Origin of the sequence: uncultured Chloroflexus sp. (genome assembly GCF_937129525.1) — a bacterium.
Classification (GTDB): domain Bacteria; phylum Chloroflexota; class Chloroflexia; order Chloroflexales; family Chloroflexaceae; genus Chloroflexus.
In genome coordinates this window covers 1-57,671 of the sequence record NZ_CAKZNK010000112.1, presented here as the reverse complement: position 1 = coordinate 57,671, position 57,671 = coordinate 1, and the positions used below count along the sequence as shown (strand labels likewise).

General features: G+C 57.6%; 47 protein-coding genes (1 of these 47 running past the window's edge). 23 read left to right on the top strand and 24 right to left on the bottom strand.

Annotation, left to right across the window (positions count from 1 at the left end):
- The 8 genes from Q0650_RS14480 to Q0650_RS14445 all read left to right on the top strand — a co-directional run.
- On the top strand, positions 1–101 hold the final stretch of the coding sequence (locus Q0650_RS14480) for a GyrI-like domain-containing protein (RefSeq protein ID WP_298820165.1). The gene continues 361 nt to the left of window position 1, outside the view; the window shows 101 of its 462 coding nt (coding positions 362–462); its start codon lies beyond the left edge, outside the window; the stop codon is at positions 99–101.
- 42 nt (positions 102–143) lie between these two features.
- Positions 144–494 (top strand): VOC family protein, encoded by a 351-nt coding sequence (locus Q0650_RS14475; RefSeq protein ID WP_298820164.1) that lies wholly within the window; start codon positions 144–146, stop codon positions 492–494.
- A gap of 86 nt (positions 495–580) precedes the next feature.
- Positions 581–1,012 (top strand): arsenate reductase ArsC, encoded by a 432-nt coding sequence (locus tag Q0650_RS14470; RefSeq protein ID WP_298820162.1) that lies wholly within the window; start codon positions 581–583, stop codon positions 1,010–1,012.
- A 354-nt stretch (positions 1,013–1,366) separates the two neighbouring features.
- Complete coding sequence (locus Q0650_RS14465; protein ID WP_298820160.1) at positions 1,367–2,188, top strand: hypothetical protein; 822 nt, start codon at positions 1,367–1,369, stop codon at positions 2,186–2,188.
- Positions 2,189–2,295: 107 nt separating this feature from the next.
- Positions 2,296–3,423, top strand: coding sequence for a DNA adenine methylase (locus Q0650_RS14460; RefSeq protein WP_298820158.1), 1,128 nt, complete (start codon positions 2,296–2,298; stop codon positions 3,421–3,423).
- Positions 3,424–3,743: 320 nt separating this feature from the next.
- Positions 3,744–5,741 (top strand): DUF6541 family protein, encoded by a 1,998-nt coding sequence (locus tag Q0650_RS14455; protein ID WP_298820156.1) that lies wholly within the window; start codon positions 3,744–3,746, stop codon positions 5,739–5,741.
- A complete protein-coding gene (locus Q0650_RS14450) occupies positions 5,741–6,901 on the top strand; it encodes a glycosyltransferase (RefSeq protein WP_298820154.1) in 1,161 nt (386 codons plus the stop codon). Before Q0650_RS14455 ends, Q0650_RS14450 begins: the two co-directional genes overlap by 1 nt.
- Positions 6,901–8,109: a glycosyltransferase family 4 protein gene (locus Q0650_RS14445; protein WP_298820152.1), complete on the top strand. Its 1,209-nt coding sequence runs from the start codon at positions 6,901–6,903 to the stop codon at positions 8,107–8,109. Before Q0650_RS14450 ends, Q0650_RS14445 begins: the two co-directional genes overlap by 1 nt.
- Here Q0650_RS14445 and Q0650_RS14440 read toward each other — a convergent pair.
- Positions 8,093–9,583: a LuxR C-terminal-related transcriptional regulator gene (locus Q0650_RS14440; RefSeq protein ID WP_298820150.1), complete on the bottom strand. Its 1,491-nt coding sequence runs from the start codon at positions 9,581–9,583 to the stop codon at positions 8,093–8,095. The two genes, Q0650_RS14445 and Q0650_RS14440, sit on opposite strands and share 17 nt — an antisense overlap.
- A 162-nt stretch (positions 9,584–9,745) precedes the next feature.
- Here Q0650_RS14440 and Q0650_RS14435 point away from each other — a divergent pair, with 162 nt between their 5' ends.
- Both Q0650_RS14435 and Q0650_RS14430 read left to right on the top strand, forming a co-directional pair.
- Entirely contained in the window at positions 9,746–12,031 is a 2,286-nt protein-coding gene (locus tag Q0650_RS14435; protein WP_298820148.1) for a hypothetical protein, read from the top strand.
- Positions 12,028–12,942 carry a hypothetical protein gene (locus tag Q0650_RS14430; RefSeq protein ID WP_298820146.1) on the top strand — a complete coding sequence of 305 codons (915 nt, stop codon included), beginning with the start codon at positions 12,028–12,030 and terminating at the stop codon, positions 12,940–12,942. Before Q0650_RS14435 ends, Q0650_RS14430 begins: the two co-directional genes overlap by 4 nt.
- 27 nt (positions 12,943–12,969) lie before the next feature.
- Here the strand turns inward: Q0650_RS14430 and Q0650_RS14425 are convergent, their stop codons facing one another.
- From Q0650_RS14425 to Q0650_RS14415, 3 genes are all read right to left on the bottom strand, one after another.
- The gene (locus Q0650_RS14425) at positions 12,970–15,045 is read right to left on the bottom strand and encodes a hypothetical protein (RefSeq protein ID WP_298820144.1); all 2,076 of its coding nucleotides are present in this window, start codon (positions 15,043–15,045) and stop codon (positions 12,970–12,972) included.
- Positions 15,042–15,359 (bottom strand): hypothetical protein, encoded by a 318-nt coding sequence (locus Q0650_RS14420; protein WP_298820142.1) that lies wholly within the window; start codon positions 15,357–15,359, stop codon positions 15,042–15,044. Before Q0650_RS14420 ends, Q0650_RS14425 begins: the two co-directional genes overlap by 4 nt.
- A 119-nt stretch (positions 15,360–15,478) precedes the next feature.
- Positions 15,479–16,639 carry an aminotransferase class I/II-fold pyridoxal phosphate-dependent enzyme gene (locus Q0650_RS14415; protein WP_298820140.1) on the bottom strand — a complete coding sequence of 387 codons (1,161 nt, stop codon included), beginning with the start codon at positions 16,637–16,639 and terminating at the stop codon, positions 15,479–15,481.
- 168 nt (positions 16,640–16,807) lie between these two features.
- On the opposite strand from Q0650_RS14415, the gene Q0650_RS14410 reads away from it, so the two are divergent.
- From Q0650_RS14410 to Q0650_RS14400, 3 genes are all read left to right on the top strand, one after another.
- Positions 16,808–19,258, top strand: a complete 2,451-nt coding sequence (locus Q0650_RS14410; protein WP_298820138.1) for a hypothetical protein — start codon at positions 16,808–16,810, stop codon at positions 19,256–19,258.
- A 129-nt stretch (positions 19,259–19,387) separates the two neighbouring features.
- Complete coding sequence (locus Q0650_RS14405; protein WP_298820136.1) at positions 19,388–19,720, top strand: hypothetical protein; 333 nt, start codon at positions 19,388–19,390, stop codon at positions 19,718–19,720.
- Between the two features lie 112 nt (positions 19,721–19,832).
- Complete coding sequence (locus Q0650_RS14400) at positions 19,833–20,450, top strand: NAD/NADP octopine/nopaline dehydrogenase family protein (protein ID WP_298820133.1); 618 nt, start codon at positions 19,833–19,835, stop codon at positions 20,448–20,450.
- A 101-nt stretch (positions 20,451–20,551) separates the two neighbouring features.
- Here the strand turns inward: Q0650_RS14400 and Q0650_RS14395 are convergent, their stop codons facing one another.
- Positions 20,552–23,701 (bottom strand): S8 family serine peptidase, encoded by a 3,150-nt coding sequence (locus Q0650_RS14395; protein ID WP_298820131.1) that lies wholly within the window; start codon positions 23,699–23,701, stop codon positions 20,552–20,554.
- A 640-nt stretch (positions 23,702–24,341) separates the two neighbouring features.
- Here Q0650_RS14395 and Q0650_RS14390 point away from each other — a divergent pair.
- The 3 genes from Q0650_RS14390 (at position 24,342) to Q0650_RS14380 (ending at position 26,816) form a co-directional block, all read left to right on the top strand.
- The gene (locus Q0650_RS14390) at positions 24,342–25,058 is read left to right on the top strand and encodes a hypothetical protein (RefSeq protein ID WP_298820130.1); all 717 of its coding nucleotides are present in this window, start codon (positions 24,342–24,344) and stop codon (positions 25,056–25,058) included.
- A gap of 92 nt (positions 25,059–25,150) precedes the next feature.
- The gene (locus tag Q0650_RS14385) at positions 25,151–25,558 is read left to right on the top strand and encodes a hypothetical protein (RefSeq protein WP_298820129.1); all 408 of its coding nucleotides are present in this window, start codon (positions 25,151–25,153) and stop codon (positions 25,556–25,558) included.
- Between the two features lie 595 nt (positions 25,559–26,153).
- Positions 26,154–26,816 carry an SOS response-associated peptidase gene (locus Q0650_RS14380; RefSeq protein ID WP_367280825.1) on the top strand — a complete coding sequence of 221 codons (663 nt, stop codon included), beginning with the start codon at positions 26,154–26,156 and terminating at the stop codon, positions 26,814–26,816.
- Positions 26,817–26,945: 129 nt separating this feature from the next.
- Here the strand turns inward: Q0650_RS14380 and murA are convergent, their stop codons facing one another.
- On the bottom strand, positions 26,946–28,238 hold the full coding sequence (gene murA / locus Q0650_RS14375; protein ID WP_298820125.1) for a UDP-N-acetylglucosamine 1-carboxyvinyltransferase: 1,293 nt from the start codon (positions 28,236–28,238) through the stop codon (positions 26,946–26,948).
- Positions 28,239–28,514: 276 nt separating this feature from the next.
- Positions 28,515–29,585: a hypothetical protein gene (locus Q0650_RS14370; RefSeq protein ID WP_298820123.1), complete on the bottom strand. Its 1,071-nt coding sequence runs from the start codon at positions 29,583–29,585 to the stop codon at positions 28,515–28,517.
- A gap of 150 nt (positions 29,586–29,735) precedes the next feature.
- On the opposite strand from Q0650_RS14370, the gene Q0650_RS14365 reads away from it, so the two are divergent.
- Genes Q0650_RS14365 through Q0650_RS14355 form a run of 3 tightly spaced genes read left to right on the top strand, consistent with a single transcriptional unit; the run spans position 29,736 to position 33,886 of the window.
- A complete protein-coding gene (locus tag Q0650_RS14365) occupies positions 29,736–30,086 on the top strand; it encodes an STAS domain-containing protein (protein WP_298820121.1) in 351 nt (116 codons plus the stop codon).
- A gap of 47 nt (positions 30,087–30,133) precedes the next feature.
- The gene (locus Q0650_RS14360) at positions 30,134–30,886 is read left to right on the top strand and encodes an anti-sigma factor antagonist (protein WP_298820119.1); all 753 of its coding nucleotides are present in this window, start codon (positions 30,134–30,136) and stop codon (positions 30,884–30,886) included.
- On the top strand, positions 30,887–33,886 hold the full coding sequence (locus Q0650_RS14355) for a SpoIIE family protein phosphatase (protein WP_298820117.1): 3,000 nt from the start codon (positions 30,887–30,889) through the stop codon (positions 33,884–33,886).
- Between the two features lie 289 nt (positions 33,887–34,175).
- Here the strand turns inward: Q0650_RS14355 and Q0650_RS14350 are convergent, their stop codons facing one another.
- From Q0650_RS14350 to Q0650_RS14335, 4 genes are all read right to left on the bottom strand, one after another.
- Positions 34,176–34,964, bottom strand: coding sequence for a carboxylesterase (locus Q0650_RS14350; protein ID WP_298820115.1), 789 nt, complete (start codon positions 34,962–34,964; stop codon positions 34,176–34,178).
- A complete protein-coding gene (locus tag Q0650_RS14345) occupies positions 34,957–35,835 on the bottom strand; it encodes a helix-hairpin-helix domain-containing protein (protein WP_298820113.1) in 879 nt (292 codons plus the stop codon). Before Q0650_RS14345 ends, Q0650_RS14350 begins: the two co-directional genes overlap by 8 nt.
- 126 nt (positions 35,836–35,961) lie before the next feature.
- Positions 35,962–36,825, bottom strand: coding sequence for a deoxyribonuclease IV (locus Q0650_RS14340; protein ID WP_298820111.1), 864 nt, complete (start codon positions 36,823–36,825; stop codon positions 35,962–35,964).
- Between the two features lie 138 nt (positions 36,826–36,963).
- Positions 36,964–37,122, bottom strand: coding sequence for a DUF2256 domain-containing protein (locus Q0650_RS14335; protein ID WP_298820205.1), 159 nt, complete (start codon positions 37,120–37,122; stop codon positions 36,964–36,966).
- A gap of 148 nt (positions 37,123–37,270) precedes the next feature.
- Here Q0650_RS14335 and Q0650_RS14330 point away from each other — a divergent pair, with 148 nt between their 5' ends.
- Together Q0650_RS14330 and Q0650_RS14325 are read left to right on the top strand one after the other, a co-directional pair.
- On the top strand, positions 37,271–37,933 hold the full coding sequence (locus Q0650_RS14330; protein ID WP_298820109.1) for a ComF family protein: 663 nt from the start codon (positions 37,271–37,273) through the stop codon (positions 37,931–37,933).
- A gap of 33 nt (positions 37,934–37,966) precedes the next feature.
- Entirely contained in the window at positions 37,967–39,661 is a 1,695-nt protein-coding gene (locus Q0650_RS14325) for a methylmalonyl-CoA mutase family protein (RefSeq protein WP_298820107.1), read from the top strand.
- 49 nt (positions 39,662–39,710) lie between these two features.
- On the opposite strand, the gene Q0650_RS14320 is transcribed toward Q0650_RS14325, so the two are convergent.
- The 8 genes from Q0650_RS14320 to Q0650_RS14285 form a co-directional block, all read right to left on the bottom strand.
- Complete coding sequence (locus tag Q0650_RS14320; RefSeq protein ID WP_298820105.1) at positions 39,711–40,457, bottom strand: heme exporter protein CcmB; 747 nt, start codon at positions 40,455–40,457, stop codon at positions 39,711–39,713.
- Positions 40,458–40,656: 199 nt separating this feature from the next.
- Positions 40,657–41,274 carry a heme ABC exporter ATP-binding protein CcmA gene (gene ccmA, locus Q0650_RS14315; RefSeq protein ID WP_298820103.1) on the bottom strand — a complete coding sequence of 206 codons (618 nt, stop codon included), beginning with the start codon at positions 41,272–41,274 and terminating at the stop codon, positions 40,657–40,659.
- Positions 41,275–41,420: 146 nt separating this feature from the next.
- A complete protein-coding gene (locus tag Q0650_RS14310) occupies positions 41,421–42,359 on the bottom strand; it encodes an alpha/beta fold hydrolase (RefSeq protein WP_298820101.1) in 939 nt (312 codons plus the stop codon).
- Positions 42,356–43,003, bottom strand: coding sequence for a hypothetical protein (locus tag Q0650_RS14305; protein ID WP_298820100.1), 648 nt, complete (start codon positions 43,001–43,003; stop codon positions 42,356–42,358). Before Q0650_RS14305 ends, Q0650_RS14310 begins: the two co-directional genes overlap by 4 nt.
- A gap of 57 nt (positions 43,004–43,060) precedes the next feature.
- Positions 43,061–43,921 (bottom strand): peptide chain release factor N(5)-glutamine methyltransferase, encoded by an 861-nt coding sequence (gene prmC / locus Q0650_RS14300; RefSeq protein WP_298820098.1) that lies wholly within the window; start codon positions 43,919–43,921, stop codon positions 43,061–43,063.
- Positions 43,921–46,239, bottom strand: coding sequence for a SpoVR family protein (locus tag Q0650_RS14295; RefSeq protein WP_298820096.1), 2,319 nt, complete (start codon positions 46,237–46,239; stop codon positions 43,921–43,923). Before Q0650_RS14295 ends, prmC begins: the two co-directional genes overlap by 1 nt.
- Before the next feature lie 24 nt (positions 46,240–46,263).
- Positions 46,264–47,373, bottom strand: coding sequence for a DUF444 family protein (locus Q0650_RS14290; protein ID WP_367280824.1), 1,110 nt, complete (start codon positions 47,371–47,373; stop codon positions 46,264–46,266).
- A gap of 324 nt (positions 47,374–47,697) precedes the next feature.
- Positions 47,698–49,776 (bottom strand): PrkA family serine protein kinase, encoded by a 2,079-nt coding sequence (locus tag Q0650_RS14285; RefSeq protein ID WP_298820204.1) that lies wholly within the window; start codon positions 49,774–49,776, stop codon positions 47,698–47,700.
- A 308-nt stretch (positions 49,777–50,084) separates the two neighbouring features.
- On the opposite strand from Q0650_RS14285, the gene Q0650_RS14280 reads away from it, so the two are divergent.
- Entirely contained in the window at positions 50,085–50,600 is a 516-nt protein-coding gene (locus tag Q0650_RS14280; RefSeq protein ID WP_298820092.1) for a CvpA family protein, read from the top strand.
- A gap of 69 nt (positions 50,601–50,669) precedes the next feature.
- Here Q0650_RS14280 and Q0650_RS14275 read toward each other — a convergent pair whose 3' ends face one another.
- The 5 genes from Q0650_RS14275 to Q0650_RS14255 form a co-directional block, all read right to left on the bottom strand.
- Entirely contained in the window at positions 50,670–51,959 is a 1,290-nt protein-coding gene (locus Q0650_RS14275) for a glycosyltransferase family 4 protein (RefSeq protein ID WP_298820090.1), read from the bottom strand.
- Positions 51,960–52,038: 79 nt separating this feature from the next.
- Positions 52,039–53,811, bottom strand: a complete 1,773-nt coding sequence (locus Q0650_RS14270; RefSeq protein ID WP_298820088.1) for a dynamin family protein — start codon at positions 53,809–53,811, stop codon at positions 52,039–52,041.
- A gap of 32 nt (positions 53,812–53,843) precedes the next feature.
- Positions 53,844–54,191: a hypothetical protein gene (locus Q0650_RS14265; RefSeq protein ID WP_298820086.1), complete on the bottom strand. Its 348-nt coding sequence runs from the start codon at positions 54,189–54,191 to the stop codon at positions 53,844–53,846.
- Between the two features lie 108 nt (positions 54,192–54,299).
- Positions 54,300–54,677: a response regulator gene (locus tag Q0650_RS14260; RefSeq protein WP_298820084.1), complete on the bottom strand. Its 378-nt coding sequence runs from the start codon at positions 54,675–54,677 to the stop codon at positions 54,300–54,302.
- Positions 54,678–55,207: 530 nt separating this feature from the next.
- Positions 55,208–56,623, bottom strand: a complete 1,416-nt coding sequence (locus Q0650_RS14255; protein WP_298820081.1) for an ATP-binding protein — start codon at positions 56,621–56,623, stop codon at positions 55,208–55,210.
- Positions 56,624–56,754: 131 nt separating this feature from the next.
- Between Q0650_RS14255 and Q0650_RS14250 the strand changes: the two genes are divergently transcribed.
- Positions 56,755–57,576 carry a response regulator transcription factor gene (locus Q0650_RS14250; RefSeq protein WP_298820079.1) on the top strand — a complete coding sequence of 274 codons (822 nt, stop codon included), beginning with the start codon at positions 56,755–56,757 and terminating at the stop codon, positions 57,574–57,576.
- Positions 57,577–57,671 lie beyond the last annotated feature (95 nt).

Genomic DNA, 57,671 nt, shown 5'->3' with positions numbered 1-57,671 from the left:
CGGTCTACATACCCCAACAGCGACTCATCATCGACCGGCAACGTCCCATTTACGAAGTCTATGATGAGCGCGTGATGGAATATTGCGTTCCTATCCTGTAATGACTCACGACGGGATAGATTTCTCACAGCCACGGAGGAAAGATGTTCAGGTACGCCATCCCAAAATTTCCGACCGCCGACATGCCGGCGGCGCTTGAATTTTACCAGCATAAAATGGGGTTTACGGTACAATTCAATTATGGGGATTATGCGGCAATTCGACGCGATACGGTCGAGATTCATTTATGGATCTGCGAAGATAAGTATATCGCCGAACATACCGCCTGTCGCATAGCGGTAGACAATATCGAAGCGTTGTATGCAGAATACCGGCAAGCAGGGGTTATTCACCCGAACGGAATGTTAGAGGAGAAGCCTTGGGGCGGGAAAGAGTTTGTCGCGCTGGATCGAGACGGGAACGGTCTGTTCTTTTTTGAATATCGAGGCGTCTGAACGCCGATCATCCGGTCGCACTGATATTGATAATCGAATGCGCCGCGCTCGCGAACAGCGCGGCTAAGCAGCGAGGATCACACACTATGCAGAAGCGAAAAGTTCTCTTCTTATGCACAGGTAACTCGTGCCGTTCACAAATGGCGGAAGCGATCGTCAATGCTCGTCTAGGCGAAACCTGGCAGGCCTTCAGCGCCGGCACAAAGCCGGCGGGATACGTGCATCCCAAAGCGATCACCGCCCTGGCGGAGATCGGAATTCATCATGCCGGTGACTCGAAGGGGGTCGATGCAGTTCGCGCGATCGATTTTGACCTGGTGATCACAGTTTGCGACTCGGCAGTCGAAGAGTGTCCGGTCTGGTTGGGACAAGGCAAACGCATTCACCACAGTTTTCCCGATCCGGCAGTAACCGACAATATGGATGATTTCCGCAAGGTGCGTGACGATATTGAGAGGGTCATCATTGATATACTGCGGTCGCATGAGCAGGGACTGATGGAACGCCTTGAGCGCTGATACAGTCGCTGGGTGTGCGCGGTATCTGTGGACATTGTTGTCGTCGTTGTTTTTGTGGATATCTAAGACTGATACTTAAAAATCTATAACTTGTGGCAGGAGTTGTGATGTTGGATCGCATGTGATATTGCGCCAGGGCAGTTTTGCGTCCAGATTTTGGAGCGGTATCCTCTAATTTTTCTGGTAGAAGAGCGCATGTGTCTGGAAGCCAGGTTGTTGGAGTTATTCCAACAACACGCGCGTCTCTCACTCGCTCTCTGTCAGTTATAATTTGCTAAGCGCTTTCTGCTTTGCCCTTCTTCTATCTCGTTCTCGCAAGCAGTTCATAGATTGCCGAACTCATTGGGAAACGCTATGAATATCAATCAAGATCGCGAAAACGCTTATCTTGATCTCCTGCTCAAACCGATCCGGATTTGTGCAGATTACAAACCTGGATTTGGTAGAGGTAAAAGAGATGGTTTAACGTTGGAGCAATTTCGCGCGTTATACAAAAACGATCAGTTTTATCAGTGGTTTGGATTAGATCATCTGATGATGTATACCGCTCATAGAATTGCAGGCGGTATGACAAGTATTTATCGGCAAATTGGGATCGGTTGTGAAAAGCTTTTCAGGACGGTCTTGCGCGACGCATTAGGTCTTTCAGACCAGGATGTGATATGGTCTTACAAGGTAACAACTTCTTCTGGTCAGGAACGCATGCTTTCTCTTGATGGACGAGTGCTGATCGAAAGCATTGCGCATAAGGATAAACAGGATATATTTCGTGAGTGGATGAGAAAATCAGCAGAAAGATTGGGTGTTGACCCTGGTATCATAAATACCCTTAAGGAAGTAGTCTTCGAAGTTCGTCAGGGTTACAAGAGCAAAGATGCTAAGCGTCAGAATGCCGATATTGCAAATGCAGCAACAGCGTATATCCATGCTTACCTTCCTTGCGCTGCCATTCTCTCGACGCAAATAGATAATGATATTTTGAAGCGCTATCAACGCGAGCGATGGGTAGTTATTACAGGTGAACGAAAGGATGATCCGTTTACATCTACATATGCTTTCGCGAGGCAGATCATTGGATACGATCTTGAAGCTTTTTTTAAGAAGCATTGTGAAGATTTGCGGCGAGAAGTGGTATCCGTTCTCGAATCCTTGCTTAGTTCAGAGGATGAACGATGAGATCTTTTACGGCTCAGACGCGGCTGCGACAACGAGCTGAGTATACGCACCGGTTTAACGCTGCCACCGGAAGGCACGGCTGGATCAGGCTGACACCTTCTTATTCGGTGAAGATTGTTGAAGAGATTGTTACCGGTCATGACCGCGCGCAACGCATTTTTGATCCGTTTTGCGGAACAGGAACAACAGCCCTGTGCGCCGCAACGCATGGACGGGAAAGTGTTACCACTGACCTCAATCCGTTCCTGGTGTGGTTGGCGCGGGCAAAGACGGCGCGGTACTCAGCGGAAGTTATCGATGAAACGCGCAATGCCTGCGCGCATGCCATTGATCTTACGCTTCATCGGGCAATTGAACCGGTTCCTGCGCCACCGATCGCGAACATTGAGCGCTGGTGGAGCGCGGACGATCTTGACTTTCTGCGCCTTCTTCGCGCCGCGATTGACCACGCGACACACTCTGATACGGAGGCGCGCTCGCTTTTGCTCGTTGCGTTCTGCCGCGCGTTGATGCGCCTGTCAAATGCTGCGTTTAATCATCAATCAATGTCGTTCAAGGATGACGAACAATTGACACTTCCTCTTGAGATTGATAAGGTAGCAATTTTCGAGACCGAGGTTCGTTTTGTGTTGCGTGGCGCGGTTGAAAATCCGGTTGGTTCCGCTTCGGTAATGCTGGCTGATGCTCGCAAGCTTCGGCAACAGATTTCTGGCACGTTCGATCTCGTTGTGACCTCACCACCCTACGCGAATCGAATGTCATACATTCGCGAACTACGTCCATACATGTACTGGCTGGGCTTCCTCAGCGATGGGCGGGCGGCAGGCGAACTCGATTGGCAGACCATTGGTGGCACCTGGGGTGTCGCTACCAGTCGGCTTGCAAACTGGGAACGTTCGGAACGACAGTTCAACAGCGCTCAATTGACTCGTGTCTTGCGCGAGATCGCGCATCCTGATCATAAGAATGGGATGATCCTATCCAAATATGTCGCAAAATATATCGACGATATGTGGGCGCATTTCTGTGAACTCACAGGTTTGCTGTCTGCAGGCGCAGAGATTCATTATATTGTTGGAAATTCGACATTCTACGGGGTTCTTGTTCCTACGGAACACCTGTTTGCCGAGATGCTTGCTGAACTTGGCTTTTCGCATGTCGAATGTCGGCCAATTCGGAAAAGAAACTCAAACAAATCCTTGATCGAATTTGACGTTGTTGCGCGATGGAAGTAACTGCTACGACGACCATTCGGAATTTGCGCCCTACTGGTTCATCATGCGCGCTTGCGCGCAGATTCGGCGCGCTCCGCTGTTGCAGGTTCGGCGCTCGAAAGCGAATTGATCCTTTACGCTCAACTGAGATTGGAACGTAGCAATACGCGTTGCCTGGTTGCGCTGTTTTCATTCCGCTGCCGCAAAATTGGTTTATCCAGCCGTAACTTGTTCTTTTCGCCCTCGTTTACAAGATTAGCGGAGGTACCCAACCCCAACCGACAAGTCATGCTACAATATGACCGCCTCTGCGCAGGCGAAGTGATGGCAAGAGGGTAGTTGTGATTGTCTCGGCCAAACATCGCAATCTGTCACCGGCCCTGTGGCTTGCCACAATCTGGCTGGCAGCAGTTCTCAGTATGGCCGCGCCGGGGTTGCTCTGGTGGGCATCACAAATGATTGTCGTCGAGCTGCTGACGGCATTAGGTGGCGCGCTCCTCTTCATCGTTCCCGGTCTGGCGGTGTTGCGCTGGCTGCATCCCGAACCGTTGCCCTGGTTTGAACGACTGATCTATGCCGCCGGTCTTAGTTGGGCTGTGATACCACTCTTGATGCTTGTGAGTGAACCGATTGGCTGGCGCTGGAATGGTACGCTGGCCTGGTTTGCGCTGGTTTTGCTGGCAGCGCTGGCGCTGTGGCCGGCCCGCCGTCTCCGTCGCTCACGATTGCCCTATCGAGACATGCTCGGATGGTCGCTGGCCCTGGTCACGATTGCCGTCTTTGCCACGCGCTTCTTTCCCACTCGCGATTTGCCGCTCGGTCTGTTTGGTGATTCGTACCATCATACGGTCATCACGCAGCTTATGATCGACAACGGTGGCCTGTTTCATTCCTGGCAACCGTATGCGCCGGCAGTGACCTTTACCTACCATTACGCCTTTCACGCAATGGCGGCATGGTGGCGCTGGCTGAGCGGCGTTTCCGCTCCTCAGGCGGTGATTTTGACCGGTCAGGCGATGAATGGGCTGGCAGCGCCGTTGCTTTACCTGCTGACTGCGCGCCTGACAGGGTCGCGGCTGACGGGGGTGTGGGCAGCGGTGATCGTGGGTTTTCTGAGCTGGTATCCGGCTTATTATGTGAATTGGGGTCGCTATACGCAACTGGCCGGGCAGACTGTTTTGCCGGTGGCAGCGGTGGCATGGATGTCATTGATTGATACTGCCATCCGATCGCAGCGATCATTGCTGCGTCCGCTCTTGCTGGCGATCATCACCAGCGCCGGGCTGGCAGTCAGCCATTATCGGGTTGCGATCCTGGCAATTTGTTTTGTGATTGCTTACGGCGCGGTGAGCCTTGCGCCGTTGTGGGGGCAGGGTCGGCGGCAGTGGCTGCGGTTTGTGTTTGCCTCCTTTGTCGGCGCGGTCGGCGCCGGCTTGCTGGCCTTGCCCTGGCTCTGGCGGGTGCAGCAAGGCCAGATTATCCGCATGGCATCATCGATCCTTGGCACAGACGTTGAGGCGCGCAATCCAATTGCGCTTGAGATCGTTGGGCTGGCCTTTCAGGCCGGTCTGTTTCCACTGGCTGCGGTAGGGCTAGGCTTCCTGCTCTGGCAACGCCGCCCGGCGGGGGTTGTGCTGGCGTTATGGGCAACGTTGAGCTGGCTGGCTGCCAATCCACAACTGCTGAATCTCAACGGGCAGGGGCTGATCACTTCGTTTGCCGTGCTGATCGGCGCCTATCTGGCGATCGCGCCGGCGGCTGGCGCCGGTGTGCATGCGTTGGCGCGGGTCGTAACCGCTTTCATGTTCCGGTCACGCTCTGCCGCTATCGGGTTTCATCTGGCGCTTGGGTTGCTTATGATTGGGTGGGGCGCTCGGATGCAGGTTGCCATCATCGACCCTGCTTATCAGTTGGCTACGCCGGCTGATGTGCAGGCAGCGGCGTGGATTGATCAGCATCTACCGCCAGATGCCGTGATTTTTGTCAACAGTTTTCCGGCCTACGGCGGATATGTATATGCCGGCACCGATGGTGGCTGGTGGTTGAGCTTTCTAACCGGTCGGCGCGCGAATCTGTTGCCGATGGCAGTAGGATTTGAAGCGACCGATCCACCTGATCTGTTACAAATCATTCGGCAACAGCATGAGGCAATTCAGCAATATCCAATCGGCAGCGTCGAGGCAGCCGCCGCGCTCAAATCTTTCGGGTTCGAGTATCTGTATGATGGCCCTGCGGCGAATCCGCCTGGCGAGTATCTTAACCCAGCGCAGATCGACGCAGCGCCGTTTTATGAGTTAATCTACCGTCAAGACGGCGTGAGTATCTGGAGAATTCGCTAGTGCGCATCGCAGTTGTTGGTCCAACGTACCCCTTCCGGGGCGGGATCGCACAATATACAACGTTGCTGGTGCGAAATTTACGCGCCTCCGGTCATACGGTCTTTTTCTACTCATTTACGCGCCAGTACCCGGCCTTTCTTTTCCCCGGTCGGAGCGATCGCGATCCGAGTGGTATTCCTTTGTGGGCAGAGTGTGAATATCTGCTTGATCCGATCAATCCCTTCACCTGGTGGAAACTGGTGCGTCGGGTACGCGCCGATCGACCCGATCTGTTGCTCTTGCAATGGTGGGTGCCGTACTGGACGCCCAGTCTGACCGTGATTTCAAGTTTATTGAAACGCCAACCGGCAGTGAAGATTGCGATGATCTGCCATAATGTGTTGCCCCACGACGGTGGCGGCGCGCTTGACCGGCGATTGGCGTTGACTGTCTTGCGCCGCGCCGATGCGCTGATTGTTCATAGTGAACTCGATCGCTATCGCGCGCGCGCGTTGTTGCCGCATGCCCGCATTGTGAAGGCTTTTTTGCCCACATATGAACCAGTCGTTGCAGAAGTAGTGGCGGCTCAGCAGGCATTCCGCGCGCAGTTACAAGTGCCGAATGGTCGTCGCGTGCTACTCTTCTTCGGTTTTGTTCGTCCGTACAAAGGTCTTGAGTATCTGATTCAGGCCCTCGCTCAGGTGCGGACTCAGATCGATGCCCATTTGCTGGTCGTGGGTGAGATTTGGGGATCACCGGCATACTATCAACGGTATGCTGCCGAATTTGGCGTGACCGATGCGATTACGTTTGTTAATCGCTATGTGCCGAATGAGGAGTTGCAACCAATCTTTGCCGCGGCTGATGTGGTAGTCTTGCCTTACGTTTCGGCTACGCAAAGCGCCGTTGTTCAACTTGCGTTTGGGTTTGGCAAGCCGGTCATTACGACGAATGTTGGCGGTTTGCCAGAAGTAGTGCAAGATGGGGTGAATGGTTTGCTGGTGCCACCACAAGATCCGGTTGCGTTAGCAGAGGCCATCATTCGCTACTATCAGACCGATCTGGCCCCAACTCTGGCTGCGAACATTCGCGCAGCGACGGAAGAGCGCGCTGAAACGTGGCCCCGGTTAATTGCAATTATTACCGGGTTGGCGCGTGAATTGAACGGAGCAGGCGACTAGTGCGGATCGTCTTCCTTTTGCCAATGGGTCTTGAGCGTCCCTCTGGCCGACGGTATTTCAACATTGCGCGAGGGTTAGTCCGACGTGGCTTTCACGCGCGTCTGTTGGCGCTGCACCCGGATCTGGCTATGTGCCGGCAGCGACGCTTCATGCTAGATGGCGTGGAGGTCTGGTATGTTGGCCAGATGCATGCGCGGAAGAGTGGCAGTACGCCGACGCGATTCGGCCCCTTGCAGTTAGGGCTGGTGGTAGCGCGATCGACGCTTGCCATGGTCTGGGCTGTGCTCTGTTCGCCGGCAGATTGGTACCATCTGGGGAAACCACAACCGATTAACGGGTTAGCCGCATTACTGGCGGTGTGGTTATGGCGGCGTCAGCCGTTTCTGGTTGATTGCGATGATGACGAGGTGACGGCTAACCGATTTACCGCCGCGTGGCAGCGAGCTGTTTTTGCCTTCTGGCAGTGGTTGCTCCCGCGGCTCGCGGCTGGCATCACGACCAATACGCGCTACCTGGCCCAAAAAATGGCGCGGCCAGGTCAACCTTGCATTATCGTGCCCAATGGCGTGGATTGCGCTACTTTTACGCCACCGACGCCTGCCGCGCGCATTGCGCTAGCGCGAGTGTTAGGGATCGAGAACCAGCCTGTGATTGCTTACGCCGGCACGCTTGCATTGCACAGTCATCCGGTCGATCTGCTCCTGGAAGCCTTTGCTCAGGTGTTGACGCTTCATCCGACTGCGGTGCTGCTGTTGATCGGTGGCGGCGAGGATTTGCCGCAGCTCCAGCGTTACGTCGCTCAGCAACCGTGGCGCGACCAGGTTCGCTTTACCGGCCACGTTGCCCATAATACTGTGCGCGCGCTGCTATCTCTGGCCGATCTCAGTGTTGATCCGGTGTACGACGATACGGTGGCACGGGCGCGTTCACCGCTCAAGTTGATGGAAAGCCTCGCCCTCGGTGTGCCGGTCGTTACCGGCGACGTGGGTGATCGCGCCGAGATGCTTGGCTTCGGCGCTGCTGGAATGGTGGTTCGCGCCGGAGACCCGGCGGCGCTGGCTGCTGCAATCTCCGATCTGCTGGCCGATCCCGATCGGCGAGCGGCGATGTCTACTGCGGCAAAGGCGCAGGCTCGTCGCTATGACTGGGATCATCTGGCAGAGCGTTGGGCTGACATCTACCGCCAGATCGCTACTGCCCAGGAATGAAGATGATGTATAGCGCGCGATATTCGCTCAACATTCCCTGCGCTCGCGTGTCACCCATAAAATAGATGCTCGACTCGACCAGTACTGCGTCGGGGAAGACATAGGCTTCTGGTGGGAGCGGCGAACGACTCCAGGCATCAGCGGCGATGTCGTAGCTCAACCCTTCGCGCCGCTCGCTATCGAAAACGACCAATGCGCTCGACAGGCCAACCGCAGCCGGTCGCGCAATCGGTTGTGGCAATGGCGCGGTAGCAATCCACCGTCGATCGGGAGTGTTGCCTGGTTCAAGCCAGGCGCTGTCGCGGAGTGGGCCGTTTATCCCTTCGCCGCCAACCAGGTAGAGACGACCGCCGACAATGGCTGCGCCGGCATAACGACGGGGTTGCGGTAGTGGTGGGCCTTCTACCCACCGATCAAGCAATGGATCGTAGATAAAGACCTCTGACCGAATGGACGTTCCATCCCAGCCGCCGATCAGGTAGAGTTGACCTTCCCAGGCTACCAGCGCGTAACGGCTGCGTGGCGCCGGCAGTGGCGCGCCACTGAACCAGCGCTGTTCGCGTGGATCGTAGATTTCGAGTCGATCGATGACGGCGCCGGCGTTATCTTCGCCGCCAGGCACAAAGATCTGTCCGCGCAGAGTGATTGCCCGGGCATGACTAACAGCGGTGGGTTTGTCGGTGAGTGACACCCAACGGTTTGTTTCAGGGTCATAGCGGTCAACTGTTGCAGTGGTGATACCGTTACGGCGTCCGCCAATAACGTAGAGCCGACGCTCGAGGTCATAGCCGGTTAGGGCAAAATCATCACGCGGCTCGCTGAGCGGCTGACGGGTAGACCAGCGTTGTTCAGTGCCGGCAAAGGCCGGCTGTGTGGCGCTGACAGCCGGTGATGGGGTGTCGGTAGCGCGGGTGCTCAGGACAAAGATGAGAACGACTGCCACTAAGCCGATCAATCCGATCACCCATGGAATGAAGCGAGTCGGCGATGACGCCGGGGGAGTAATGGGCGCTGGTGGTAGGGAGGAAACTGAGTTGACGGTCGCGCTTTCTGTTGCCGATACCGGCGGGGCAAGAGGCTCTGATGTTGACGCTGGTCGAATGAACGGCTCTGTCGCCGATGCTGGCAATGGGTCAGGCGGCGCAGCTTCCGGCTCTGCAAATGGCTGCTGAGCAGAGGGAGTATCTGAACCGGTTTCGATGGTAACGTTCGATTCCGATTCAAGAGAGATTTCTTTTGTGCCAGCTTCAACCAGGCCGGTTTCACCAACTGTGACAATACCGGCGCGGATGGCGTAGACTGTTGCTTCGGTGCGCGATTCCACGCCGATTTTGGCAAAAATGTTGCGTAGATGCACCTTGACGGTATTGACACTAATGTTCAACGCGAGAGCGATCTGCTGGTTGGTAGCGCCGGTGGCGACAAGGCGCAAGATTTCACGCTCGCGGTCACTAATTGGGCTTTCATTCGTCATAACAGTCGTGTGTCAGAAGCGAGCCGACTCTCGTTGATCATAACATATGCATCGGTATTGAATTGCGCAGCAATCGAACGATATTGCCGCGCAGTTCGTCACGGCGTGCAAGCACTTCCCGTATAATATTTAGCATCATCCTGCTCTGCCAGACATACCGCTATGATTGTGCGCCGGTTGCGTGTGATAATCCTGTTGTGGTTCGCGCTGACCTGCTTGCCGGTTCTATGGGGATTACCGCGCGTTGCGACGGCGCAACCAGCAGTTACCCTCGATCTTTTTACTCCTTTTGCCGGCCAATATGTGACGGGAGCCTGGCTACCGTTGCGGATAGCGTTACAGAACCAGGGGGCAAGTGCGGTAACAGTCACTGTTACCGCGGCTCCTGCTGATGAGCCAGCGCAATATGAGCGCACCGCGCGGCTGGCTGCCGGCACGCAGCAAACGTTCTGGCTGTATGTTTTCATAGCGCGGCCAGCTCGCGCGGTAATTGTCACGCTAAGCACTGAAAACAGTGTCATCGCTCAACGCGAGGTGTTGTTGCTCTTGCGTCCGGTGGAGCGGATGAAAGCTGCGCTAGGGCCGGTGCCGGCAGGTGGCGATCTGTTTGCCATCGGTAATCTGCGCGTGGCCGATCTCCCGGATCATCCGCTCGGTCTGAGCAGCCTGAGCGTTCTGGCTCTCTTTGCGCTCGATGAACCGCTAGTGGCAGCGCAGCAATCGGCTTTACTGGCCTGGGTGTACAATGGTGGTCACCTGATCATTGGCGGTGGTCCAAATGCGATTGCCTTGCAGTCTGCGCTACCCCCGGCCTTGCGAGCGGCAACGATTACCGGGGCAACCATCCTTGACCGGCAACCACTGGTTGCTCGCGGTGGAGAAGTTTTGAACCAGCCCTTGCTCGGCTTGCAGTTACAGCCGGTTACCGGCGCGCAGCGCAGTGACCATTCGGCTGCGCCGCCCTGGGTAGAGTTGCAGGCTGGTCATGGTCGGGTCACACAACTGGCCTTTGCGTCAGAGGCGTTGGATGGTTGGGCCGGACGTGAGCGGTTCTGGTCGGAATTGGCGCAACCGGTTTTGCTGACGCCAATGCCTGATGGCGAGAGCGCTCAGATGACGACGCAACAGACGCAGATGCTGGTTCCGGTGCTGGATGCGCTGCCTCAGCTTGAGATTCCGGCCTTTGCGCAAGGGGTCATGGGGTTAACCGGGTATGCGCTGGCAGTGATAGGATTGATCGGCGGATTCTGGTGGTGGCGCAGAGTTATACCGGTGGCAGTACTGGCAGTCGTGGCGGTTATCAGCACCAGTATTGGGTTGTGGTGGGCCAACGACAATGCAGTGTCGGCATATAGCGCCTTGCGTCTTACCCTCATTGAAACGCTTGATGAGCAGCAAGCCCAGGCGCAAATGGCTCTCGTGTTACTGTCGGCAATGCCGCGCACTGAGACGATAGCGTTTTCTTATCCGACAATCGCGCGACCGCTGGTAGCCACAACTGAGAGTGGCCGTCAGATTAGTGGTATTGATGACAGATTGCCGCAACCGACGACACAGATAAACGTGGAATTGAAACCGTGGCATATGCAGGGTTTGCTGGCAACAGCAGTGGTGCCGACGCCGGCGATACGGGCAGCGTTGATCGTCGATCAGGGTTGGATGCGGGTTGATGTGCAGAACGACAGCCTGGCGACTGCGCGTGATGTCTTCGTCATCTATGGTGATCAACTATTCTTCTTTGGTACCCTGCGACCTGGCGCGCGTTCGGTTGGCCGCTGGCCGCTAAACCCGGCGTCTGCGCCGGCAGGGTTATCACCGGGTCAGCGGGTAATAAACGATTTGCGCACTAATGGCTGGCTGTTTGATCGCGTTGGTGACCCGACGGCCCGGATTCGGGCAACGCTCATCGATGCAGCGATCGCCGCGTTGCCTGAGCGGTTTGATCCAGGGCCGTTTATGATAGCATGGCTCGATCAAGACCCGATGACGCCGGAACAATCGACCACCGAACGAATTGAGACCTTGCTGGTGATGCGTCCGCCGATTCTTGGTCAGGGTGAGATCAACCTTGGTCTGGGATGGTTGCGGCTTGATCTGACCAATTCGACCCTACTCCCATGCCTGAATGGGCAAGGCGCGCAATTCAGCGGAGAGATTGCCGAAATCCGTTTGCGTTTGCCGCCTGCGCTCGCGGCGCTGGAAGCCAGAACTATTCAGGTGCGGCTGCAATCTTCGGATGTCGGCGGTAATCTGCCGCTCACCATCGCGGCTTATAACTGGACAACTAGCGCGTGGGATGCGATCCCGGTGACTGTTCTCTCGAATATCACTATTTCCAACGCAACACCCTACCTGCGCGCTGGTGAATTGCGGTTGCAGGCACGTGGTGAACTCGCGCGGTTGGGTTGTGTGGTGGTAACCGGTGGCGCGCAAGGGGTGCTGCCATGAGGCAGAAGCTGGGCGAGGAGTGGCGCCGGATCATTCGGCGTCGGCGCGCGTTAGGGTTTCTGGTTGGCGCCATGCTGGTCATGTTGCTGGCCGTACAGGGGATAGCAGGTCTGGCTAATCCGGGAAACCTGACCGCCTCACCGTTGCTCGATACTCCGTTGCTCGGCGCTCAGCTCGGTCGCCTCTTTGTGGCCGGGTTCTGTCTGGTCTTGCAAGGATGGTTGATCCTGGCGACGCCGCTGCTGGCAATGAGCGCCTATGTTGACGATCCGTTGGCGGCCTCGATACCTCCTGACACATTGCTGGCCCGCTTGCTGGCAGTTTGGGGACTGTTACTCGTCACCGGCGCTGTCACGTTGCCCTTTTTCAGTATCCTGCCATTGTTTGGCAGTCTGGATTTGTCAGAAGTCGGTTGGGCGCTGACGGTCATTCTGGTAACGGGGTTGCTGAACGGGGCGTATGGTGTTTGCTGGATGGCGCTGCTGCGCAGTCCGCCAGCCGCACTGTTTTTAGCGTATAGCGTACTATTGCTCTGGTTGGTGGTAGCAGTGCTGATTGCTGCCTCTTCGCTCCCACCGGCTGTGGTCGTTGTGGCAGTGGCATTCAACCCCTTTGCCGCTTTGCTGTCGCCAATTGCGCCGGCATTTCCCCCGACCGGACCGATTGCCACCGATCTGCGTAATCTCTTGCAGTTGACGCACGGAGGGCTTGATCCGGCGACGCCGTTACACCATCTCTACATTGCCGGTTGCGGCCTGTTGATCCTCTTATTCTTTGCTGTGGCCAGTGTGGCTGCGCGGCCAAAGCCGCGACGCTGGCAACGCTTTGATACCCTGCTTGTCGGCCTGGGCTTGCTGTACCTGATCGGATTGTGGTTCTGGCGCGAGTGGTGGTTGGCGCCATTGCTATGAATGGCAAGCAGTACAGCAGTGTCATGATTACGGTGAAAATACAGGCGTTCGATAGATCACAATTCCGTCTTGAGCAAACACTGGCTCGTAACCGGTCTTGTCGGCAAACAGCTCAGGCTGCAATGGCCCGGCGGCTGAGGTGTAGATGTAGTCGATTTGCTCAGTGGTAATCAGGTGATCAAGATCGATCGGTTGCCCATTGCCAAAGTCGATGATCTGCTGGCTGCGCCGGCGCGCAGCTTCGGCTGCATCAACATCGCCGTAGACGAATAGCGCCGGCGGCGTGCTCATCCAGCGTCCGGTCAGGGGCGTTATCCACCAGCCGCCATCATTGCCGCGCGCGACTCCGGGTAACCACGGCGCAGCATTGACCAGAAAGCGAGCATTTGGTGGGGTATGATCCTTAATCCACGCAATAGCGGCGCGATCGGCAGCAGTAGCCAGCACCGTCACCGGATTGACGATGGCGCGTTGCTGATCGGCGCCCCAGAAGCAGAGACCGATCAGTATCATCGTGCCGCTGATGCGCCAGAGGCGATGGCGTGTCGGCCAGATCAGGGCAGCGCCGCCGCCGATCAGACTGCTAAGAGGGAGAAAGAGACTGATTGCCGCAATATCGACCGGCAATAGCCAGAGGAAGGGCAGACGCACCGTGAACGGATTGATGGCGAGCAAGAGCAGCCCAGCGCCGCCTGGTAGCCATGCGCGCCTGATAATCCCGAAGAGCAAGATGATTATTCCAATCGGTGGGCAAAGGTAGCTTACCAGCCAGGGATTGGTAAGCAGGATCAGACCGCCAATCCATAGCAGGATGGTGGTTGTTGCGCGCTGGCGATAGGCAATGCCAAGCGCGCCGCTGATCAGAGCCAGCGCAACCAGCCACTCATTCGGCCCGATCCACATCAGATCGCGATTCAGTTGCACATACGATCCGCCACTGGTCAGGCTTTGGGCGCCAGTCGCTGCCGGTAACAAAACACGGCGCAGCAAGAGTAGCCACCACGGTGCTGCCAGTGCGATGGCAACCACGCCGGCAAGCAAGGCCTGCGTCATCTGTGCGACGATGCGCGAGCGAGACTGGCGGATGGCCCAGACGATGCTCTGCGCGACGATCAGCGCGCCACCGAAGACAAATATCCGCATGTGAATGAGGCTCAAGCCGGCAATAACTAATGTAACCAGTCCCAACCACACCAGACGCTCGCGGCGGGTTTCTGCCGTCAGCCAGTATTGCCAGCCGATAGCCAGCGCGACCAGCAGCAAGAGACCACTCAACTGAGTGTAGCGTCCCCATGAGACATAGTAGGCCGGCATCCAGGAAATGCAACCAACCACTGCGGCGGCGACGACTGCTGCCGATGGACGACGCCAGCAAAGCAGGGCCAGCGCAGCGGCGGTCAGGCTTTGCAGCCAGTTTAGCATCTGGCCGCTCCAAAGCATTACATCGGTCAACTCGCCGCCGACAGTTCGCCAGATTGCGGCAATGACGACGTGATAGCCCCAATGGTAGGGCATGTCAACAACTGGCAGATAGGGCGTGAGAGTCCACGGCGCGCGGCCAGTTTCGGCAGCGACCCGTATCATCAGCGCGTGATGTACCGAGTCGACCCAGGCCGGCAAAGCCAGATCGGCGATCTGTTCGGCGCGTAGCCAGGCAGTGATTGCGAGGACACCGATCAGGAGCCAGGCACTGGCAGAGGGTTGAACCTGGAGGTGAGCGAGATCGCGCCATGCGGCTATGATTGCGCCGGCAGCCAGCAGTATGGCGCCGACAATGATGACCGATCCCTCCAGATGACCGTTCGCCGCAGTGATCCAGAGGTAGATTAGTGGAATGATGCTGGCGCTGATTCCAATCCAAAGCGCAATCCGCAAGAGCCAATGCAGACGCGCGCCGGGCAAGAGCCGTTCTAGCAGATAGCCCGGCGCAAGCAGCCAAAGTCCGGTCGCCAATATTGTCCGACCACCTGGTGAGAAGGCGATAATTGCTCCGATCGCCAGGCTGCTCAGCAACCAGCGCCGGCCAGCGCTAAGTTGACTGAGCGCTGACTGCCCGGCGGAACTGGAGAGAATCGTTGTGTGTGGCGTCTGTTGCTCGCTCACCGCACCAGCCAGAAGATCAATCCAACTAAAATGACTGCGATCACCAGGAGCAGGCCGAGCAGCTTGGCCTGTTCAATTGAACGGCGGCGGGCCAGTAGCGGACGTGCTTCGGGAGCGTAAGGCACATCGGGCAGCTCGCTGAGAAAGATGGCCCCTAGCGCAACCGGATTGGAGAAGAGAGTCTTGAAAAAAGTGGTAATCAGATCACGCGCAGTGATAAGCGGCGGCGCCCAATACGCTTCTTCTGGCGTCAATGGTCGACCTGTTAGCGAGCAGCGCAGTTCGGTAGTAGTTTCATTGTCATGCGGTGACATACTTCGCCTCTCTTCAACCCTGCTGGTGAGCGCATGTGCCGCCAGCGCGCGATCTGATTTCGCTGCTGGCGGCGACAGACCAATGATGTTATTTCCCTGATTCGTTGCCTGTGTTGACGTTAACCGATTCGACGCACAAATCGTTCGATCCGATCAAGCGCCTCTTCGATCTTGTTGAACGCCGTGGCATAACAAGCGCGAACGTAACCGGCCCCACTCGGCCCGAAGGCGTCACCCGGCACAACTGCAACTTGTTCGCTGTGTAACAACTGTTCACAGAAGGCCTCACTGCTCAGACCGAGATGACCAACATGTGGGAAGGCATAAAAGGCTCCTTGTGGTTCAAAGGTGGGCAGGCCGATACTGTTAAGACCGGCGACGATCAACTTGCGACGACGGTCGTATTCACGCACCATTTCCTGCACAGCATCTTCACCGTGTAAAATAGCCTCCAGGCCGGCGTACTGACTCATTGTTGGCGCCGACATAATGGCGTACTGATGGAATTTGCGCACTGCGGCAGTAATCTCGGCGGGCGCAGCCAGCCAGCCCAGACGCCAGCCGGTCATCGCATAGGCTTTTGAGAAACCGCCAAGGAGTACGGTGCGTTCGCGCATCCCGGGCAACGACGCAAAGCAGGTATGCTCGATGCCGTATACCAGCCGGTCATAAATCTCGTCAGAGATGACAATCAGATCGTGACGTTCGGCGATGGCTGCCACCTCCAGTAACCGCTCGCGACTAAGCACGGCACCGGTCGGGTTATTGGGATAGCCGATTAAAATAGCTTTGGTGCGTGGTGTTACTGCTGCTTCTAGCGCTGCGCCGGTCACCTGGAAACCGTCAGCAACACTGGTTGGCACGTAGACAACCTTTGCATCGGCGAAAGTCACACAGGCCGGGTATGCGACAAAACACGGTTCAGGAACGAGTACCTCATCGTTAGGGTCAAGCATAGCCAGTGCTGCTCCCAGCATCGCCTCACTCACGCCAACAGTAATGAGCAGTTCTTGTTCAGGATCGTACTGCACACCGTAGCGTCGGGCAAGATGATCGGCGAGGGCTACCCGCAGTTCGAGCAAGCCCGAATTGGAGGTGTAGGCGGTTGTGCGATCGATGGAAGCCTGACCGGCAGCGCGGATGGGCGCAGGCGTGATAAAATCAGGCTCGCCGACACCGAGCGAGATCACGTCGGGCATCGTGGCCGCAATGTCGAAAAAACGGCGAATGCCTGATGGGGGTACGGCGCGGATCCGTCGCGCAATACGATGGCTGGTCATAGTAAGGTTCTCCTTCGGATGCGCTGTTCAAACTGATAACGCATAGACGCAATGTTGTAATGCCGAAGGGATTCGTCTGGCAACCAAAGAATGGAGTTGCGTTACCCGTTCTGCGCAGCGCAGTTGAGTCTCGACTGAGCACCGTTGCTCAGCGAGTTCTATCTTACCATGATACGTTCTGGCTTACGATTATTACAATGGGTTGTATCTGGCTGTCTGCTCGGCTTGCTCACGCTCTATCTCTGGTATGCGGCAGAGCATATTCGCCATATACTTGCTTTCCCCTTTCCCCTTGATTACGGTGAGGGGCCACTTGTGGCGCAGGTCAGCCGGCTGGCCGATGGCAAGCCTCTCTGGCATCTCTACGCCGATCCAGCGCAGCCACCATTTTTGATTGTCAATTATCCGCCGCTCTATCTTCTGCTCAGCGGCGGGTTGACCAGAGCGATCGGCACGCCGTTGCTGGCCGGACGACTGATCACACTGATCGGCGGGCTGGCGATAATCGTAGCGCTGGCCGCGCTGATCGGTCGGCGTGGCGCGTGGCTGGCCCTCTTGTGGCCGACAATTCCGATAGTGCGCGAGTGGTTGCCGTTGATGCGCGTCGATCTGCTGGGGGTAGCATTGGGGCTGTGGGCAGTATGGCTGGCCGGCAATCAGCGCCTGTCACCGCGCTGGCGTGGCACACTTGCTGCAATACTGGCAGTTGGTTGCCTCTTGACCAAACCATCATTGATCGCCGGGCCGCTGGCTGCGGGCGTCATGCTCTTGATAGCATGGATGAGACATCGCGCTTCTCCCAATTCGCCTGCGCGTGAAGCAGTGATTGCCTTTCTGGTGACCGCCGCTCTGGGCGGTGGCGGGATCGTTGCCGGCCTGGTTTGGGCGACGAATGGCTGGTTTTTGCTTCACGTCGTGGCAGCCAATGCCAATCGCTGGGAATTCGATCTAGCTGCCGGTTTTTGGCGCCAGCAGCTTGGTTTGCGCTGGCCATTGCTGGGGACGGCGTTGATCGGTTTGATAGCAGTATGGCAAACTGGCCAGCGAACTGCGCCGGCGCCTGCCCTGGTGTACCTGCTGGCAGGTACGTTGGGCGCTATCGGCTCGGGAAAGGTTGGCGCGTATGCCAACTATTTCTTCGAGTGGTATGCCGGGTTGATCTGGCTGACCGGATTGGGTTGGGATGGATTGACCCGCGGGGCAATAGTGTCGCGGCAGCGGTCAACCGAAAGTCTTGTACTGCGGTCTAGGTGGTTGACGCCGACGATAGGCGGGCTGCTGATCGCCAGCCTGCTCTATTATCCACCGTTGTGGGATACGAACCGCCTTCGCCCGGCAGGTCTGATTGAGCCGAGTCCGCCGCGACTGTCATTCGGTCGATATGGGGTATGGGCCGATGCGCAGCGCGAAGCCGCAGTGCTTGGCGCGTTGGCGCGGGTCAATCAGGCGCTGGCCGTTGAAGCGCAAGCGGCAGGCGATGTGATCTTCACCGACTTGCCTGGTCTGGCCAGCGGCGCGGGTGTGGTGGCTCGCATACCGGTGTTTGAGTTTCGTCAATTACTCGATCAGGGTCTGGCCGATCAAACCCCCGTTCTGCGCGCGCTGGCGAATGGCGAATTTTCCTTGATCCTGCTGGATTATCTCGGCAACTGGCTTACGCCGGAGATGATCGCCATCATTCGCCATCGTTACGCGCAGGATGGCTCGCTCGGCGTGATCGATCGCTATCGGCCCGTTGCTACCGGACCGTCACAGCTACCGGCGCAGCCGGTGGCTGCCGGTGGCGTACAACTGTCCGCCGTGCAACTGGCGCCGCCGTTGGGTGCAGCTTACGAACCGGGTGAACTGGTGACGCTCAATCTCGTCTGGCAGCGCACAGATCCGTTGCCGGTCGATGACCTGACCGTCGTAGTGCGATTGCTCTTCGCCGGAGATCGCACTGCCACGCAGAGCGAGCGATCGTTAGTGTATGGCGCGCTGCCACCATCGCGCTGGCCGATGACAACACCGGTTGAACATCTGCAACCGATTGCGCTCCCTCTCGATCTTCTGCCCGGTGCCTATCAACTGGCCGTTGGATTACGTGACGCGAATGGACGTGATCTGATTGCGCCACAGCCGGTAGCAACCCTAAACGTTGAACCCCAGGGTGGCGCTTTCTTTGGCGAGACCGGCTACTTCGTGCCGGCGACGATGATGCGCACATGGGCCGAACTCGGCGCAGTCGAGCGGGGTGGCTGGCCGTTGACGCCGGCGGTTCCCTTTGCGTGGGGGTGGCTGCAATGTTTTGAGCGGATCTGCCTGGAATGGCGCAATGGCGCAGTGCAGATGCGCGCGCTCGGCTATGAACTGTATCTGGCCGAAACGATTCGCAGCGAGCAATGCCTGAATGGCGCGCCGGCTACCGCGATTTGTCCCAACTTTACCGTGCCGGAAGAACTGCTCGCCGGTCTCGGCGTGCCGCTCAGCGGCGAACTGTCGCGCAACGGTTGGATCGCGCAATGGACGACGTATGCGCGGCTGGAGCGGAGCGCCGATGGCAGCGCGTTCGGTTTGGGGCGTCTGGGTGATGAAACGCTGCGTTTACCGCCGGGGGTACGGTACCGCTGGCCTGAATAAGAAAAGGAGAAGAAACTGTACCGTTGTGTCAGATTTAGGGAACTGGTTGGCGGCTGGAATGCGTAGAAGCGTTCGGTTTAGCAGCGTAGACTCGCGGGAACTTCTTTATTCTCAATTTGGAGCAATGCAATGCATGGAGCGGTGCTGGGATCGGGCAATGGTGGGTGCGCAGTGGCATTTGATTACGCTATTCGACAAGCTACGGTCAAGATGTTTGATTTCAAACATTTTCCCGACAACGTGCAACGCATCCAGCAACAGGGTGGTATCTACGCCGAGGGTGAGCTGAACGGCTTTGCGCCAATTGCCTACGCTGGCCACGACATCGGTTACGTTCTCTCTGATGCTGACCTCATCTATGTCGTTGGTCCTGCCTACAGCACACGTTTCTTCGCCGAGGCATGCCAACCGTATGCGCGCAGGCCAGACGGTGATAATATGCCCGGGGTCATGCCTGGGTAGCATTGAGTTCAAACGCGGCGCTGGCCTGTCATTGCGCGATGAGACGATTATTGTGGCTGAAACTTCAACATTGCCTTACGCCGTTCGACTTGTCGAACCTGGACGAATACACATGTTTCTCAAGATCAAAGATGGTCTATTTATCAGTCGTGTGCCGGCGCGCGTGACACAGCGGATTATCGCTCAGGTCGGTGAGGTCTATCCCTTCATCAAGCTGGCGCGCAATGTCTTGCAAACAAGCCTGCAAAACGGCAATCCGGTAATCCATCCTGCTATCACCTTGCTAAATACTGCCCTGATTGAGCGAACCAGAGGCGCCTTCCTCTTTTACGAGGAAGGGGTGACACCTGCGGTAGGGAGGGTGATCAAGGCCATCGATGAGGAACGCATTGCCATCGGACGCGCGCTCGATCTTGAGATTATCTCTGAGCCAGAACTTGGCCTGATGCAGGGATATATGCTGGAAGCCAGTTACGATCGCGGCTACGCTGAAGCGCCGGGATTTCGCGGGATTCAGGCGCAGGCGAGTCTCGATCACTGGTATCTGCATAAAGATGCCGGCTACAGTCTCGTGTTCTGGCAGAGTTTGGCCGAACAGATCGGTGTGGCAACACCCTCAATCGCCGCGCTCATTCGTCTGGCGTCGGTAGTGATGGGGCAGGATTATCGCCAACAAGGCCAGCGAACAAGGAGTCATTGGGGCTGGCAGAATATACGGTTGACAGCCTGACTGCGTTGCTGGTGTAGCGATACCAGTTTGCAGCAAAGGTTAGCATAGCAACGACGGCAGGTAATACCATACCTGCCGTCGTTGCGAAGGGCGCATCCCGACTACCGCACAATGATTGCGCTTGCTTCGCGACCAGCCGGCGCAAAGGAGTACTGCAACAGAATGCCGGAATCGGTCACATCAGCCGGAGCGTCGAAGCGGTAAACGGTCGTGTTGAGCGAGCCGCTGGCCGGAACGACACCGCTGCCGATATCGATGTCGAAGCGTGGCGCGCCGAGAACTGTGCTCATGCCCTCGATCTTGCTCAACTCGAAGCCGGTGAAGTAGTTATCATAGACGTAGGCGTCGATGTTGATCTGCTGACCGAGCGCAGTGACACCAATTTGGCTACCGCACAGCGTGAGCACCGTGTTGGCGCTGTTGGTTGAGTGGCTGGTGAAGAAGAACGCATTGTATGGGCCGGCGAGTGGGCCAACGAAGAAGGCATTGCGTCCATCACTGGCAAATGAGCCAACCTCGGAGGTAAAGCCAACATAATCGGGTACGCCGTCGCGGTTGGTGTCGAAGAGCAGGTCTATCTCTACCGGATAGTTGGAATGAGTAATACGCTGATGGGTCGTAATGCCAAACTGGATGATCGGCGTGTTACCGGGGCAGAAACCAGGGATATCAAACGCGCGCGCGCCAACGTAGCGCAGATCCATCGGTGGCATCTGCATACCGGCGCCGAGGGATGCGTTAACGGTATTGCTACTGCCGATCAGGGTGAAAGGATCGACCGTAACCGGGTTGGCCCCGCTGTTGGTAAGTCGCGCGGTAGCCGGGCTGCTGGTCGTGGCGCGCACAGAAGCCGGCGCCTGCACAACGCCCGCAGCGCGTGGCATAATGTGCCACGGCATCGTCAGGTCGTTGGTTGTGCCCGGGGCATCCAGAACCAGGTAGCCATCATACTCAACTGCGGTCAATGCCGCGCCGTTGCCGCCATTGTTACCCGAATTCAATACCCACGCCGGTAGTTTCGTCGGATCGATCCGCAGCGAGAGGGTAAAGGTGCGACGGCTTCGCGGTGGCACAGTGATGGTGGTAACCGACGTGGTCGGCGAGATTGCTGCGCTGGCCGCATCATTGGCGAAGCGGAACGTTGGGGTAATAGTGTACGTCAGTGGCGTATTACCGTAGTTCCGCACCACAATGGTGCGACGGAGCGTAGTCGGATTGCGGGTTACATCGATCTGCCCAAACGAGATAGCTGCTGTGCCGTTTGATAGTTCCCAGGCGCTCGCCTGTGCAGCAATAGCCCGATCGACCCGCACTTCACCGCCGCCAATTCGGGTAATTGGCGCCAGGACCGGGCCAAGGAAGACCGGTGAACCGTTGTAGATGTTAGTTTCGGCAGTATTGATCAGCCGCGCCTTCAACTCCCAAGGCGACATACTCCAATCAACCGCGTTATACAGCAGCGCGGCGGCGCCGGCTACCATTGGCGCTGCGCCCGAGGTGCCACCAAAAGGCTCGACCCCTGTGCCACTGCCGGCCACTGCTGAAATAGACGCGCCAGGTGCGCCGATTTCGGGCTTGATGATCTGGCCGTACATGATCTGATTGCCGTAGGTCATCTGGCCCATCGTCGGACCGCGTGACGATGTTCCAACCACGCTGCCGGCATTGCTAAACGGATTGTCAAACCCAATGGTGGTTTCGTTCCCGACCCGCAGCTTGAGCGCATTCCCCGCCGCCTGCGTGATCGACAACACCGGCACGGTCGGTGTGCCGCCACCAAAACTAAAGGTGGGAGGCACTGCTCCGGCAACATTGTTGGCCACGATCACTGCAACTGCGCCGGCAGCAGCGCCATTAGAGCCTTTAATGCTAATTGCGCAGACGCCGCGATCGACAAGCAGGATCTGTCCGGTAAGTGAGCCGGCTGGATAAGCCGAACAACCAAGCGCATTACCAAGCGATGCTCCGTAAACCAGAGTGCCGGCGATTGCTGTGGTGGGAATTGGTGCCCATGGCTGTGCGATACCGTACACGGTCGTGCTAAGTACGGTGATTGGGTAGGAAGCGTCGCTGGGAACAGCGGTTTGCGCAACTGACAGCGCAGTGCGCGCGCCGGCAGGAGTGCCGGTAATGTAGGGGCGGTCGGCGCTATTGCCGGCAGATGCGACGACGAGAATGCCCAACGGCTGCAAATTATCGACAGCGATTGCCGAATCGTCGTCGTAGTTCTGTCCATATGAAGCGCCCAACGACATATTGACAATATGCATACGATCGTCGGTGATGCCGTTGCCATCGGGATCGGCAACCCAGTCAAGGCCTTGCAAAATGGCGACACCACTGCACGATGAAGATACCGCCGAGCAAACCTTGACGGCGAAGAGGTCGACCTCTGGCGCTACACCCTGCTCACCGCCAATGATGTCAGCAACATGAGTGCCGTGACCACCGGCGCAGGTGCCACTACTGAGACCGGGTTGACCACAGTCAATCGGATCGGGATCAGGACTGAGGGGGCCATTCGGCCATACTTCACCAACGAAGTCGTAGCCACCTTTGACGCGATCGGTGGGGAAAAGACCATCCAAAGTTGTATTGCGTGGATCGGCAGGATTGTCGCCGTAAGCAGCCTGATACGCAGCTAGCGTACCCGCACCACCAAACGCAGCGTGCGTATAGTCGATGCCGCTATCGAGCACAGCCACCCGGACATCCTTGCCGCGGAAGCCGGCTGCTTGCACAGTAGGATTGGCGCCGATGTACGGCACCGTTTCCATCGGTGGCTGGCTCTCGCGCTCGTAATTGACCACCGGACTGATGCGAACCACTTCCACATCGCGGGCGAGCGCTGGTAGCGCCGCTCCATCGACCTCAACAACGACAGCGTTTAGCGCCACGCGCAGCCGGGCCAGCTCGGTCAGGGTTGGATCGATCGCGCGCAGTCGCGATAGAACCCGCTCGTGCTGCTGGTTAATGCGGTTGAGCTGCGCAGCCTGGGCGGCGCCTTCGGGAACGCGCGCCGTTGGGTTTTCGCTCAGACGGATAACCACTTCTTGACGACCGGTCGCGCCAATGAGGCTCGGAGAAAGTCTGGTTGGGGCGCGTTCCAGCGAGATCGGTTCATCCAGACGGATAGAGTCGAGGTTTGGGATCGGCCGCGGCGGTTGCGCAGCCAGCGGAGCAACCAGCGCTATAGTCAGGGCAATGCTGATTGCAATCGCGACGAGATGGCGTCTATTTGTTAATTTCATACAACTCCTCAGCTCACAAACGAGAATGCACCCAGACTTTGGTTGTGTGATTGTCTAACTGACACAGACACTACAGACGCATTCCTCCTTTCTCTTCTCACTGCACGGTAGTTCTGCAATCTGGAGTTGAAACCAGCACACAACGAACTACTCTTCCAGAACCTGAATTCTGGTAGAGTGCAGGGCTGGCCTCGATCGCTGCCCTGGGTGTGAGCGCCCATTCGCTCATCTTGTTTCGCGCTTTTTGTAAGACCGTGCAGCAGCCAAACCTCATACTGTTCGTTGAGGCGCGCGCATGGTGAGGTGTAGTGGCGAAAGACGCACGTCGCCTGATTTGCGTGCGGAATACACGCAACAATCTCAGCGGCAACGATGTAAGCTGTACGAGCTGAGGTTGATTGGTGGCAAGACAAAGATTAAATCTATTAAACGCATCTGTCAAGCCTGATCAGCGCTTCAGGTCGTTTACAAATCATTCACATCTCTGGGTGATCAAATGACAAGATGTTCATCTTGTCAGCGTCGTGCCATGGTTGGTTGACGCTGCCCGTTGCCGTGACCCCTTCTCCGGATTGCAACCGGTTTCGGTATGCGCTTTGTGATATACTGTTACCAGTATGATTCTTTGGGGAGGTTCCCGGTGTCTGTGATCAATACCCTATCAGTCGTTGTCTGCGCCGCCGATGGCGCACACTTGACGCAGACGGTGCAGGCAGTTTCTGTTGCTGCCAGACGCTATAGCGTTGAGCACGAAATTATCATTGCCGCCGGCCCGGCAGCGGTAGCGGCAGCGGCGCGTAGCGCTGCTGCCTATCCGTTTGCGCATGCCACATTTCACTCCCAGCCGCGTCGTCCCGCCTATTTGCTTCGCGATGCCTGCGCGCTGATCGGTGGCGATATGGTATTGGCGCTTGACGCCGATGCGCCGCCCTCTGCCCTGGCCATTGAACGGTTGTTGACTGCCTATCATGGTCATGATGTGCTGGTCGGTATGCGCGTGCCGGCGCCATCGCATCCGTTGCACCGGGCCCATACCACCCTGTTGCGCCGAGTTCTGGCGAGCGATCAGACCGATCCCCTCTTGCCGCTAGCGCTGTTTCGGGCCGAGTTGATCGATCTCCTCCCCGGCGACGATGAGCTGGCGCCACCACTGGCCCATCTCTATGCGAGCGCGCGTCGCCGAAATTATGTGACCGGTCAGGTGGCGCTGCCGGCTCATAGCGTACCATCGCGTCTGTCTGGCCTGGCTGATGTGGCTGCGCTGGTTGCGCAAGGCCCGGCTCGCGGAGCCAGCCCAGCTCTTGGCGCGCTGGCAGTCGTCGGTAGTCTCTGGTTTTTGCTGCGTCGGCGACGGTAGCTGGCAATCAACTGGCGCAACGTTTTTGGCTGCGCGCTCGTCTTATTTCTGATCGTCATGCCGGTGTCCCTTGTGATCGAAGGAGGAAATCGATGAGCCAGCAGGATCAGAAGCCCGATCAAACACCCGATTTGGGTGCAGAGTTGCGTGAATTGGGTCAGCAGATTGAAGCTGCCCTGCGCGCGGCGCTTGAAAATGAACGCGCTCGCCAGGTGCAGCAGGAATTGCTCCATGGCTTGCGGACTGTTGGTGAGCAGGTGCAGTCAGCGGCGAAGTTGATCGCTGAAAATCCCCGCGTGCAGGAGTTAGCCGAACGCGGTCAACAGGCGCTGAATCAGATCCAGCAGAGCCAGGCTGCTCACGATCTCCAGCAGACGCTGGCGCAAGGGATTGCGCAGTTGAATGATCGGTTAGCTGAACTGATCAAACGGATGCAGTCGCCTACCGGTGGCGAACCGGCTACCGGAGAAACGACTCGCCTTGATCAGGATAATCATTAGATGTCAGGCGTGTATTGAAACGCCATGGGCAATTGGTCGTTACTGTCAATCTGCCACGTATTGGTAGGTTGACAGTTTCTCGTTTTCTGCGCACTGGTATGGTCTGCTCACGACTTATCGCCTCGTATGCCAGCCATATGGATGTGTCTGCGTACCGCTTTCTCTTGTGCGATAGCAAATTGTTTGTCGCAGACATCCGACACGATGGCTCCTCTGGCAGCGCAGTTGCCATCGACTGTCAGGGTTACATCGGCTCTCATCATTCGACTTTGTGTTGTGTGGATGGCCAGCGCAGGAAGAGTCGCAGGCATAGCACTGAAGGTTGGGTGGGATTGTATCAATCGGGGCTGTTGTCGGAAGCATGTCCGGTTGAGTAGCGTCTGGCTTCCAGACCATCAGTCATTGCCCGGCAATCGATTGCGTCGCCTGGTTGTGCCGGCTGGCTCAATCTTGCAAAATCCCGCAGCGATATGGTTGCGCACTTGTCGTTCCCACGCAATACTCTGTTTGGAAATCCGCTAATCTGGCGATTGGTATGCTTCCCCTTGGAGGGAAGCATGTCTTGAGCAGTCGTTATTTATTTCGTGAGGTTGCTATGTGTGGTCGTTATACGCTGGCTGTTACGCCGGCCAGACTTGCCGCCCGCTTTGGCGTTGCGCCGCTCGAGTTTCAACCACGCTACAACATCGCTCCTACGCAACCGGTTGTGGCTGCGCGCAATGGCCAGAATGGTCGTGAACTGGTCTTTTTGCGCTGGGGGTTGATCCCGGCATGGGCGAAGGATGCCTCCATTGGCGCGCGCATGATCAATGCCCGCAGCGAGACGGCGCTTGACAAACCGGCCTTTCGCACCGCTTTTCGCCGTCGCCGTTGCTTGCTACCCGCCTCCGGTTTCTATGAGTGGCAGACCACTCCTGCCGGTAAGCAGCCTTACTATTTCTCGCCGGTTGATGATGAAATGATCGCATTTGCCGGTCTCTGGGAGCAATGGCAGGCGCCTGACGGCACCCTTATCGAGAGTTGCACAATTCTGACTACTGCTGCCAATGAAGTCGTTGCGCCGATCCATGACCGCATGCCGGTCATGCTGCCGTCCGATCTCGCTGCGCTGTGGCTCGATCCGGCTGCCGATGTCGCGCGTCTCCACGAGTTGTGTCTCGCTCCCCCGCCGGTGGCGTTGCGTGTCTACCCGGTAAGCAAGGCAGTGAATCAGGTGCGCAATGATAGCGAGGTCTTGATTCGTCCGCAGCAAGTGTAGGGGCACGGCTATGCCGTGCCCGGTCGCAAATGGAGTTGTTGTCGGCGACACACTGTGCCTTGCCATTGGTGGAAGCGTCGGTCAAGAACGGGATGCCAGCAGATGGCGACCACACGTATCCCGTTGTTGCTATGATGCCCGTACTCGTTCAATCCGCGCGCCAAGCGCGGCCAGCCGTTCATCGATTCGCTCGTAGCCGCGGTCGATCTGACCGATGTTATAGATCACGCTCCGCCCTTTGGCGCAGAGCGCTGCTGTCACCATCGCCATGCCGGCCCGAATGTCAGGACTGGGCAGACCATCCGGCTCGCCATAGAGTTGTGACGGGCCTACCACCACGGCTCGATGTGGATCGCAGAGCACGATCCGCGCTCCCATTCCGATCAGCCGGTCAACGAAAAAGAGTCGGCTTTCAAACATCTTTTCGTGGATCAGCACTGTGCCGCGGGCCTGGGTCGCCACGACAATTGCTGTGCTCATCAAATCAGGATTGAAGCCAGGCCATGGCGCCGAGTCGATTTTCGGTATTGCGCCGTGCAGATCGTGGCGCACGACCAGCTCCTGGTCGGCAGGCACAATAATGTCGTCACCCTCTTCACGCCACTTTACCCCAAGCCGACCAAACATAATTTTGGTCATGCGATGCTCATGTGGACGCGCGTCAACAATGCGCAGTTCACTGCGTGTAACTGCCGCCAGTCCGATAAGCGACCCGACTTCCATATAGTCAGGCCCGATCGTGTAGTCAGCGCCGTGCAGGCTGCTAACCCCTTCAATCTCAAGCAGATTGGTGCCGATACCGCTAATGCGGGCACCCATCCGGTTAAGCAAATGACAGAGATCCTGGACATGCGGTTCGGAGGCGGCATTGCCGATAGTCGTGTGACCTTCAGCCATCACGGCGGCCATGATGGCCTGCTCGGTACCGGTCACGCTCATTTCATCGAGGAAGATGTCGGCGCCGCGCAATCCATCGGTAGTCAGAATGTAACTGGTCGGGGTGACTTCCACCTGCGCCCCCAAAGCTTGCAGCGCGAGCAAATGGGTGTCGAGCCGCCGCCGACCAATCGCGTCGCCACCGGGCCGAGGGAGGGTAACGTAGCCGCGACGGGCTAACAAAGGGCCGGCCAGCAGCGGCGAGGTGCGGATTCGACGTGCCAATGCTATGTCTGGTTCAATCGGCGCCAGTTGGCTGGCGCGCAGATGGACAACATTCGGTTCTGGCCGATCAATTTGAACGCCGAGGTGAGCAAGCAGAGCCAGTTTGGTGCGCACATCGCCAATATCGGGAATATTGCGCAGTGTCACCGGTTGATCGGTTAACAGGCTGGCTGCCAGGAGGGGGAGCGCTGCATTCTTGTTGCCGGCTGGTCGAATCGTTCCGGCCAGTCGGTGGCCGCCTTCAATGACAAAATAATCCATAGTATTCCTCGCAAACAGGCAGTAAAGCTTTCGAGACAAATTGAGTCGCCTGACTCATTGAACGTTGTTCGATGAAGATGCTGCATATTGCATAGTGAACACAATCCGTCTCAAGCCGGTGCGCATTGATCACACTGGCAAAGATGGTCGTAACTGCACTTGCTCAAGACAGGGCAAAGCAGTCTTGATCGTCAGTCATCATATCGCCGAATCATTTCTGTGGCCTTGAGTGATAATTCAGCGTTCGCGCGACGCAGCATGCGGAGCAGTTTGAGATTAGCCCGGTTGTTTGCGGTTGCGCTGGAGACTCTTGCGCAGACTCGCTCGAAATCGTTGCCAGCGGCTCATCTGGCGAGCGCCGGTTGCGCGCACGGCTGCGATCAATTCAGCCGCCCGCGCCTTCCCCAACTCGAGCGCCTCTTGTCCCAATTCCCGCAACCGGCCCTGATCAACCAGCTCACCTTCGGCAAACCAGCGCCATGCTGCCATGCCGGTGGTATAGGTGCCAGCGTAGGCAATTGCCACCTTGGGCGCAATACCCCAAACCGGGATTAACCCAACCAGTGCGCGCGCCAGTTGCCGCCAGATGAAAGCGCCCCCGATGACCGGTAACACTTCCCGCAACCGCTCGCGCAGGTCGGGCGGCGCGCCGTAGGCCAACCCGAGGCGGTAAACCAGGATGGCCTGGTTCTTGGTCAACACCAGTATATCAGCCGCAGCGAAAGGTATATTAAAGAGTGGGATTTGTGCCGGCACTGCGGTAGCCAGCACATACGAGGCATTGGTGAATGCGACACTATTAATCAGGTTACGCGCAACCACAGCGCGTAACCCCGGCAAGCGACGGGCAGCAGCCAGGTGTAGATCGGCGGGCAAGCGATCGAGCACGGCCTCGGCCAGTTGCGCATTCACGTCAGATGCAGCCGGATCAGGCACAACCAGGAGCCGGGCATGCGCTACTCGCGGGTGGAGTGGACCAGCATCAGGCGGCAACGTGGTACCCCAGACGACCAGGACGGTCGGTAAGGCCAGCAGTGCCAATCGATCAATCGTTGCCAGTTCGCGCGCTGAGAGGCGAACATTGTGATCGAGACCGATAATAATGAGATCAACATCGCGCAGCTCATCGGGCACGATGGTTTGCAGGCTGGCAAGCCGCACAGGTGAAGGACCAGTCGCGCCGTAGCGCTGCGGACCACTCTCGAGTCGGGCGGCAATCGTTTGACATACTCCTGGCGCGCCAACGCAGACGATGGTAAGCGGACGTTCTGCTTCAGCGCGAATTGCCGTCACATCAATTTCGCGCAGGGTGTTCAACGCGACACTGAGATCATTCCATCGGGCCATTCCCGCACCTCTTTCGCGCCAGCGACCGGTGCCGGCGCCGTCATTATAGCATGGTTGTGGCTCCGTTCCGTTCGGTCGGCCACAGTGTGTTATAATAACAGGCAATATGCGCAACGCGCCGATACAGTACCTGATAAGGGAGGAGTAGAAATGGAATTGAATCACCGCCGACTGCATCGGGTTGATCTGATAGAAGTGGTCGGGCGCGTTGATGCAGCCACTGCGCCGCAACTTAAGCAACTGATTGAATCGCTCTTCGCAGAAGGACGCCATCGGATTGTGCTCGATTTTAGCCGGCTCGAGTATATCAGCAGCCCAGGTCTGCGGGTTCTGATTGAAGCGCGCAAGAAGGCGCGTGAATGGAAGATCACTGACCTGGAGGGTGGTGATGTACGGATCGCTAACTTGCCTCCTCGGATTAAAGAGGTGTTCGATCTCACCGGTTTTAGCTCACTGTTCGAGATCTATGGCGATACCGTCGAAGCAGTTGGTTCATTCTAGACCTGCCACATAGCCGGCTATACCGGTGTCTGGATCTCACCATCGCCATGGAGAATAGTATCACCCTCACTGCCGATCTCGACGCGCTGGCTAAGATTAGCGCATTCATTACCACTGCCGCCGAACGCTGTGGTCTCGATGAGCGTGCCACGTGGCAGGTACAGCTCGCGGTTGACGAAGCAGTCACCAACGTTATCCAGCATGCTTACGATCCCGATCAGCCCGGTGATCTGACCCTGAGCTGGCAATGCTGCGACCACCGATTCATTGTGACTGTTCGCGATCATGGGCGTCAGTTTGATCCATCGGCTGTGCCGACACCCGACATTACCTCTCCCCTCGAAGAGCGTCAGGTAGGCGGTTTGGGCATCTATCTGATTACCCGTTTGATGGATGAGGTCCGCTTCGAGTTTTCGCCGCAAGGTGGTAATCTGCTGACCATGGTGAAATATCTGCCGCAAGATCAGCCCGCCTCACCCGATGATGTTCTGGTTATTCCGATCCATGACCGGATCGATGCGCTGACCGCGCCACGCTTGACCAGCATGGTCAGTGAACAGATTGGCAAGGGCGCGCGCCAGATTGTGCTCGATTTGAGCAACGTCTCGTTTTTGTCGAGCAGTGGCTTGCGGGCATTATTGCTGATCCGCAAAGAGCTGATGACGCTTGGTGGCGAGTTGCGCCTGGCCGCGCTCCAACCACAAGTCTACGAAGTCTTCACAATTACCGGGTTTACCCAGGTCTTCAATTTGCATCCCTCCGTAGCTGAAGCGCGCGCTGCATGTGCTCAGAGGCATTGAGTGTCTCGCGAATACCTGCTGACATGGTACGGTCTGCTCGTCGGCGGGGTGGCGTTGTTCTGGCTGCTATCATTACCGCTGACGCCGGCAACACCAGCGCTGGTGGCCTTGTTTGCCATCATGGCGTTTGCCGTTGATCTACTGGCGTTTCGCGCTCCTCCGGCTGATGTACACAGTCTGGCTCCGCTGGTACTGGTGAGCGCCGGTTTGGCGTTGGGGCCGGTCATCGGCGCCTGGCTGGCCGCAATCGAGGGATTTCTTTCTGGCGTGACCATCGTGCTTCTGTCTAATCGCCCGCGCACGCCGTTTTCGCTTCTGGGTCGCCCCCTCTTGCGCGGTGGGTTGCGCGCGCTGGGATTGTTGACCGGCGCCTGGCTGTCCAGTATCGCTTATGCCCAACCGCTCGTCGCGTTAACACCTGCCCAACTATTCGGCTGGACACTGCTAACCTTTCCGTTGGTGACACAGTTCGGACGGGTGCTCCGCGAGCTGTTGCAAGGTGGTCGCAGCGGTCTGGCTACGTGGTGGCGTTCAGCCTGGCGTCCGATTGTTGGCGCCGAGCTGTTGCCATTGCCGCTGGCATGGTTGGGTGCGGCCATCGCCCACGATCTCGGCCTGATCCATCTGGCGCTGGCCGGCGCCGCGCTGATAGCATCCGCCGCAGTTCTGCGCCGCGCCGCGCTCAGTTTGCAATCGCAACGCCGCTCGGTGCGCGAACTGGCTCGACTCAATGAAGTCAGTCGCGCCATCATCCGCAGCGAACTCGATGTCGATGCGCTGTGTGAATTGATCTACCGCGAGGCGAGTCGGATCGTCGATACCTCTTCGTTCCATCTTGGCCTGTTTAACGGCTCTCACTATACCCTGATGGTGCGGGTGCAGGATCGGGTGCGGCTGCCGCGTCTCACGGTCGATCTGTCGGAAAATAGTGGCCTGATCGGTTGGATCCGCGAGACTGGCCGGGCAATCCTGGTTGAAGATTTTACTCGAGAGATGGATCGGTTGCCGGCCCGTCCACGCTATCAGAGTGAGCGTCCGCCCCGCTCGGGCATCTATGTGCCGTTAATCGCTGGCGAAACGGTAATCGGTTCTATTTCGGTGCAGAGTTACGAACCGGCTGCCTTCAACGCCAACGACCTGCGGCTCATTTCCCTGATCGCCGACCAGGCAGCGGTGGCGATTGCCCGCGCCCGCGCCTTCCACGAAGCGCGCCAGCGCGCGAATCAGTTGCAGGCCATTCGCGAGGTGAGCCAGCAGATTACCGCCATTCTCAATCTCGATCAGTTGTTGCCCTCAATCGTGCGGCTGATTCGGGAACGGTTTGGCTACCATCCGGTGCATATCTTTACTGTTTCACCTGATGATGGTCGAATCTATTTTCGCGCATCTACTGCCGATGGCGCCGATCTTGAACGGCTGCGCGCCCTTTCGCTGCGGCTTGGACAAGGGCTGGTCGGCGAGGCAGCGCAGCGTGGCGAGCCTGTCCTGGCCGGTGATGTGCTCACTGACCGTCGCGTCATTCGCGATACGCAGCAAACTCGCTCTGAGCTGGCAGTGCCGTTGCGGGTGGGCACAACCGTTATCGGTGTGCTTGATGTGCAGAGTGATGAACCTGACGATTTCGATGATGACGATCTCTTCGTCATCCGCACGCTGGCCGATCAGATTGCGATTGCTATCGAGAGCGCGAATGCCTACACTGCCCAACAAGAAGAAGCCTGGACGCTGAATGCTCTGTTGCAAATTGCCGAGAATATCGGTCGGGCAACGACACTGCCCGATCTGCTGGCAACGGTTGTGCGATTGCCGCCGCTGCTGTTAGGCTGTCCGCGCTGCTACATCGCGCTCTGGGATCGCGAACTCAATGATTTCGTGCTCCGCGCAGCGTATGGCTTGCCGGCAGCGACGCGCGCAATGTTGATCAACCATCCAACCCGATCACCATTCTTGCTGCGCTTACGCGAGCGCGCGATAGAGCAGGAACAACCGCGACCGGAAGCGCTCTGGCAGGCGCAGGACAACGCTGATCAGTGGCCGGCGTTAATTACAGTGGCGCAGAGTGGTTCGCTAATCGGGTTGCCGATCAGCGCGCGCAGTTCGTTGTTAGCAGTGCTGGTACTCGATTACAACGATCCGTTTGTGTCGCTGAGTGGTCGGCAACAGAATTTGTGCGCCGGCGCGACTGCGCAAATTGCCGGCGCGCTCGAGAGTCTGCTGCTGGCGGCGGAAGCGGCTGAGGCGGCCCGGCTCGAACAGGAACTGCGGGTTGCGCGCGAGATTCAACATTCGCTGTTGCCCACCCGGTTGCCTGTCGCGCCAGGCTGGCAGATCGATGCGGCATGGCAGTCGGCCCGACTGGTCGGTGGCGATTTTTACGATTTCTGGTCGTTGCCGGTTGGCGCCGAACCGATGCGCGAACTGGGCCTGGTTATTGCCGATGTTAGCGACAAAGGTATTCCGGCGGCGATGTTTATGACGATGTCGCGCTCGCTGGTGCGCGCTGCTGCGCTCGACGGATCATCACCTGCGCAGGCAATGGAACGCGCCAATCGCTGGCTCTACCGCGATTCTGAGTCGGGCATGTTCGTTACCCTCTTCTACGCTCGTCTCGATCTGACCAGTGGTCGGTTGTGCTACACCTGTGCCGGTCATAATCCGCCACTGGTCTATCGGGCGGCAACTGCCAGGATCGAAGAGCTGCGCACTCCCGGTATCGCTCTGGGTGTGCTGGCCGAAGTGCAATTGCACGAGGCGGTAACGACGCTGGAACCCGGTGATGTGCTGGTTTGCTATACCGATGGCGTGACCGAGACGATCAATGAGTTGCTGATCCCGTTTGAGGTTGAGGGTCTGTGCGCCATTATTAAGGCTTACGCCACTGCTCCGGCAGGCGCAATTGTGCAAGCGATTTTGGCTGCGATTGCTCGCCATAGCCATGGTCAGCCGCCGTTTGATGATATTACCCTGATCGTGATCAAACGCGATACGCTCAATAACTAACCGGCGCAGTAATCCTGTTGCCTTATCGACGGGAATGTTGTTTCTGGTCGGAGCCATACTACTCTGGCCGGTATCGAGCGTGGATAAACAGAGACTGGCGATCTTCTCAAACGCTGGCGGGAACTCAGGGCCGACACCGGTCAGGTTTGGTGTCGAAACCGCTCGATCCGCTGCAAGATGGCCAGTGGTGACGACTAGTCAAACCGTGCCGGCTGTGAGGCTTCGTTTCAGCGCCAGAGCAGGTTGCTGGCAGTTATCCTGCCGGGATGTGCGGTGAGGAAATCCCTAATCAGTTGCGATTGAGAAACCGCTCGATCCGCCGAAAGATGGTTTGGCGATGGGGGCCGGCCAAGAGTAATTGGTGACCGGTATCTGGCCAGTACGTTAGCTCGCAGTATCGACTACCGATGCGTGCCGCAATTGCTGCTGCGCTGGTTGGATCGGCGGTCATATCATTATGGCCATGCATAATCAGTGTCGGCGCTTGAACCTGTGGCAACACCTGACGGGCTGCACTCAGCGCCAGGCGTAACTCATCGGCAGCCGCAACCGAGACCTTGACCGAACGGCGCAGCATCTGCTGGATGGCGGGATCGTCGAGATCGAGACCGGGCTGGCGCCGCCAGATTGAAGCACGTAAGTCAGGGCTAGAGAAATCAGCTTGCGCGAGCAGGTAGAACCACGGTGTAACGTAACGCGCAACTCCCAACAGACTTACCCGCCAATCGCCGCTGAGCTGGTATGGCATAGCCAGCAGGGCCAGCCGGTGTACTGGCCGCCTGACGGCGAGCAGGGTCGCCAACGCGCCACCGAGGGAAAATCCGATCACCGAAATCGGGTTGTACCGGCTGGCCAGCCGATCGAACGCATGCTGCGCGGCAGCCAGCCAATCGCCCCATCGCACCGGCATCAGATCTTCAGGCTGACCGGTATGGCCGGGCAGGCGGATACCAAGCACCGTATAATTCGCCGCAGCGAGATGTTCGCCGAGATCGCGCATCTCTCCAGGATCGCCGACAAAGCCATGGATCAACAGGCAGGCATGTTCGCCGCGCCGCAGCAGGTATGGTTCAATCATTGGCAACGTAAACCAGCTTGCGGAAGATGTTGATGTTGCGCTCGCCAATACCCGAAACCGCAATCAGATCATCGACACTCTTAAAAGGCCCGTGCTCCTCGCGGTAGGCAATGATGCGGTCAGCCAGAACTGGCCCGATGCCGGGTAGCGCAATCAGCGCCTCACGATCGGCGCGGTTGATGTCGATTGGCTCCAGGTCTGTCGTTGCTGTTTCGGCAATCGCCGCTACCACCGTTTCCTCTTCGCTGCTGGCAGTAGCCGTGATCGGTGTCGTGGTAACCGGTTCCTGATCTGTTGTCGGGCTGGCAGTAGTCGGCGTGCCGGTATCCACTACTGCATCAGCAGGCATCGCTGGCGCTGTAGCTTCAGGTGACATCGGTAGTCTTTCCGGCGCAGCCATCCCTGCGCCCGAGTCTTGAGCGCTCACAGAGGCAGTCTGAGTCGCTGCAACTGCCTCTGGCGGTGCTACCTCAGCGGTTGGTGTCTGTAGTTGAACACCGGCGCCATTCCGATCCGCTGGCGAGCTTTCCACGCCGGTGGCGTCCCGTCGCTCTGGCGGTGCGCCACGGTGAACGCGGGTGATAACTGGTCGCGCCCCGCCAGCAGCGTTGCCGGTTGAGCTGGACGGCGCTAACTTCGGCGGTTCACCTCGATGAACGCGGGTGACAACCGGGCGTGGCCCGCTACCGGTTGATGTCGTCGTCGGCGCAGAGGGGGGCGTAACCGCTGCCGGTGGCTGGCTGGCAGGCGGCTGGCTAGCCGGTGGCGTGAGCGGTAAGGTGGGAAGCGGTTCAGACTCGCTCCGCATGCGTCGCCAAATCAAGTATCCGATCCCAAACAGGAGGACAACCAACAGCAACTTTCGCCACATAGCAATCTGCTCCCCGGTTTTCTATGCGAATTCTACCAGCACTCATTGTCAGCCCTGATGGCATCTGTTTCATATGGCGACTATTGATGCGCTCGTGCCACTGTCTGTCGATCTGACGGGTCATGCTTACTGCTCGCCAGTCGTCTGTACCAGCGAACGCAGCAAGGCCAGATTCATACGATCCTCTGCCATGTCCTCGCCTTTCGGTGTCTCGATGATCATCGGCAGGCCGGCGAAACGCGGGTCATTCACCACCAGGCGGAATGCTTCGATGCCGATACAACCCTGACCGATATGCGCGTGGCGATCAACTCGACTCCCCAGATCCTTCTGCGAGTCGTTGAGATGAAAACACTTGACTCGTTCGAGGCCTACCAGTCGATCAAATTCGGTGAAGGTGACCTGATAGCAATCTGGATCGCGAATATCGTAGCCGGCGGCAAAGATGTGGCAGGTATCGATGCAGACTCCGAGCCGGTCATGGTAGGGAATCAGCTCAAACAGGCGGGCAAGATGTTCAAAGCGATAACCTAGCGCTGTGCCCTGGCCGGCAGTCGTTTCCAGCAAGATCATGGTGCTACCGCCGACTCCTTCGGCCATGAGGCGACAGATGGCATCAGCCACGCGCGCCAATCCCGCCTCTTCACCAATACCGGTATGCGAGCCGGGATGTGTCACCAGATAGGGAATGCCCAACTGCGCGCAACGTTCGAGTTCGTCGGCGAAGGCAGCAATTGACTTCTCGCGGAGATCATCAGCCGGCGCGGCCAGATTGATAAGATACGAATCATGGACGATAACCGGATGAATACCGGTGCGTTGTTGCTCGGCGCGAAATGCTGCTGCCTCTTCCGCCGGGATAGGTTTAGCCGTCCACTGTCGTTCGTTTTTGGCGAAGATTTGCATCGCCTCCAGTCCAACCGATTCGCCACGGGCAAACGACTTCGAGACGCCGCCCGAAATTGACATGTGTGCGCCGAATCGCGGCATGCCACCATCCTTGTTATCGTGTGCCGGCGAGTACCGGATAATGCAATTATATCACGGCTTGCCGATGGCGCTCATGTGCGACCCGCTGCTCAACTGCTTCCTGCGGCGGCCCGATCGGTTGGCACCGGAGCGCCGCTCTCAGCGCGCTGCGCGCCGACAGCGATCGGAACAATAGCGAACCTCTTCCCAACAGCGTGCCCACTTTTTGCGCCATTCAAATGGGCGTCCACAGGTAGCGCAGATTTTGGTTGGGAGCTGGCCTTTGCGTCGTGGAGTGTGGATGGTGGCGTTTGTCATGTTAGTGCGAGCCATGTTGACGCATCCTCTGGCACAATAAAACGGTTTTATTCATAGAGTGCGCTGCGCGCGTCTAAAGCGGCAGATTGCCCTGCCATATAACTGACTGTTTATCATCGTTACCTGATTGCGGCGAACTGTCAACCCTATGCTTGAGCACCTGCTCAACTTGCTCTTTCCTGACCGCTGCGTCGGTTGCCGACGGCTCACCGGCGAACTCTTCTGCGTCAGATGTCGGTCACGGCTGCGTCCCTATCCACCTTTTCCGCCGCCACCCGGCCTTGATGCGGCAAGAGTGGCATTTTGCTACGAAGGTGCGCTGGTGAAGGCCATTCATCAACTCAAGTATGGTCGTCGGCGTCGGGTTGGGCATGCGTTAGGCGATCTGCTGGCTGCGGCTGTTGGCCCGCTCGCCGCCGACGCATTAATCGCAGTGCCGTTACACCGTGATCGGTTACGCGAACGTGGTTTCAATCAGGCCGCCGAGCTGGCAGTCCGGTTGTGTCGGCCCGGCAATCCGCCGTTGATTGAGGGGTTAGCGCGCGCGCGCGCAACCGGTCGGCAGGCCCGACTTACGGCCACCGCTCGCGTTGCCAACACTGCCGGCGCATTTGTCTGGATTGGCGCGCAGCCGCCCCCGCCGCGAGTCATCGTCATCGACGATGTGCTGACCACCGGCGCCACCCTGGCCGCTTGCGCTGCGGCGCTGCGAGCCGCAGGCGCGCAGTCAGTTGTTGGCATTGCCCTGGCTCGCTCGGTAATGTTGACTCCGTTGTACAATAGAAGTATCTGCGTAGTCAATTGCGCATAACGGCTATCCACTCTTCGTTTGTCAGGAGGGACGATGATGTCTGACATCGAGCAGATCGCTGCCGCCCAGCAACAGTGGGAACAGCAATGTCTCTGGCCTGCGCTCAAACGCGCCCCCGAACGATCTGGCCCGTTCATGACCACAAGCAGCGCGCCAATCGAGCGCCTCTACACGCCACTCGATTTAACCGGTGATGACGCAACACCGACCGACCACTTCCTGCGCAACATCGGCTATCCCGGCCAGTATCCCTTCACTCGCGGCATCCACCCTACCGGCTATCGCGGCAAGCTATGGACAATGCGGATGTTTGCCGGCTTCGGGAGCGCCGAGGAGACCAATGCCCGCTTCAAGTACCTGCTTGAGCAGGGTCAGACCGGGTTGTCAATCGCGTTCGATATGCCAACGCTCTACGGGCGCGATACCGATCATCCACTGGTTGAGGGCGAGTTTGGCAAGTGTGGTGTCGCTGTCTCGTCGCTGGCCGATATGGAAATTCTGCTCGATGGGCTGCCGCTTGATCAGGTCAGCACCTCAATGACGATCAATTCGCCAGCGGCCATCATCTGGGCAATGTATCTGGTCGTAGCCGAGAAGCGTGGCATTCCCTGGAATCAGTTGCGTGGCACCATCCAAAACGACATTCTCAAAGAGTACATTGCCCAAAACGAGTACATCTTCCCGCCTGAGCCGAGCATGCGGCTGGTCGTTGATACGATTGAGTTTGCTGCTCGTCACGTGCCCCAATGGAATCCGATCAGCGTCAGTGGGTATCATATCCGTGAAGCGGGCAGCACCGCCGTGCAAGAGCTGGCCTTCACCCTGGCCGATGGCTTTGCCTACGTTGAAGCGGCGCTCGAACGCGGGCTGGATATTGACGAATTTGCGCCTCGCATCAGCTTCTTCTTCAATGCTCACAACGATTTCTTCGAGGAGATCGCAAAATACCGCGCGGCGCGCCGTATCTGGGCGCGGGCCATGCGCGAACGCTACGGCGCGAAGAATGAACGGTCGTGGTGGCTACGCTTCCACACCCAAACTGCTGGCTGCTCATTGACGGCTCAGCAACCCGAAATCAACATTGTGCGCACGGCCATTCAAGCCCTGGCCGCAGTGCTTGGCGGCACGCAAAGCCTGCACACCAATTCGATGGATGAAGCGCTCGCGTTGCCCTCAGAGAAGGCCGTGACCATTGCTCTGCGGACGCAGCAGATCATTGCCTATGAGAGCGGTGTGGCAAATACCGTCGATCCGCTTGGTGGCAGCTATTTCGTTGAAGCGTTGACCGATCGCATGGAGCGCGAGGCTCAGGCAATCTTTGATGCTATCAACGCTCAAGGCGGAGTCATCGCAGCCATTCGCAACGGTTATTACCATCGTGAGATTGCCGACGCCGCCTATCGCTATCAGCAAGAGATCGACCACGGTGAGCGCATTATTGTGGGTGTTAACGCCTTCCAGGAAGATGAGCCACTGTCAATCCCGATTTTGCAGATGGACCCCGAAGGCGAGCGGCGTCATCTCGAACGCCTCAACCGCGTTCGCCGTGAGCGAGATCAGGCGCTGGTTGCCCGCCGGCTGGCCGAGCTGCGCGCCGCCGCTCAGGGTAGCGAGAACCTGATGCCGGCCATTCTGGAATGCGTGCGCGCTTACTGCACGCTCGGCGAGATGTGTGATGTCCTGCGCGAGGTGTTTGGGGTCTATCAGCCGGATACAGTGATCGTGTAAGGTTGAATTCTGGTGGTAAGGGCGGGTTGTTACCCGCCCTTCAGTGTCTTCACGCTTCCCACACAAACGGAAACAGGATCAGTGAAGCGGTAAACGTTACCGTGACGTAAGCCAGCAAAAAACGAATCGGACCGAATACCGCCTCGATTGCGACATTCTCGAGCGATTGAGCAGTGCCCTGAATCGCCACAATCAGCGGCGCCACCAGCAAGGGAAAGGCCAGCACGGCAAACAAAGCGCCCTTAAAGCTGGCGCGGGCAATGATAGCGGCGATGATCGTTGTCGCCGAGGTCAGCGCCAGCCCGCCACTGATCAGCATAGCGCTGAAGGCGAGCGGGCTTCCCACCTGCACGCGCAACAATATGATGAAAAGAACGCTCGTTACCAGATCGAGCGCCAGTACCAGGGTCAAATTGAAGCAAAACTTCCCCAGAAACACTGCCGTTGGCGAAGCTGAGAGCCGTAATGCAGCCAGCGTGCGCGCTTCTTCTTCGTATACAAAGCTGCGGGAAAGTCCATTAAGCGCAGCAAACAGTAACGCTATCCACAACAGCGCCGATTGGATCAGCAATGCCTCTTCGGTGCGGCGTAAACCGAGGAAGCCAACACCGAGACTCACGGCGGTGGCAGCACTGATTGCGAAGAGGAGTAGGGTATTAATTGCGTAGCGGGTGCGTAGCTCGCAGGCAATGTCTTTGCGAAAGATGGCCCACGCCGCGCGCAATGTAGCACTGATCCCGCTCGGCGGTGGCGCCGGTAGCTCAAGCGAAGTCGACTCTTGCTCGATGGCGTTCATGCTCACTCTGTGCCTTCCTGTAGAGCATTGGGTCAGCTATAGCAGGATTGGTTGCATTGCCGGCAGTATGATGCCGCAAGGCTCTCATTGTTCTCGCGCAGCGTTCCCGCGTGGCGAACGCCGCCTTGACGGTCGGGCAGCGCGGCGATAGCGACAGTTGTCTGCCGCTAGCGTATGTTCAGTGTACCGTCTGCGCTCCCTACGATCGGCCCAAATGCAACACGAGATCGGCGTAGCGCAGCTCGCGCGGATCGTTCGTCGCGATGATGGTCAAGCCACGCCGACGTTGCAGTGCGATGATCTGATCGACGATTGCCGTGCCTCGTTCGTCAAGCGTTACCGTCGGTTCATCGAGTAATAGCACCGGTGGCCGATGAAGCAGCGCAAACGCATAACGCAGGCGCTGCGTCATGCCGGACGAATAAGCTGCCAGCCGGTCGTCACCGCGTCCGCCAAGACCGACTTGCGCAAGCAGCTCGTTCAGGGCAGCGTCAGAAATTGACAGGCCACGAACCTGGGCGAAAAAGCGCAAATTTTCCAATCCACTCAGTTCACGATAGAGGGCCAGATCAGGCGCAACCCAGCCGATCAGATGACGGGCATCACGCGGATCAAACCGCTGGTCGCCGGCCTCATAATAAACGACGCCGCCAGATGGCGCTTGCAATCCGGCTAATATCCGCAAGAGGGTGCTTTTGCCGCTACCGTTCGGCCCGCTTACTACCAGCACTTCACCGCGCTGGAGCGCGAAATTGATACCGCGCAAGATGGTGCGCGCGCCATAGCCGGCGCTGAGTTGTGAAACGTGAAGTTGCATACGATTCCGCTGGCCTCGCGCCAGTACATATTACGCAGGCGCGTTATCTGCCGACCTGTATCGTATGCAGATTATATCAATTCTGCGTCGCAATGGTGTTAATGGCGGCGAGTCTGATCTGCCCTCAAACCTTTGGCTCGAACTTCTTATGTCCTTGGTGGCAACCTGTTGCGCGGCGTTGGCGTTGTTGAATGCGGTGGCAATGCCGGTTGACCCATTATTGGCATTGCTGCGTCAGATGCCGGCGGTGCGGGAGACGCAGGTGGCGCAGGCGAAGATTTTCTGGCCGGTTTTGGGGCAGGGTTGATCGGATCGGGTTGTTGCAGGAATGATAGCAGAATCTGATGGAAGCGATCCGCCTCGTCAACAAAGGGGAAATGGCGACTCTGTTCCATGCGCACCACTTGCGCCATCGTCACGTGGGTGAAGAGCTGAAGCTGATTGGGATTCACAATATCATCGCGCGCGCCATGCACGACGAGCGCCGGCACACGCAACTTGTCCAGCATTGGCGTTAGATCGGTGCGCCACATCGAATGAATGGCGGCGCGGATCGTATCGGCGCTTGATTTGGTGCTATCTTCCAACACCTCATCGACTTCAGGGTCGAGCGAGTCGCCGAAGAAGAAACGGAACAGCGATCGACGCAACCAGGGGCGGCGGGCGAAGAACTCGGCGAAAAAGGGTCGGTCAACCAGTTTGAGCATCCACGAGAGTGAGTTACCATTGATCGGCGCCCCGACCGTAACAACGCGCGTGATCCGTTCGGGATGCTCTATAGCGGTCTTCATTGCAACCATACCACCCATCGAGTGGCCGACCAGCGCGGCGCGTTCGATCCCCATTGCATCGAGGAAACGAATGACCTGTTGCGAATACCCCTGAATCGTGGGCATATCATTCGTTCGCGACTCGCCAAAACCCCAGAAATCGAACGAATAAGTGCGGAACTGGCGGGACACGACCTCCATCGTTGTATACCAGTAACGCCAGCTTCCCAGCCAGCCATGGAGGAAGACGACCGGTCGTCCACGCCCGAAAACCTCATAATGCACGCGCTGGTTGTCGATGACAATGATGCTCATGCTGGCCTCGCCGTTGAGGATGAACCAACTGTGCGCGCGCGCAATTGCGCAACGCTGTTTTCGCGTTCATGCAATGAACGTCGCAGACGCCACTGAAGGGTTGCAATGTCTTCGGAGATGCTGCGCAGATGAGCCATCTCCTGCTCTAATTCTTCCAGCAAGGTGCGTGCCTGCAACCCCACCGAGATGGTTGTGCGCTCAGCCGAGAGGCTGGCGATGCGCTCCTGAATGGCAGCCAGCAAGCTGAGCAGATTAGCCCATGCTTCGTTATCGTTCGCTTCGTGCTGGCGCTGATGCTGGCTACGCGCATCGATCCAGCGCTGGATCTGGTGTTGCAGCGCGGCGATACGCTCTTCTAATTGCTGTGCCACTGCGGTATCTATGCCACCGGCAGCGCGATTCGGCGTGGCAGCACTGAGCTGGGTAAGCTGTTGTTGTAAACTGGTCATCGCCGCACTGAGCTGAGCCTGTCGTTGCATGACCGCTTCTTGCTCGTTGAGCATGTCAAGGAGCATCAGACGCAATTGTGATGCTTCCTGTTCATTCCGACTCGCCTGTTGCTGCAACAGATGTGGCACATACCAGAGCAGAATGAAGAGTAGTGTAATAATCGCGATGCCAAGCGCGACAAAGAGTGCAGTCATAACAATCCTCCCGATCTCAGCCTGTAGTATACCGTTGGGAAGCAACACAGAGCTAGATCAGTTGATGACATCTGGATTACGCGCCCACACCACACGATCACGCCCGGCGAGATCCTGATCCACACCCGTTTCTGCCTGTGGCAGCGCCTGTCGCAACAAGTGTACCACAGCCTGCGCCTGCCATGCGCCGATTTCGAGCAACATTGCGCCGCCGCGATGCAGGTAATCTGGCGCTGCGGCAATCAGGCGGCGATAACAGTCCAGGCCATCTGGCCCGCCATCAAGCGCCAGGTGCGGTTCATGCCGGTAAACACCTGCTTCAATATCGCTTAATATCGTGTAGGGTGGATTGCTGACGATCAGATCGACCGGCCCGGGCAGTGGCGCCAACAGGTCACCTTCCAGCAGCGTGATCCGGTTGTGCAGGCCGTAGCGGGCGACATTGGCGGCAGCAACTTCTAGCGCATCGGCGCTCAGATCAACGCCGTACAGAATCGCATGCGGCACATGCATGGCCAGCGCAATCGCAATCGCGCCGCTACCCACGCCAATATCGGCGATGGTGATCGGCGCGCGACGAGAGCGCCGGGCTTCGGCGATGGCCAGCTCAACGAGGATTTCGGTTTCAGGCCGGGGAATCAGCACGCGCCGGTCAACCAGCAACTCTAGCCCGAAGAATTCGCGGCGACCGATCAGGTAGGCTACCGGTTCCAGATTGGCGCGGCGGGCTACCAGGGCCATAAAGGCAGTCTGCTGAGCGGAGGTCAGCGCATAATCACGCTCGGCGACGACCCTGGCTCGCGACCATCCCAGCGTATGAGCGAGGAGGAGTTCGGCATCGAGTCGGGCCGTCGCGCTGGTAGCCTGCAACTGTTCGGCGGCGCGGCGTAGAGCGTGTTGAATGGTAACCTGATCCATCAATCCAACCGCCGTTCGCTGAAGTCGCGCCCATCGAACGACAACAGGCGGCGTTTCTCATCGATCACTGTCTCTAAATGGACAGGGCGCGTCCAGATCTTATGGAGGTTACGCATCGTCTCGCGGGCATAATCCATCTTCAAATCGACGCCTTCATGGCGATGGCGCAGATAAAGTTCGCCGCGATTGCCGTAATTCCCGTCTTCGACGAAAATGACTGGCTGGCCGAAGTTGGTGAGTCGGAAGAGCAGCTTCTCTTTCACCTCTTTGAACTCGCGAGAGGCGATTTCGTAGAGGTCGGTATCGCGATTATAGCGGAAGGTGAACAGTTTCTGCTCCATCACGAATTCCGGGGTGAGGAATTCATCGATGAAGGTCACATCGTTGTAAAGCCGCCGCACCTCGAAGATCTTCTGGCGACCAAGGCCGAGTTGTTTGTCCCACGAACGTTTCAGGGCAATATCATCACACTCTTCATACTCTTTGCCGAATCTGCCCTTATTCCAGCGATCTTCGATGTCGCGCAGCAATTCAAGCCCTAGCTTGTAAGGGTTGAGGCGACCGCCGCTGGTGGCGACCACGCCGGAATGGAGATCGGCGAATGACACAATCTCCGCTGCCGAGGCGACGCGCTGGGTCATAATTGTGCTGTGCCAATAGCTATTGTGATTGATGAAGCCCTGGGCAGCGTAGCGATGGGTTGCGCTAACCGAGATGTCATAGACATCGGCCACGCCATGCTCGATTGCGATCACTTCATCAGACCAAGCCACCGGCGTGGCCGGCGTATTGTATGCGCGCTGCAAGGCATCTGCATCGGCGATATGCAGGGTTGTCTCGTTGCGTTGTGCCAGTACACCGAGATTGAGCAACAGTAATTGTACAGTGGTAGCCAGTTCGGCATTGACGCAGGTGATGGTCAGGCCAGAGCCGGCAGGACGAGCGGCGTGGGCGCAGAGCGCGCGCAGGAAAGCCACAACTTGCGCGCGCGGCGAACGGCAGATGGCCGCGAGCAGCGATGGATCGGCAACCGTGGCGCAACGTTCGCCAATCCGTTGGGCCTGCGCTTCATCGATCAAGCCACTGCGATAGCTGCGGCGACCTGAGCGGTGCGCGAGCGCAGGCGTATGATGTCCGGCTACAGCCAGCGCGCGCGTGGGCAATGGTCGGCGGGGAAGTTTGGCCGGAGTCGTTGCCCACAGTTCAGTGCCACCGGCAATCCGCGCATGATCACCCTGTCGCAGCGCATCAAGCCGACGCCATTCGCCATTGGCCAGCAGAATGCGATGGTTGTGCGAGCCGGTAAGGGTAAAGCCGGCGCGAGTGCGGATGGTCACTGTTGGGTAGGCGGTAAAGACATTCCAGTCATAGACAACCTGGCGCTGCTCGCCATCGCTCACCGCAGTCCGACGCCGTCGCAGCACCAGTTCACGCATCGGAATCAGCCCGTTGTCGGTGACAATCAGGCTCTCACCGGCGAGACAGGCCCAGCCCTCATTAAGGATCTTGGTCATCCCCTGTGGCGCGAAATAATAAGCCTCATCGCGAATAATTTCGAGCACGGTGTGCTGCCAACTCTCGAGCGGGGCGAAATTCATCAAGAACAGCAGCACATCGCGCTGTGGGTTTTCGGGGAAGCGGCGCTGACGCGCGCGCTCCTCTTCAAGTTTGCGGCGCTGGGCGGCGAGAAACTCTGGCGGATTGATATAATCGCGCATATACTCGCGCTCGACCGGCAAGCCCTCAACTACCGGCGGCTCTTCCTCGTTGATGATTGGACGCGGGGTAACCGCTTCGGGTCGGCGGATGTATGGCGCGTGGTAATCGATCAGATTTTCCAGTGACAGGCAGGTATCGATAAACTCTTCAACCTGATCGTAGCCAATCCGGTCGATAATCCGCTGAATCCGGGCGGCGTGGTTTGCCATCGTATCGAGCATTTTGCGGTTGGTATGAGCAAACCACATATTATTTTTGAAGAAATCGACGTGACCGGTCACGTGCGCCATCACCATCTTCTGGGTCACGTCTTCATTCCCCTCGAGCAGATAGGCGTAAGCAGGATTATTATTAATCACCATCTCATAGATGGTGCTACCGGCCCAGATATGACCTTTCAGCAACTGGTCATACTCCATGCCGAAACGCCAGTGGGGATAGCGCGTCGGAAAACCGCCGAACGCCGCCGTCTCATAGAGCGTGCGGTAATCGAGCACTTCGTAAATGATTGGAAAGAAATCGAGACCGTATTCGCGGGCAATCTGCTCGATCTCCTGACGCGCTTGTTCGAGATGAGCGGGAAGGCGGGTACTCTTCATAGACACACCCGAGTCATCAGACGATCAGCGGCCTTTGCCGAGGAAGGCGCGGATCGCGTCGTAAATATCGTCACGATCGGCAATTTCAGCGATAACCACCCGGTCGTCACCACGAAGATACTCTTCGAGATCGTGGGCGAAGCGACCGGAACCGTAGAGTGAACGTACCTGGCCGTAGCAGAAGAGATTGACTTTGGGCAACAGCTCACGTTTGAGCAATTCGACGCATTCGCGTGTGTCGCCACCGCCCCAGTTATCTCCATCAGAGAAGTGGAACGGATAGATATTCCATTCGGTGGCCGGGTATCGTTCGTCAATCAGGCGATTGCAGAGCTTATACGCCGATGAAATCTTGGTGCCACCACCTTCACGGATGTGGTAGAAGGTCTGTTGATCGACCTCTTTTGCCGCAGCATCGTGGACAATATAGCGGATCTCAATTGACTTGTATTGCGAGCGTAGCCAGGTCTCAATCCAGAAGGCGGTCATGCGCACCAGTTCTTTTTGCTCGGTTCCCATTGAACCCGACACGTCCATCATATAGATAATGACGGCGTTACTTTCGGGCATAAGGGTCTCTTTCCACGAGCGATAGCGCATATCTTCGGGAATGGGAACCACCACCGGGTTATCGAGATCATACTCACCGGCAGCGATCTGGCGACGAAGCGCTTCGCGATAGGTGCGCTTAAAGTGGCGCAGCGAATTGGGTCCGGTGCGGCGAATGCCGCTGTACTTATCCTTTTCGCTGATCAGATTCTTCTTGCCTTTGGGCTGGATGTTGGGAAGTTGCAGCTCTTCACCCAAAATCTGCGCTAGCTCCTCGATCGTAATATCAACCTCAAGGATATGCTGACCGGGTTCAGCGCCGGCCTGCCCTGCGCCTTCCTGCCCATCACCCTGCCCAATCGGGTCGCCGATGTCGCCATCGCCCTGCCCGACGCCGCCACCCTGTTTGGCGCCGTAGCGGAACTGGGGGATGTCGATCTGCGGCATTGGGATGCTCACGTAGCGTTTGCCTTGCCGCCCGATCAGCTCACCCTGCGACATATACTTGCGCAAATCTTTCTTGATTCGACCGCGCACAATTTCGCGAAAGCGACTCAGATCGCGCTCAGCGCGTTTCATAGACATCGACATAGGAACACCTGTGCCACTGAGATGGTCAATGTAATGGATTGTAGCCTCTTGCCAGAGCACGGCTTGCCGCACTCGATTTGCGATGGTCAATCATGACCTGTAATGCGATCGGTACCGTGAGAGGACTGGATACCGGCAGTGTTCATCTCCACGTGCCACTGGTGGCAGGTGAACGATACACCGTTGTTTTCCGTATCGATAGCGCAGAGATGCATCTGCTGCTAGCGCGTATGGTAGTCATCCGAATGATGCTGGGATGGAGTAACATTCAGGTTACCCCATCCCGCCGGCGCCAATCCTCAGACGCGCAACCATCTCCTAGCGACGCGCATCACCGCGCGCAAAGATCGAGGCTACATAATTAAGCACATCGGTTGCCGACTGTTCGTTGTACCCAAAGTCACGGATCAGACGCGCTTTCACCACATCGATCTTCTCCTGGGTATCTTTGTCGATCACGCGCGAGACCAGCGACGTGAGCTTGATGCTATCCTTCTGATCTTCGAACAGCTTCAGCTCAAGCGCCTTATGCAGTCGCTCATTCGTGCGATAGTCAAACGTTTTCCCCTCGATCGCCAGCGCGCCGATATAGTTCATAATCTCGCGCCGGAAATCATCCTTGCGCGACTCGGGAATATCGATCTTCTCCTCGATGCTGCGCATCAACCGCTCGTCCGGCTCTTCGTACTGGCCGGTGTAGCGATTACGCACCTTTTCGCGCTGGGTGTAGGCTTTGATATTATCGATATAGTTGGCGCAAAGCCGCTTGATCGCCTCTTCGTCAGCCGAGATGGCGCGTTGGACTTCGTTCTTCACAATCTCAGTATACTCCTCGCGCACGATTGCCAGCAGGTCACGGTAGCGCTTGCGTTGCTCTTCATCGGTGATGAGGGCGTGATTCTTGAGACCGCTTTCAAGCTCGTTGAGCACCATGAAGGGGTTAATGTAGCCCTCTTCCTGATTACTCACCAGCGCATTCGAGATCTTATCCTGAATGTAGCGGGGTGAGATGCCCTCCATGCCTTCGCGCACCGCTTCCTTGCGCAGCTCTTTGATATTATCCTCGGTGAAGCCGGGCAACGTCTTGCCGTTGTAGAGCTTAAGCTTCTGCAACAGCGTAAGGTTGGGCTTCTTTGGTTCTTCGAGCCGGGTGAGCACGGCCCACATTGCTGCCATCTCGAGCGTATGGGGAGCAATATGGACGCGCACCTTCTTCTTGTTGAAGTCGCGCTCGTAGATCCGCACTTCATCGCGCAGGCGAGTGACATAAGGAATATCGATGCGCACGGTACGGTCTTTGAGCGCTTCCATAAACTCGTTGTTCTCGAGGCGACGATATTCCGGTTCGTTCGTATGACCGATAATCACTTCGTCGATGTCGGTCTGGGCAAACTTCTTCGACTTGATCCGATGCTCTTGCGACGCGCCGAGCAGGTCGTAGAGGAAAGCGACATCGAGCTTGAGCATTTCGACAAACTCGATAATGCCGCGGTTGGCAATATTAAATTCGCCATCGAAGTTAAAGGCGCGTGGATCGGAGTCAGAGCCGTAAATCGCAATCTTGCGATAGTTGATGTCACCGGTCAGCTCGGTGCTATCCTGGTTCTTCTCATCTTTGGGCTGGAACGTGCCGATCCCGACGCGATCCTGTTCGCTGAAGACCAGGCGACGGACACGGACGTGGTTCATGACCTTCATCCAGTCGCCGTCGTAGCGCTGCATCAATTCGCGGAAGTGGAAGCGACAGACCGGGCAGAGATCACCCTCGATTCGAATCTGGCGGTCGGGATCGAGATCCTGGTTGATCCGATCGATGAAAGCGGTGCGCAGATCGCGCGGGATCAGGTGCAACGGCTCTTCGTGCATGGGGCACTTTTCCCATTCCGATTCCGGCACCTGTCGCCAATCAAAGGTATCATGATTCTCGATCACGCCAGGGTACCAGTCGTAGGTGTATAATGCTCCGTCCTCAGTGCGTGAATAGTGCTCAAGACCTCGCTTCAGTCGGCGCACGATAGTTGATTTTGACGAGCCGACCGGGCCGTGCAGCAACAATACACGCTTCTCGGTGCCGTAGCCGCGGGCTGCACCTTTAAAGAAATTGACCAGTCGCATCAATGGAATCTCAAGTCCGAAGACCGCGTCGTCGCCATCGAACGACTCATCGGAGAAGAACTTGTAGCGAATGAGCCGTTTCTTGGCATCGATAAATTCCTCGGTGCCATACGACATAATCATGTCGTAGACCCGTTGAAAGGCGTTGCGGGCAACTTGTGGCTTGCGGACGACAATGTCGAGATACTCGGCAAAGGTGCCGCGCCAGTTGAGCTGTTGAAATTGGCGACGATCCTGCTGTTCGCCGATCATTCTCATCAGCTCGAAACCGGATAGGCTCATGTTCATAAGTCCTCCTGCTGAGGGATAGCCCGGCTGTCAATCCAGTCGAGCATTTAGTAGGTTGCGGATTGGTGTCAACGATGCAGGTGATGCACTGCCACAACCGGGATGCTAACGTGCAGGGTACGTACTGGCGTTGAGGCGGCGGTGTTGCCGCATGCCAGCGAGCTCGCGCGCCGTGGATGACAGCTTTGCGTGCTCTGGGAAGCGAAACGAGGAATCTTTCAGGTGTAGGTATTATAGCAAGGTGTCAATTACCCGTCAAGGACTTTATGTCGTCTTGATCATTTGTTCAGGGAGGTTTTTGCATGACAGATGCTGATATTGCGGTTGTAGTGGTGTTGGGTCTTTTTACCATTCTCGGTTTCTACTGGGGAATTATCCGGCAAGTGTTAGCCGTGGTGGGGTTAGTAGTCGGCGTGATGCTGGCCGGGCAATACGGTACAGAGGTGGCTGTCTGGCTCGGTTCATTTTTGACCGATCCGAATCTGGCCCAGGCGTTGGGCTTTATAGCGGTGCTCCTGCTGGTGAGCGGCACGGCCAGTCTTATCGCCTCGTTGTTGCATTCTCTGGCCGGGTTGATGTTTCTCGGCTGGATCGATCATCTGTTGGGCGCATTGCTCGGTCTGGCGCAGGGCTTGCTGGCGGTAACGGCGGTGCTGATCGTTCTGGTTGTGTTTCCAATTGATCCGTGGAGCGAACTGGTGCGCAGTTCGTTGCTGGCCGGTTGGTTGTTGCGATTGGGCGAACCGCTGACGTTCCTGTTGCCGGAGCTATTTGCCTCTGCGGTGCATACCTTCAATGAGTTCGGTATCCTGCCATAAGGCGAGCGAGACCGGCGCGCTGAGGCTCTTTGACACCGGGTTGAGCAAGCAGTCTGGTTTGCGCCGGTATCAGGCGCCGGTCATCGCCTTTCGCCGTTGTCGGACCTGTTCGTAGAGCGCTTCGTAACGCGGGAGTAACCGGTTGGCAGCGAAACGCTCACTGGCAGTGGCGCGCGCTGTTGCGCCGAGCCGCAGACGGGTATCGGGATCGTTGAGCAGGCGCACCGTCCATTCTACCAGTGCCGGCAGGGTAGGGGCGAGAATGCCGGTTTCGCCGTGGCTGATGATGTCGGGCGTGCCACCGGTGGGCATAGCGATAATCGGCGCGCCGAGCGCAGCCGCTTCGATCAGGGCGCGCGCGAGTGGTTCGCCCCAATTAGAAGGGAAGAGAAAGAGGTCGCAACGCGCGGTCAGGCGGAGCAGTTCGTCGTGTTCGACCCAGGCCAGCACGCGACCGGCTAAACCGCTGGCCGATAGCGCGGCGGCAATGGCGGGGCGCAGAGCGCCATCACCGGCAATCAGCAGGGTGAAAGGCGGCAATTCGGCGCGACGTTCAGCCAGGGCCGCAATCAGGTCGAGCAGCAAGCCGGCGCCCTTGTTCACTTCCAGCTTGCCGGCGAACAGCACGAGTGCGCCGTTCCACTCGATCTGTGGCGGCGTGGCGGCGATAGCGTCGCTGGTGGTTATATCAACGATGTTGGGCAAGACGTGGATGCGGGTCGGATCGACAATGCTGGACAGGCGGCGAGCGATATAGTGGCTTGGCGCGATCACGGCATCGGCGGTCGCCAGCAGCGCGGCCCGGGTTCGCACATGAGCGAGCATGTAGGGAATGGCAGGCAAGGCCAGGACGCCGCGCACCGGACCGAGGCGGACAACCAGATCGGTGGCAAGCGCGGGCCACGATCCGCCTGGGTGAGGAATACGATTGCCGTGCAAACCGGTGGCGAAGTAATCCCATGGCCAATGATCGCGCACGGTGACGACGACCGGCACTTCCAGGGTGGCGCGAGCCAGCACGGCAGCGGCGGCAGCCTGGGTGTGCTGGGCATGGATGACATCGAATCCGCCGGTTTTCCGGCTGACCGCGATCATTGCTTGCGCAAACCGGGGCCAGAATCGTTCGTGACGAAAGTAGTTTTGCGCGAAGGGAATGGCCGGCGCTGAATAGGGAACGCGCTGTAACGACAGTCCGGCGACTCGATCGAACAGAGGCCGCCGGCAGGGTTGGCGACATGGGATGAGCACCTGTACCTGATGGCCGCGGGCCTGCAAGCCGACCGCCAGGGCATGGACGCTCCACGCAGCGCCGCCGCGTCCATCGGGGGGAAAGACATCGGAGGGAATGAGAATGCGCATGCTGGAATTTCTGATTATGAGGTCAACAACCTTCCTCGCGGAATCATATCTCAGGCAGGACGGCTACTGAGTCGGCTGCTCATCCCTGTTCGATCTGCTTGCTCAACTTCTCAACGGTGACAGCGAGATCGGAGAACGCGCGTTGCAGATCAAGCAGATGGGTTTGCTGCGAGCGCACAAAACGGATGAATGGCGCATTACGCTCACGGATTTGCTGCAATGTGCGTTCGCTCTCCCGCTCGATCTGCTGGCGCAATTCGGCGCGCAGTTGATTGCGCACTTCGTCGATCTTCTTGCGGATCGTCTCTTTAGCCTGGCGGCGGCGAGCCGGTAAAATAGCGAGTCCGAGACCGGCGACCGTTAACGCAGCCAGAATGCCGGTCATATCGAGCAAAACAGTGTGAAAGATCGCCACTAGCGTCGCGCCCAGTCCGAGAGCGCCGACCCCGGTAATGGCCGTAGCGGCGACCGATGATTGCACCTCGCTTGCCAGTTGCTGAGCCTCTTGCTGTCGGTTGTAGCCGGTCACAGCCGTTTGCGCCGCTCTGCCGATGCTATCAAGCAGCGCCTGTCGATTGTAGTCAAAGCTACCGCCGATATTCCCCAAAATCCGATCGCGGTGAGCCAGCGCCCGTTGCTGAACAAACTCATCCACACTCTGCTGCAACCGCAGGTTCTTTTCCATCAACCAGTCGATCAGTTTTTGCACGCGCTGGTCGAGCTGCTGATACGCATCGCCGATGACCTCTTGCTCGAAGGCGGCGCGCAGGCGATTGCCATCGAGCAGTTCGCGAATGCGACCCAGGCGGATCGTTTCATCACAAAACCGGTCACCCCGCTCTTGAATGGCAACCAGCACGCGATCGATCTCTGCCAGATGATATTCAGCGTCCTGCTTCAAGTCATCGCCAAACAGGGTAAGCTGGCGTTCGATCTGTTCAATCGCTTGAATATCATCGCGCAGGGTAGCGAGTCGAGCTTCAGTGGCTTCGAGATACCTGGTTGTAATCCGGCGAGCGACGCCAAGCGGTGACAGTACCTTGAGACGAAAACGGGTCTCTTCATCCAGCGTATTGACCACAAAATGTTCAATGGCGGCCATGCCGCTGGCCTGCCACTGCTCGTTGCCAGACCCATCGACTTGCTGACGAGCTTGCAACGCGCGTCGAGCCGAAACCATAAACAATTCCGGCGACTGCTCGAGCACGCGATTGACGTGTTCGCGCACAAACTGAGCCACCTGCTCTTGTTCGGCGGGGGTGAGGATGTCGGCTTTGTTGATCACGACGACAATCTTCTTACCCCACTCCTTAATCAGCTCAAGGAAAGCGCGTTCACTCTCGGTGAAGGGACGGTCGGCAGAGGTAAGGAAGATCACCAGATCGGCTCGGGGAATATAGTCGCGGGTCAGTCGTTCGTGTTGACGGATCACCGCATTGGTGCCAGGCGTGTCAACGACGATGAGCTGGCGCAACATCTCGGCGGGATAATGGTGGAGCCGCAAGCCGGGTTCGATCAGCTCGTCAAACGCTTCGTCACCGTATTTAAGCAGCGTAATTGCATCGGTAGTCGGGGTAACGCCTTCGGGCAGCACTTGCGCGCCAAGTAGCGCGTTAAGAAAGGTCGATTTCCCCGAATTAAATTCACCGGCGACAACGATCAAGAACAGCTCGCGCAGGCTGGCCCGACTACCGGACAAGGCTTTGAGGTCGGCAGGATCAATATCAGGGCCAAACTGCTCGAGTGTCGCCTCGATTCGTTGCAAGAGGCTGTCAAGATCGGACAACAGCGCATCCTGCTGGTCGGTAGTCAGGCGGCGGCGGCGAAACAGGCCGAAAGGCAGGGTTATCACATCACTCCTCACAGCAATTCAGCAGGCGCCCTTCAGATGCCAAGATTGCGGGCGATGACAGCCAGCGCCGCCAGGGCCAGCGCCAGGCCGAACACGCCGTAGAGCAAGCCGGGGGCCAGATTGGCCCGATCCCAGAGCGCATTGCGCCGCGGCGGGCCGCTCGTTTCAATCCGGCGACCACGCCAGTAAGTAACCCGGGTTGACGGGCGCGAACCGGGCAGGGTGAGACCCAGCGTTTGAGCTGCCTGATAGAGTAGCCAGCCGGCGGGCGCAGCCAGCGCCAGCGCTGTGATCGGCCATGGAAGGCTGCGGGTATTTGCCAGAATGATCAGAATGATGAAGAGCGCAATCCAGCGCCAATCAAAACGAAGGACAGGCATATCATGCTCCTTTCCCGATATGGCGCATGATAGCACATGTAGGCACGCCAGGCGACAATCTGTCGCCTGACGGTGCCCGGTTGATGCCTTACACCGTAGCGGTGCCGCTCACACCGTCTGATGGAGTGCCTGCGCGACCAGGGGGGCCAATTCGCGTAGTTCGATGGGTTTGGCCGCGTACAGCTCCACGCCAAGCGCCTGCATCCGCGCGCGCAGGCCAGGGGTGTCGTAGGCAGTGAGGGCAAGGATCGGCAGATACGGGCGATAGGTGCGGACAGCGCGGATCAGAGCAGCCGCAGCGCCGTAGGGGCTGGGATCGACTATCAGCAGATCCACATTGCCATTGGCGCAGGCCAGCCAGGCTTCGTTGGCGTTTGTCGTAGCCTGAACGGTGACCTCATCGCCAAGCAATGTTTGCAAACCTCGCTGGGTGATGAGCGCAGCGGTTGGATCATCATCATATATTTGAATGCGGTAAGCTGCCATGGTATCAGCTTCCAGGTGTGGAATGAGTTTGTTGTTGTCGGAAGGCCAAATCTTGATTGTAATGCTACCCGGTTGCCGCGCTATCGGCGAGCCTTGAGGTAACAACGTATAGTGGTGAAGCGATAACAAAAACATCAGGTTTTTGTGAGATTTTTCACTGTTGGACAAAGCGCAACGATGGCATTCGGTGATGATCTTGCGTCTGTGGATTCGGAGCGCGCGTTATCGGCGCAGTCAAACGTTATCAACAGGATACCGCCAGCGCATGTTGGATCGGCGCATACGGTGACTGATGACCGATTGTGATCACAGATGTGATCATAACTTCGATCATCACCTGACTGAAAACTACTGCGCAAGTTTGGGCTGACAGGTTGAGATTGAACTTACCCTGCCGGTTTCAATCTGGCATCTTCATACTGACCGGTTTTGTCGCATCGGCAATGAAAGACGCTCTCTAACGGCTGCGATGCTCTGATCAACTTGCTGCACACTGAACCAGCGCAATGGCTTCGGTATTCAGTTGATGTTCAGCTTGCTGCCGGGGCTTCGAGCGGCAACAGAATGGTAAATGTTGTCCCTACGCCGGGCTGGCTATCGACCGTAATGCGGCCACCGTGCTGGGTCACGATATGGGCGCTGATCGCGAGACCAAGGCCGGTGCCGTGCGGTTTGGTGGTATAAAACGGCTCGAACAGATGGGGAATGTGTTCAGGCGCAATGCCGACGCCGGTGTCGGTGATTGAGATTGCCAGTGTAGCCGGCGCTCCTGCGCGCGCGGCGATCAGCTCGCTGCTCACCGTCAGCTCGCCGCCACTCGGCATGGCATCACAGGCATTGAGAATGATATTCAGAAAGACCTGCCGCAACTGATCGGCATGGGCCACAATTGGGGGCAAATCATTGGCAAGGCGAGCATGAACCGTCACGTGATTGTGGCGAAGGTGCGTCGTCACCAGTTCGAGCGTCTCACGGAGGAGAGCGTTGATGTTAGCGCTGGTGAGTTCGCCGCGCGAAGGGCGGTAGAAATCGCGCATGCGCGTGATAATGCGGGCGATTCGGCCCAACTCCTGCTGAGCGATGGTCAGGAACGTGCGTTGCGGAGCGTCAGGGGGCAGGTCTTGTTCGACCAGGTAGAGACTGTTGCGCGCTGCGTAGAGCGGATTATTGATTTCGTGAGCGACAGAGGCCGACAGCTCGCCGACGGCGGCCAGCTTGGCGCTCTGCAACAGTTGGGCCTGAGCCGCATTTAACCGGGCTTCGGCCTCGGCGCGCAGCGATTGAGTATGAGCCAGATCGCGCTGCAGAGCAGCGGCACGCTGGCGCTGCATAATCTCATCGATGGCGATCACAGTCAGGTCGGCCAGGGATTGTACGAACGGTAAATCACGGGGATGGTAGAGGTGCGAAAGGCGTTCACCGCATATGATGAGGGCGCCGATACGCTGAATTTCAATGCGGAGTGGCGCCAGAAGAACACTCTGCGGCCAGGCGCCAGCGTCAGTGGTTGGGAGTTGGGCTTGACTCTGTTGTTGATGGATGAAATACTCCAGCTCTGGCCCGTTCAATAACAACGCGCGTGGCGCTTTGGCTGCCACCTCAGCGAGATGGAAGATGTATGGCGCTGGCGTACAGGCAGGTGCAGCGGCGCGCAAATGGAGGCTGCCATCGGTCTCGTGATTAGCAAGGTAAATGTAGGCCGCCGCTGTGCCGGGGAAAAGATTGATTGCATTCTGAACTACCAACTGGACAATCGCGTCGATGTCATGATTGATTAAGAGCGCAGCCGATACCGACAATAGCCCTGCCAATCGTCCGTTGAGGTCGCGGACATAACGAGATTGCAATTCAACCTCGCGCTCAAGCGCGGCAATCCGACTCTGGGCGGCCCGCAACTCTCGTTCTAATCTGGCAGTATGGGCGATGGTATCCTCGCGTTCAATCATATGCACCCGCTCCCCTCTAGGGTATGTCCGGCGGCTTTATGATATACCGTTGACCATGCTATCAGCTCATGTTATGATATGCCAATAATAATCCCAACTATAGTTGCAATTGGGATGGAGCGCAAATGAGTATGACCAGCCAGCCCCGTGTGTTGGTAGTCGATGATGAACAAAATATTCGCCTGACGCTCAATGCCTTGCTCAGCCGGGCCGGTTATGCGGTAACGACAGCGGCTACCGGCGAGGAAGCAGTAGCTCTGTTTGAGCGAGAACCGTTCGATCTGATGCTGGTCGATTTGCAGATGCCCGGAATGAAGGGTATGGAAGTGGTGGCGAAAGTGCGCGAAGCCGGGCACGATGCGATCATTATTGTTCTGACCGGACATGGTTCGCTCGACTCGGCGATTGAGGGTATTCGCTTCGGTATTTTCGACTATCTGCTTAAGACCAGTGATCCCAACCAGATTTTAGCTCGTGTGGCTGCCGGGCTTGAGGAACGGGCTGCGCGTCGTCGCCAGAGCGATCTGCTGGGCACGATTGGCGCGGCTGTGCAAGAGCTGACCGGCGGTAAAGTGACGGCCAGTCCGCCACCGGCACCACCGTCTGCCCCGGTCTCGTCACCGCCACCTCCGCCTGAACCGGCTGGGCGCACGTTGACGATTGGCCCGCTCACGCTTGACACATGGCATCAGACAGCGACCCTCAATGGTCGTTCGCTCAATCTGACGCCAACCGAGTTTCGCCTGTTACTCTGCCTGGCCGAACACGCCGGACAGATGCTCTCGTACACGCAACTGGTGCGGTGCGCGCAGGGCTACGATACAACCGATCTCGAGGCAGGCGAGCTGATCAAGCCTCATATCCATCATCTACGCCAAAAGATTGAGCCAGAACCAAGCGCGCCGCGCTATCTGCTCAATGTGCGGGGTAAAGGGTATATCTTGCAAATTTAAGTGCGAAGCCCTTCCCTGGAAGCCCTTCCCTGAATGGATGAGATCAGGTGTTTTCCGAGTAGCTTCGCGTGTTCTACTAACCACAGGACGACATC

Excerpts from the sequence above, each read along its gene's own strand:
- Q0650_RS14475 (WP_298820164.1), top strand. The coding sequence starts at position 144 with ATGTTCAGGTACGCCATCCCAAAATTTCCGACCGCCGACATGCCGGCG.
- Q0650_RS14470 (WP_298820162.1), top strand. The coding sequence starts at position 581 with ATGCAGAAGCGAAAAGTTCTCTTCTTATGCACAGGTAACTCGTGCCGT.
- Q0650_RS14465 (WP_298820160.1), top strand. The coding sequence starts at position 1,367 with ATGAATATCAATCAAGATCGCGAAAACGCTTATCTTGATCTCCTGCTC.
- Q0650_RS14440 (WP_298820150.1), bottom strand. The coding sequence starts at position 9,583 with ATGACGAATGAAAGCCCAATTAGTGACCGCGAGCGTGAAATCTTGCGC.
- Q0650_RS14435 (WP_298820148.1), top strand. The coding sequence starts at position 9,746 with ATGATTGTGCGCCGGTTGCGTGTGATAATCCTGTTGTGGTTCGCGCTG.
- Q0650_RS14430 (WP_298820146.1), top strand. The coding sequence starts at position 12,028 with ATGAGGCAGAAGCTGGGCGAGGAGTGGCGCCGGATCATTCGGCGTCGG.
- Q0650_RS14420 (WP_298820142.1), bottom strand. The coding sequence starts at position 15,359 with ATGTCACCGCATGACAATGAAACTACTACCGAACTGCGCTGCTCGCTA.
- Q0650_RS14415 (WP_298820140.1), bottom strand. The coding sequence starts at position 16,639 with ATGACCAGCCATCGTATTGCGCGACGGATCCGCGCCGTACCCCCATCA.
- Q0650_RS14410 (WP_298820138.1), top strand. The coding sequence starts at position 16,808 with ATGATACGTTCTGGCTTACGATTATTACAATGGGTTGTATCTGGCTGT.
- Q0650_RS14405 (WP_298820136.1), top strand. The coding sequence starts at position 19,388 with ATGCATGGAGCGGTGCTGGGATCGGGCAATGGTGGGTGCGCAGTGGCA.
- Q0650_RS14400 (WP_298820133.1), top strand. The coding sequence starts at position 19,833 with ATGTTTCTCAAGATCAAAGATGGTCTATTTATCAGTCGTGTGCCGGCG.
- Q0650_RS14395 (WP_298820131.1), bottom strand. The coding sequence starts at position 23,701 with ATGAAATTAACAAATAGACGCCATCTCGTCGCGATTGCAATCAGCATT.
- Q0650_RS14385 (WP_298820129.1), top strand. The coding sequence starts at position 25,151 with ATGAGCCAGCAGGATCAGAAGCCCGATCAAACACCCGATTTGGGTGCA.
- Q0650_RS14380 (WP_367280825.1), top strand. The coding sequence starts at position 26,154 with ATGTGTGGTCGTTATACGCTGGCTGTTACGCCGGCCAGACTTGCCGCC.
- murA (WP_298820125.1), bottom strand. The coding sequence starts at position 28,238 with ATGGATTATTTTGTCATTGAAGGCGGCCACCGACTGGCCGGAACGATT.
- Q0650_RS14370 (WP_298820123.1), bottom strand. The coding sequence starts at position 29,585 with ATGGCCCGATGGAATGATCTCAGTGTCGCGTTGAACACCCTGCGCGAA.
- Q0650_RS14365 (WP_298820121.1), top strand. The coding sequence starts at position 29,736 with ATGGAATTGAATCACCGCCGACTGCATCGGGTTGATCTGATAGAAGTG.
- Q0650_RS14360 (WP_298820119.1), top strand. The coding sequence starts at position 30,134 with ATGGAGAATAGTATCACCCTCACTGCCGATCTCGACGCGCTGGCTAAG.
- Q0650_RS14350 (WP_298820115.1), bottom strand. The coding sequence starts at position 34,964 with ATGATTGAACCATACCTGCTGCGGCGCGGCGAACATGCCTGCCTGTTG.
- Q0650_RS14345 (WP_298820113.1), bottom strand. The coding sequence starts at position 35,835 with ATGTGGCGAAAGTTGCTGTTGGTTGTCCTCCTGTTTGGGATCGGATAC.
- Q0650_RS14340 (WP_298820111.1), bottom strand. The coding sequence starts at position 36,825 with ATGCCGCGATTCGGCGCACACATGTCAATTTCGGGCGGCGTCTCGAAG.
- Q0650_RS14335 (WP_298820205.1), bottom strand. The coding sequence starts at position 37,122 with ATGACAAACGCCACCATCCACACTCCACGACGCAAAGGCCAGCTCCCA.
- Q0650_RS14330 (WP_298820109.1), top strand. The coding sequence starts at position 37,271 with ATGCTTGAGCACCTGCTCAACTTGCTCTTTCCTGACCGCTGCGTCGGT.
- Q0650_RS14325 (WP_298820107.1), top strand. The coding sequence starts at position 37,967 with ATGATGTCTGACATCGAGCAGATCGCTGCCGCCCAGCAACAGTGGGAA.
- Q0650_RS14320 (WP_298820105.1), bottom strand. The coding sequence starts at position 40,457 with ATGAACGCCATCGAGCAAGAGTCGACTTCGCTTGAGCTACCGGCGCCA.
- ccmA (WP_298820103.1), bottom strand. The coding sequence starts at position 41,274 with ATGCAACTTCACGTTTCACAACTCAGCGCCGGCTATGGCGCGCGCACC.
- Q0650_RS14310 (WP_298820101.1), bottom strand. The coding sequence starts at position 42,359 with ATGAGCATCATTGTCATCGACAACCAGCGCGTGCATTATGAGGTTTTC.
- Q0650_RS14305 (WP_298820100.1), bottom strand. The coding sequence starts at position 43,003 with ATGACTGCACTCTTTGTCGCGCTTGGCATCGCGATTATTACACTACTC.
- prmC (WP_298820098.1), bottom strand. The coding sequence starts at position 43,921 with ATGGATCAGGTTACCATTCAACACGCTCTACGCCGCGCCGCCGAACAG.
- Q0650_RS14295 (WP_298820096.1), bottom strand. The coding sequence starts at position 46,239 with ATGAAGAGTACCCGCCTTCCCGCTCATCTCGAACAAGCGCGTCAGGAG.
- Q0650_RS14290 (WP_367280824.1), bottom strand. The coding sequence starts at position 47,373 with ATGTCTATGAAACGCGCTGAGCGCGATCTGAGTCGCTTTCGCGAAATT.
- Q0650_RS14285 (WP_298820204.1), bottom strand. The coding sequence starts at position 49,776 with ATGAGCCTATCCGGTTTCGAGCTGATGAGAATGATCGGCGAACAGCAG.
- Q0650_RS14280 (WP_298820092.1), top strand. The coding sequence starts at position 50,085 with ATGACAGATGCTGATATTGCGGTTGTAGTGGTGTTGGGTCTTTTTACC.
- Q0650_RS14275 (WP_298820090.1), bottom strand. The coding sequence starts at position 51,959 with ATGCGCATTCTCATTCCCTCCGATGTCTTTCCCCCCGATGGACGCGGC.
- Q0650_RS14265 (WP_298820086.1), bottom strand. The coding sequence starts at position 54,191 with ATGCCTGTCCTTCGTTTTGATTGGCGCTGGATTGCGCTCTTCATCATT.
- Q0650_RS14260 (WP_298820084.1), bottom strand. The coding sequence starts at position 54,677 with ATGGCAGCTTACCGCATTCAAATATATGATGATGATCCAACCGCTGCG.
- Q0650_RS14255 (WP_298820081.1), bottom strand. The coding sequence starts at position 56,623 with ATGATTGAACGCGAGGATACCATCGCCCATACTGCCAGATTAGAACGA.
- Q0650_RS14250 (WP_298820079.1), top strand. The coding sequence starts at position 56,755 with ATGACCAGCCAGCCCCGTGTGTTGGTAGTCGATGATGAACAAAATATT.